The 56,711-nt window shown below is 65.7% G+C and carries 58 protein-coding genes (2 of these 58 running past the window's edge); 9 read left to right on the top strand and 49 right to left on the bottom strand.

Going from position 1 to position 56,711, the window contains the following annotated elements; genetic code table 11:
- From WEG36_16245 to WEG36_16175, 15 genes are all read right to left on the bottom strand, one after another.
- Positions 1–1,798: the 5' portion of a hypothetical protein gene (locus tag WEG36_16245; GenBank protein MEX1259148.1), read on the bottom strand. The gene continues 728 nt to the left of window position 1, outside the view; the window shows 1,798 of its 2,526 coding nt (coding positions 1–1,798); it begins with the start codon at positions 1,796–1,798; its stop codon lies beyond the left edge, outside the window.
- Entirely contained in the window at positions 1,798–2,940 is a 1,143-nt protein-coding gene (locus tag WEG36_16240) for a glycosyltransferase family 4 protein (protein MEX1259147.1), read from the bottom strand. Before WEG36_16240 ends, WEG36_16245 begins: the two co-directional genes overlap by 1 nt.
- Positions 2,937–4,091: a UDP-N-acetylglucosamine 2-epimerase (non-hydrolyzing) gene (wecB, locus tag WEG36_16235; GenBank protein ID MEX1259146.1), complete on the bottom strand. Its 1,155-nt coding sequence runs from the start codon at positions 4,089–4,091 to the stop codon at positions 2,937–2,939. Before wecB ends, WEG36_16240 begins: the two co-directional genes overlap by 4 nt.
- Positions 4,088–5,050: a glycosyltransferase family 2 protein gene (locus tag WEG36_16230; protein MEX1259145.1), complete on the bottom strand. Its 963-nt coding sequence runs from the start codon at positions 5,048–5,050 to the stop codon at positions 4,088–4,090. The genes wecB and WEG36_16230 overlap by 4 nt, the downstream gene beginning before the upstream one ends.
- Positions 5,043–6,557 (bottom strand): RNA polymerase factor sigma-54, encoded by a 1,515-nt coding sequence (rpoN, locus tag WEG36_16225; GenBank protein ID MEX1259144.1) that lies wholly within the window; start codon positions 6,555–6,557, stop codon positions 5,043–5,045. Before rpoN ends, WEG36_16230 begins: the two co-directional genes overlap by 8 nt.
- Before the next feature lie 10 nt (positions 6,558–6,567).
- Entirely contained in the window at positions 6,568–7,413 is an 846-nt protein-coding gene (gene lptB, locus WEG36_16220; GenBank protein ID MEX1259143.1) for an LPS export ABC transporter ATP-binding protein, read from the bottom strand.
- Positions 7,410–8,933: a hypothetical protein gene (locus WEG36_16215; GenBank protein MEX1259142.1), complete on the bottom strand. Its 1,524-nt coding sequence runs from the start codon at positions 8,931–8,933 to the stop codon at positions 7,410–7,412. The genes lptB and WEG36_16215 overlap by 4 nt, the downstream gene beginning before the upstream one ends.
- A gap of 3 nt (positions 8,934–8,936) precedes the next feature.
- Complete coding sequence (gene lptC, locus WEG36_16210) at positions 8,937–9,470, bottom strand: LPS export ABC transporter periplasmic protein LptC (protein ID MEX1259141.1); 534 nt, start codon at positions 9,468–9,470, stop codon at positions 8,937–8,939.
- Positions 9,467–10,474: a KpsF/GutQ family sugar-phosphate isomerase gene (locus WEG36_16205; GenBank protein ID MEX1259140.1), complete on the bottom strand. Its 1,008-nt coding sequence runs from the start codon at positions 10,472–10,474 to the stop codon at positions 9,467–9,469. The genes lptC and WEG36_16205 overlap by 4 nt, the downstream gene beginning before the upstream one ends.
- Entirely contained in the window at positions 10,467–11,075 is a 609-nt protein-coding gene (locus tag WEG36_16200) for an HAD hydrolase family protein (protein ID MEX1259139.1), read from the bottom strand. The genes WEG36_16205 and WEG36_16200 overlap by 8 nt, the downstream gene beginning before the upstream one ends.
- Before the next feature lie 5 nt (positions 11,076–11,080).
- Complete coding sequence (gene kdsA / locus WEG36_16195) at positions 11,081–11,905, bottom strand: 3-deoxy-8-phosphooctulonate synthase (protein ID MEX1259138.1); 825 nt, start codon at positions 11,903–11,905, stop codon at positions 11,081–11,083.
- Positions 11,906–11,908: 3 nt separating this feature from the next.
- The gene (locus tag WEG36_16190; GenBank protein ID MEX1259137.1) at positions 11,909–13,570 is read right to left on the bottom strand and encodes a CTP synthase; all 1,662 of its coding nucleotides are present in this window, start codon (positions 13,568–13,570) and stop codon (positions 11,909–11,911) included.
- Positions 13,567–14,355: a 3-deoxy-manno-octulosonate cytidylyltransferase gene (gene kdsB, locus WEG36_16185; GenBank protein MEX1259136.1), complete on the bottom strand. Its 789-nt coding sequence runs from the start codon at positions 14,353–14,355 to the stop codon at positions 13,567–13,569. The genes WEG36_16190 and kdsB overlap by 4 nt, the downstream gene beginning before the upstream one ends.
- Before the next feature lie 135 nt (positions 14,356–14,490).
- Positions 14,491–15,090 (bottom strand): aminodeoxychorismate/anthranilate synthase component II, encoded by a 600-nt coding sequence (locus tag WEG36_16180; GenBank protein ID MEX1259135.1) that lies wholly within the window; start codon positions 15,088–15,090, stop codon positions 14,491–14,493.
- 12 nt (positions 15,091–15,102) lie between these two features.
- A complete protein-coding gene (locus tag WEG36_16175) occupies positions 15,103–16,935 on the bottom strand; it encodes an NAD+ synthase (protein MEX1259134.1) in 1,833 nt (610 codons plus the stop codon).
- A 219-nt stretch (positions 16,936–17,154) separates the two neighbouring features.
- On the opposite strand from WEG36_16175, the gene WEG36_16170 reads away from it, so the two are divergent.
- A complete protein-coding gene (locus WEG36_16170) occupies positions 17,155–18,777 on the top strand; it encodes a S41 family peptidase (GenBank protein ID MEX1259133.1) in 1,623 nt (540 codons plus the stop codon).
- 33 nt (positions 18,778–18,810) lie between these two features.
- Here WEG36_16170 and xerD read toward each other — a convergent pair whose 3' ends face one another.
- The 28 genes from xerD to ndhC all read right to left on the bottom strand — a co-directional run bounded on the left by xerD (position 18,811) and on the right by ndhC (position 46,582).
- Positions 18,811–19,713, bottom strand: a complete 903-nt coding sequence (gene xerD / locus WEG36_16165) for a site-specific tyrosine recombinase XerD (GenBank protein ID MEX1259132.1) — start codon at positions 19,711–19,713, stop codon at positions 18,811–18,813.
- 12 nt (positions 19,714–19,725) lie between these two features.
- Positions 19,726–20,199, bottom strand: a complete 474-nt coding sequence (gene ispF, locus WEG36_16160; protein ID MEX1259131.1) for a 2-C-methyl-D-erythritol 2,4-cyclodiphosphate synthase — start codon at positions 20,197–20,199, stop codon at positions 19,726–19,728.
- Positions 20,200–20,232: 33 nt separating this feature from the next.
- Complete coding sequence (gene fabF, locus WEG36_16155) at positions 20,233–21,492, bottom strand: beta-ketoacyl-ACP synthase II (protein ID MEX1259130.1); 1,260 nt, start codon at positions 21,490–21,492, stop codon at positions 20,233–20,235.
- Positions 21,493–21,549: 57 nt separating this feature from the next.
- On the bottom strand, positions 21,550–21,792 hold the full coding sequence (locus WEG36_16150; protein MEX1259129.1) for an acyl carrier protein: 243 nt from the start codon (positions 21,790–21,792) through the stop codon (positions 21,550–21,552).
- A gap of 57 nt (positions 21,793–21,849) precedes the next feature.
- Positions 21,850–22,584 carry a 3-oxoacyl-[acyl-carrier-protein] reductase gene (gene fabG, locus WEG36_16145; protein MEX1259128.1) on the bottom strand — a complete coding sequence of 245 codons (735 nt, stop codon included), beginning with the start codon at positions 22,582–22,584 and terminating at the stop codon, positions 21,850–21,852.
- A 36-nt stretch (positions 22,585–22,620) separates the two neighbouring features.
- On the bottom strand, positions 22,621–23,583 hold the full coding sequence (gene fabD, locus WEG36_16140) for an ACP S-malonyltransferase (GenBank protein MEX1259127.1): 963 nt from the start codon (positions 23,581–23,583) through the stop codon (positions 22,621–22,623).
- Positions 23,549–24,550 carry a phosphate acyltransferase PlsX gene (gene plsX, locus WEG36_16135; GenBank protein ID MEX1259126.1) on the bottom strand — a complete coding sequence of 334 codons (1,002 nt, stop codon included), beginning with the start codon at positions 24,548–24,550 and terminating at the stop codon, positions 23,549–23,551. The genes fabD and plsX overlap by 35 nt, the downstream gene beginning before the upstream one ends.
- A gap of 12 nt (positions 24,551–24,562) precedes the next feature.
- Entirely contained in the window at positions 24,563–24,745 is a 183-nt protein-coding gene (gene rpmF / locus WEG36_16130) for a 50S ribosomal protein L32 (protein MEX1259125.1), read from the bottom strand.
- Between the two features lie 10 nt (positions 24,746–24,755).
- Positions 24,756–25,274: a DUF177 domain-containing protein gene (locus WEG36_16125; protein MEX1259124.1), complete on the bottom strand. Its 519-nt coding sequence runs from the start codon at positions 25,272–25,274 to the stop codon at positions 24,756–24,758.
- 78 nt (positions 25,275–25,352) lie between these two features.
- Positions 25,353–25,772, bottom strand: a complete 420-nt coding sequence (ndk, locus tag WEG36_16120; protein ID MEX1259123.1) for a nucleoside-diphosphate kinase — start codon at positions 25,770–25,772, stop codon at positions 25,353–25,355.
- 99 nt (positions 25,773–25,871) lie between these two features.
- A complete protein-coding gene (sucD, locus tag WEG36_16115; protein ID MEX1259122.1) occupies positions 25,872–26,759 on the bottom strand; it encodes a succinate--CoA ligase subunit alpha in 888 nt (295 codons plus the stop codon).
- Position 26,760: 1 nt separating this feature from the next.
- On the bottom strand, positions 26,761–27,897 hold the full coding sequence (sucC, locus tag WEG36_16110; protein ID MEX1259121.1) for an ADP-forming succinate--CoA ligase subunit beta: 1,137 nt from the start codon (positions 27,895–27,897) through the stop codon (positions 26,761–26,763).
- A gap of 161 nt (positions 27,898–28,058) precedes the next feature.
- Positions 28,059–30,824 (bottom strand): UPF0182 family protein, encoded by a 2,766-nt coding sequence (locus WEG36_16105; GenBank protein MEX1259120.1) that lies wholly within the window; start codon positions 30,822–30,824, stop codon positions 28,059–28,061.
- Entirely contained in the window at positions 30,817–32,202 is a 1,386-nt protein-coding gene (locus WEG36_16100) for a phosphomannomutase/phosphoglucomutase (GenBank protein ID MEX1259119.1), read from the bottom strand. Before WEG36_16100 ends, WEG36_16105 begins: the two co-directional genes overlap by 8 nt.
- 71 nt (positions 32,203–32,273) lie before the next feature.
- Positions 32,274–33,788, bottom strand: coding sequence for an NADH-quinone oxidoreductase subunit N (locus tag WEG36_16095; GenBank protein MEX1259118.1), 1,515 nt, complete (start codon positions 33,786–33,788; stop codon positions 32,274–32,276).
- Positions 33,785–35,377 (bottom strand): NADH-quinone oxidoreductase subunit M, encoded by a 1,593-nt coding sequence (locus WEG36_16090; GenBank protein MEX1259117.1) that lies wholly within the window; start codon positions 35,375–35,377, stop codon positions 33,785–33,787. The genes WEG36_16095 and WEG36_16090 overlap by 4 nt, the downstream gene beginning before the upstream one ends.
- Before the next feature lie 10 nt (positions 35,378–35,387).
- Positions 35,388–37,571 (bottom strand): NADH-quinone oxidoreductase subunit L, encoded by a 2,184-nt coding sequence (gene nuoL, locus WEG36_16085; GenBank protein MEX1259116.1) that lies wholly within the window; start codon positions 37,569–37,571, stop codon positions 35,388–35,390.
- Between the two features lie 4 nt (positions 37,572–37,575).
- On the bottom strand, positions 37,576–37,869 hold the full coding sequence (gene nuoK, locus WEG36_16080; protein MEX1259115.1) for an NADH-quinone oxidoreductase subunit NuoK: 294 nt from the start codon (positions 37,867–37,869) through the stop codon (positions 37,576–37,578).
- A 4-nt stretch (positions 37,870–37,873) separates the two neighbouring features.
- On the bottom strand, positions 37,874–38,398 hold the full coding sequence (locus WEG36_16075) for an NADH-quinone oxidoreductase subunit J (protein ID MEX1259114.1): 525 nt from the start codon (positions 38,396–38,398) through the stop codon (positions 37,874–37,876).
- 12 nt (positions 38,399–38,410) lie between these two features.
- Entirely contained in the window at positions 38,411–38,911 is a 501-nt protein-coding gene (locus WEG36_16070; GenBank protein ID MEX1259113.1) for an NADH-quinone oxidoreductase subunit I, read from the bottom strand.
- Entirely contained in the window at positions 38,908–40,143 is a 1,236-nt protein-coding gene (gene nuoH, locus WEG36_16065; protein MEX1259112.1) for an NADH-quinone oxidoreductase subunit NuoH, read from the bottom strand. Before nuoH ends, WEG36_16070 begins: the two co-directional genes overlap by 4 nt.
- A 3-nt stretch (positions 40,144–40,146) precedes the next feature.
- Positions 40,147–41,655: a 2Fe-2S iron-sulfur cluster-binding protein gene (locus WEG36_16060; protein ID MEX1259111.1), complete on the bottom strand. Its 1,509-nt coding sequence runs from the start codon at positions 41,653–41,655 to the stop codon at positions 40,147–40,149.
- Between the two features lie 7 nt (positions 41,656–41,662).
- Complete coding sequence (gene nuoF, locus WEG36_16055) at positions 41,663–42,955, bottom strand: NADH-quinone oxidoreductase subunit NuoF (protein MEX1259110.1); 1,293 nt, start codon at positions 42,953–42,955, stop codon at positions 41,663–41,665.
- The gene (locus WEG36_16050) at positions 42,956–43,627 is read right to left on the bottom strand and encodes an NAD(P)H-dependent oxidoreductase subunit E (GenBank protein MEX1259109.1); all 672 of its coding nucleotides are present in this window, start codon (positions 43,625–43,627) and stop codon (positions 42,956–42,958) included.
- Positions 43,624–44,901, bottom strand: coding sequence for an NADH dehydrogenase (quinone) subunit D (nuoD, locus tag WEG36_16045; GenBank protein ID MEX1259108.1), 1,278 nt, complete (start codon positions 44,899–44,901; stop codon positions 43,624–43,626). Before nuoD ends, WEG36_16050 begins: the two co-directional genes overlap by 4 nt.
- Positions 44,902–44,904: 3 nt before the next feature.
- The gene (locus WEG36_16040; protein ID MEX1259107.1) at positions 44,905–45,579 is read right to left on the bottom strand and encodes an NADH-quinone oxidoreductase subunit C; all 675 of its coding nucleotides are present in this window, start codon (positions 45,577–45,579) and stop codon (positions 44,905–44,907) included.
- Entirely contained in the window at positions 45,576–46,229 is a 654-nt protein-coding gene (locus WEG36_16035) for an NADH-quinone oxidoreductase subunit B (GenBank protein ID MEX1259106.1), read from the bottom strand. Before WEG36_16035 ends, WEG36_16040 begins: the two co-directional genes overlap by 4 nt.
- Positions 46,226–46,582, bottom strand: a complete 357-nt coding sequence (gene ndhC / locus WEG36_16030) for an NADH-quinone oxidoreductase subunit A (GenBank protein ID MEX1259105.1) — start codon at positions 46,580–46,582, stop codon at positions 46,226–46,228. Before ndhC ends, WEG36_16035 begins: the two co-directional genes overlap by 4 nt.
- 238 nt (positions 46,583–46,820) lie before the next feature.
- Between ndhC and dcd the strand changes: the two genes are divergently transcribed.
- The 6 genes from dcd to WEG36_16000 all read left to right on the top strand — a co-directional run bounded on the left by dcd (position 46,821) and on the right by WEG36_16000 (position 50,327).
- Entirely contained in the window at positions 46,821–47,375 is a 555-nt protein-coding gene (gene dcd / locus WEG36_16025; GenBank protein ID MEX1259104.1) for a dCTP deaminase, read from the top strand.
- Positions 47,376–47,391: 16 nt separating this feature from the next.
- Positions 47,392–47,880, top strand: a complete 489-nt coding sequence (locus WEG36_16020; protein MEX1259103.1) for an acyltransferase — start codon at positions 47,392–47,394, stop codon at positions 47,878–47,880.
- A 220-nt stretch (positions 47,881–48,100) separates the two neighbouring features.
- Positions 48,101–48,502: a hypothetical protein gene (locus WEG36_16015; protein ID MEX1259102.1), complete on the top strand. Its 402-nt coding sequence runs from the start codon at positions 48,101–48,103 to the stop codon at positions 48,500–48,502.
- Between the two features lie 108 nt (positions 48,503–48,610).
- The gene (locus WEG36_16010) at positions 48,611–48,907 is read left to right on the top strand and encodes a hypothetical protein (GenBank protein ID MEX1259101.1); all 297 of its coding nucleotides are present in this window, start codon (positions 48,611–48,613) and stop codon (positions 48,905–48,907) included.
- Positions 48,907–49,449, top strand: coding sequence for an alpha/beta hydrolase (locus tag WEG36_16005; protein MEX1259100.1), 543 nt, complete (start codon positions 48,907–48,909; stop codon positions 49,447–49,449). The genes WEG36_16010 and WEG36_16005 overlap by 1 nt, the downstream gene beginning before the upstream one ends.
- Positions 49,450–49,772: 323 nt before the next feature.
- On the top strand, positions 49,773–50,327 hold the full coding sequence (locus WEG36_16000) for a DUF4382 domain-containing protein (protein ID MEX1259099.1): 555 nt from the start codon (positions 49,773–49,775) through the stop codon (positions 50,325–50,327).
- 73 nt (positions 50,328–50,400) lie between these two features.
- Here the strand turns inward: WEG36_16000 and WEG36_15995 are convergent, their stop codons facing one another.
- Positions 50,401–51,039: a hypothetical protein gene (locus WEG36_15995; GenBank protein ID MEX1259098.1), complete on the bottom strand. Its 639-nt coding sequence runs from the start codon at positions 51,037–51,039 to the stop codon at positions 50,401–50,403.
- A gap of 113 nt (positions 51,040–51,152) precedes the next feature.
- Positions 51,153–51,479, bottom strand: a complete 327-nt coding sequence (locus WEG36_15990) for a hypothetical protein (protein ID MEX1259097.1) — start codon at positions 51,477–51,479, stop codon at positions 51,153–51,155.
- A 500-nt stretch (positions 51,480–51,979) separates the two neighbouring features.
- Here WEG36_15990 and WEG36_15985 point away from each other — a divergent pair, with 500 nt between their 5' ends.
- Entirely contained in the window at positions 51,980–53,275 is a 1,296-nt protein-coding gene (locus tag WEG36_15985) for a DEAD/DEAH box helicase (protein ID MEX1259096.1), read from the top strand.
- Between the two features lie 110 nt (positions 53,276–53,385).
- Positions 53,386–53,559, top strand: a complete 174-nt coding sequence (locus WEG36_15980; protein MEX1259095.1) for a hypothetical protein — start codon at positions 53,386–53,388, stop codon at positions 53,557–53,559.
- A gap of 60 nt (positions 53,560–53,619) precedes the next feature.
- Here WEG36_15980 and WEG36_15975 read toward each other — a convergent pair whose 3' ends face one another.
- The 4 genes from WEG36_15975 to WEG36_15960 form a co-directional block, all read right to left on the bottom strand.
- Positions 53,620–53,805: a CPXCG motif-containing cysteine-rich protein gene (locus WEG36_15975; protein ID MEX1259094.1), complete on the bottom strand. Its 186-nt coding sequence runs from the start codon at positions 53,803–53,805 to the stop codon at positions 53,620–53,622.
- 188 nt (positions 53,806–53,993) lie between these two features.
- On the bottom strand, positions 53,994–54,770 hold the full coding sequence (locus tag WEG36_15970) for a succinate dehydrogenase/fumarate reductase iron-sulfur subunit (GenBank protein MEX1259093.1): 777 nt from the start codon (positions 54,768–54,770) through the stop codon (positions 53,994–53,996).
- Complete coding sequence (locus tag WEG36_15965) at positions 54,767–56,680, bottom strand: fumarate reductase/succinate dehydrogenase flavoprotein subunit (protein MEX1259092.1); 1,914 nt, start codon at positions 56,678–56,680, stop codon at positions 54,767–54,769. The genes WEG36_15970 and WEG36_15965 overlap by 4 nt, the downstream gene beginning before the upstream one ends.
- A gap of 4 nt (positions 56,681–56,684) precedes the next feature.
- Positions 56,685–56,711: the final stretch of a succinate dehydrogenase cytochrome b subunit gene (locus WEG36_15960; protein MEX1259091.1), read on the bottom strand. 660 nt of this gene lie beyond the right edge of the window; only the last 27 of its 687 coding nucleotides appear in the window; its start codon lies beyond the right edge, outside the window — the gene reads right to left on this strand; it ends in the stop codon at positions 56,685–56,687.

The following is a 56,711-nucleotide window of genomic DNA, read 5'->3' as shown; positions in this document are numbered from 1 at the left end:
GGTCGAGCCCGTACATCCCCGGCGACACATCCTGCCCCCCCTGAATCATTGAGAATACGCGGAAGGGCGGCTCGAAATCGGCCCGATCCATCAAAAAAGCCAGGTTCGGGTCGGGGCTCGAGAAGGCCGCGAAGTCGAGGGTCTGCACGAAGGCTTCGTCCACGCGGAGCTGATCCACCGTGACGAGGAGCGCCAGGAGCGCGACGGCGAAAGTTCCCTTGAGGAGCCCCCGGGTGACTCCGACCCAGGTGAGGAGGACCAGCGTTGCGAGCAATGTCGCGATGAAAAATCCTCGCACGATGAAGGGCTCCGCGCGGGCGCGAGCTTGAATCTGGACATCGTTGAGCTCGGGGGAAAAGACGAAATCCCAAACGCTCTCCAGCGCGCCCGAAGCGGCGAGTGCGCTGCCGAGCGCGAGTGCCCCGGCTCCCACTCCGAGGACGCGGAGAACGCGCCCTCCCTCCCCCCTCGCGACGAGCCCGATCCCATGGTCAAAGCCGATCGCCGCGAGGGTTGCGGTGGCGAATCCCGTCAGGAAAATCGCAATGGAGGGCGCCCGGAAGAGCGAGACGCCGGGGAGAACTTCATAAAAGAGCCGCCAGATGGGAGTGTGCGTGCCGAGCGCGAAGAGGAGCGCGACGCCGCCCATCCCCGCCATGAACCATCGAGTCCCACCCGCACCTCGGCCGATCATGGCGACCGCCGCGAGAAGGAGGGCGACCAATCCGAGATACTCGTGGTTCAGCTTGAACGCGTTCCTTCCCCAATAGGTATTGAGGGACCAAGCAGCGCCGGCCCGCGTGTTTCCAACAAACTCGGGAACCACGAGCGAAAGCGCCTCTTCGGGATGGAGCGACCAGGAAGAGGAATATTCGATCCCGGTTTCCCCCTCCGCAGCGACCGTCGTGGCGGTGCGCCGGGAGGACTCCACGACGTAATCCACGGCGGGGATGAGCTGGATTCCCGCTGCACCCGCGCCAAGGACGCTGAAGCCGAGGAAGGACCCGAAGTGACGGAGCGCGCGTTTTCCCTCCCCCGCGCCATCCGACCGCCAAAACTGGACTGTCCGGAAGGCCATATACGCGCCCGTCGCCCCGAAGAGGAAATACGCCATCTGGAAGTGAGTCGTGAGGAGCACGAGCGCGACGACCCCCCCGATCGCGGCAAGGGGAACGAGATCGCGGCGAACCCAACTCCACTCACAGGCGCAGAAGAGGAGGGGGGTCAGCGCCGTGACGAAGATCTTCCCGTCATGGCCCGGAAAAATCAGCGTCACGAAGTATGGAGCCAGGAGGTAGGCAACTCCTCCGAGCAGCGCGCCGCTCCGCGAGACCCGGAGTACGCGGAGCCAGAGGTACATGAAGCTTCCGGCGAGAAAAACGTGCAGAACGAGCTTCCATCCGAGCGCGCGGTACGTCTCCATCACGAGGAGGAGGAGGAGGGATGGAGGATAAAGCGAATCTCCGCCCGAGAGGGCGTCGAGGAAGGGAGTCCCGCCGAGGATCACCGGATTCCAGAGGGGGAAGCCCGTCGTCCGCAGGGCGTTCGCGAAGAAGTCGCGGGCCATGTACCCGAGGGTCAACGTGTCCTCACCGTACATCATCCGATCGGAGAAGATGAACTCTCGGAAGAGGAAGACGGTGAGGGCCGCGAAGAGGGCGAAGGGCAACCACCGCGGGATCCGGTCGAGGTTCGCCGAATCCAGGCCGCCGGAGGGTGCCCGGCCCGCGGTCCGGCTCCCTGGCGCCGTTTCGGCCCGGCGTTGCCGCCGGCCCTTTCCTTCCGACTTCTTCGCCATCAGCTCTCTGCCTTCGAGGAGGGCCGGCGGACCGACCGGCCCGCTACGAGGTCTTCGTAAATCTCCAGATGACGTGTTACGAGGCGGGCGTTACTCCATCGGGCGATCACCCGTTCGCGGGCGCGCCGCCCCATCGCGGGAAGGTCGCGCTCCTCGAGGAGCTTCACCACCCCGTTCGCGAGCGCCTCCGGGTCGCCCGGAGTTACGAGCGTGCCCACGTCTTCTCCTACGATCTCCGGGAGCCCCCCCACCCGGGTCGCGACCACCGGCCTTTCGCAGGCGAGCGCCTCCAGGGCGGCGACCGAAGTCGCCTCCATTCGCGAGGGAAAGACGGCGATCTCCGCCGACGCGAGGAGCCCCGGCATCTCGTCGTGCGGCTTGGCGCCCAGGAATGTCACGACTCCTGAGACACCGAGCTCTCCCGCCAGCGCCTCAAGGGAGGTCCGCTCCGGTCCGTCCCCCACGACGAGGAAGCGGGCACCGGGAATCCGCTCCCGCACCCGCGGAACGGCCCGGATCAGGTCCTCCACCCCGTTCTTGGGAACGAGGCGCCGGGGCACGATCACCCAGCGCTCTCCGTCCCTCGTTGGAAGCGCCGCTACGACGGGGCGGAATCGATCGGTCTCGACACCGTTCGCCAGCGGTTCGACCAGGGTCCCCGGGGATAGGGTCCTGGCCACTTCCGCGATCTCGATCGAGGCGGCCAGGGCGTAGTCGGGCCACCGGACGAGCCGTCGGAGCACGGGTTTCCAGAGGGGGCGGCGGGCACGGGCGAGAAAGTGGGAGGTGTGGAATGAAGCGAGCCAGGGGCGCCCCGTTCTCCGTGCCGCGATGCCGGCGGGGAGGACCGAGGCGAACGCCTGGGCGTGCAGGATGTCCGCCCAATCCGCCCAGCGCGTAGCGGGCCCCACGGACCCGAGGGCGTGCAGCGCCCAGCCGAGCGGCGATCGGGATGGGAACCAGGTGCGCCTCACCCGCACCCCGTTTCGCGTTTCCTCGGCCGCCAAGCCGGAAAGGGAACGCGAGGTCACGACACGGACCTCGTGACCTCGGGCCACGAGGCCCTCGGCAAGGGTGGCCACATGGCTTTCGAGCCCCCCGACTTCCGGGGGATAATACACGCAGTGCAGGAGAACTCTCACACCGCCGAGCTCCCCCCACGGGCAAGTAGGAACTCCTCCACGAGCGCCGCGATTCGCTCCGCCGCCTTTCCATCCCCGAAGGGGTTCGCCCGCCGAGCCCGCGCCCGGTGTTCGGGACTCCGCCGCAGAAGCTCTTTGCTCCCCTCGACGATCAGCGCCGGATCGGTTCCCACTAGGCGGGCGAGCCCGGCCGAGATCACTTCGGGTCGCTCACTCACCTCCCGGAGCACGAGGATCGGTGTGCCAAAGGTCGGAGCCTCCTCCTGGATTCCCCCGGAGTCGGTGAGAACTCCGCGAGCGCCGGCGAGGGCGGCCACGAGGTCCGGATAAGAGAGGGGTTCGATGAGGTGGATGCGCGGATGCCCCCGGAGGAGTCGCTCCGCCGGCTCGATCACGGAAGGGTTCGGATGCACGGGTACCACGATCTCCACCGTCCCCTCGTCTTCCACGAGCGATCGCATGGCCGCGAAGATCCGCTCGATTGGGGCACCGAAGGACTCTCGCCGGTGTGCGGTGAGGAGGAAAAAGGGAGGCGCACCCGGCGCGAGGAGGCGCTGCAGGACTTTGGAGGCCGGAGGCAGCCCCCGTTGCGCAACCTCCAGGAGGGCGTCCACGACCGTATTCCCGGTGACGTGGATCTGGCCTGGACGGATTCCCTCGCGAAGGAGATTGTCCCGCGCCCCCTCGGTCGGCGCGAAATGAAGATCGGCGAGGACATCCGCCATCCGGCGGAACGCCTCCTCCGGGAAGGGGCGCCAAAGGTCTCCCGTGCGGAGACCGGCCTCCACGTGCCCCGTTGCGATACCATGGAAATACGAGGAAAGAGATGCCATGAAGGCGGAAGCCGTATCACCTTGCACCAGAACGAACTCCGGGTGCCACTCGAAGACAACGTTTTCCATTCCGGCCAGGCAGTCTCGGGCGACCCGGGTGAGCGACTGTCCCTTCTTCATGATCCCGAGATCCCAGTGGGGCACCAACTCGAAGGTCGAAAGAACATCGTCCACGAGGTCGGTGTGTTGCCCGGTGAGAAGGAGGCGCGGCTCGACGCGAGGGAAGTGTCCCTCCAGGGCGCGCATCACGGGCGCCATTTTGATCGCCTCGGGTCGAGTCCCGACGACGACGAGGACGCGGCGGCGGTCTCCCGTCACGTCCGGGCACTCCGCCGGAGATCCTCCACCTCCTCGCGGAGTTGAGCGACCATCTCGGCGAGAAGACCGAACCCACACAGGGTGAATCCGACCGACTCCAGGAGCACGACGAAGTCGAGGAGGGGCCGGAACCCCATTTGGTGAAAGATGCGAAGGTAGAGCGCGACCATGCCGACGAGGAATCCGACCACGATCAGGAGCGCGCCCACCGTCCCGAAGAGGAGGAGCGGCTTCTTCGAGACGATGAGGAGGAACCAGACCGAAAGGAGGTCCACCATTCCCACGACGACACGCCAGCTTCCCGTGTATTTGGAGATCCCCGCCCGCCGCGGGTGGAGCGTAACGTCGATCTCGGTGACGCCATGGCCACGCGCATGCGCCAGCACGACGAAAAATCGGTGCCAGTCGTGCCGGAGCTGGAGCCCGTCCAGGACCGACTTACGGAAGGCCTTGATCGAGTTCAGGTCCGAAATGGGAACGCGGAAGATCCGGCGGGAGAGGCGGTTGTAAATGGACGAGACCACCTTCTTGTCGTACGCCCCGACCTTCCGGCCGCACACGACATCCGACCCGCGCGCGATCTCCGCGAGGAGTCGGGGAATCTCTTCGGGCGAGTGCTGGAGATCGGCGTCGAACACCACGAGAACCGACCGGTCCGTCGCCCGGGCAGCCGAGAGAATGGCCTCGGTCTTTCCGAGATTGACCCGGTGCCTCAGAACGCGGAGGGCAGCCCACCCCTTCCCTTCTCTCTCTGCGAGCGCCGCCGTCCCGTCGGTGGAGCCGTCGTCCACGAGGATCACCTCCCCTTCCAGACGGTGCCGCGCGAAGGTCTCCCGTAGCTCCCGGATTAGGTCGGGAATCACCGGCGCCTCGTCGAGCGCTGGCACCACGACTGCGAAGTCCTTCCGGTAGAGATCCGGGAGGCTGTCCGCCCCCGGGGTATCCGAGGACTCAGACACGCTTCCGCATCCGGGCGGGAAGAACCCCGAGCTGATCGCGGTATTTGGCCACCGTGCGGCGCGCGATGCGAATTCCGTCGGCCTCGAGGAGCTCCACGATTCGCTGGTCGGTGAGCGGCTTCCGCGTGTTTTCCTGCTGAACGAGCGTCCGGATCTTGTCCTTCACTCCACGAGCCGAGATGTCTTCGCCAGAGGCCGTGGACAGGCCACTGGAGAAGAAGAACTTGAGGGGAAAGACGCCCCGGGGAGTCTGGACGAATTTTTCGTTGGTGACACGCGACACCGTGGACTCGTGCATGTCTATGTGGTCCGCGACTTCGCGAAGCGTCAGGGGCTTCAGGTACTGGATCCCGCGCTCGAAGAAGTCGCGCTGACGGTCCACGATGAAGCCCATGACCTTGAGCATCGTCTGGCGCCGCTGTTCGATCGCCTGGATCATCCAGCTCGCCGAATTCAGCTTCGCGGCGATGAAGTCCCGGTTTTCCCCCTTGAACTGGTTCCGATCCCGGGCGACCTCGCGGTACGCGCGGGAAAGCCGCAGTCGGGGGAGGCTCGTGTCGTTCAGGAAGACCCGGTACTCGCCATCGATCTTCTCCACGATGAGGTCGGGAAGGATGTAGCTCTCTTCGTCTCCCGAATGACGGAGCCCGGGCTTCGGATCGAGGAGGGCCACCTCGTCGGCGGCGTCCTGCACCTCTTTCGCGTTCAATCCGAGGACCCGGGCGATCTCATTCCACCGGTGATTGAGGAGGTCATCGAAGTGGTCTTGCACGATCCGGAAGGCGGTGGAATTCGCCTGATCCAGTCTCCGGAGCTGGAGGAGGATGCACTCCCTCACGTCGCGCGCACCTACGCCGGCCGGATCCATCCCGTGGATCGTCGTGAGGAGCACCTCCGCCTCCTCCATCGTGTAATCCTGGAAGAGGTGGCCGACCTCCCCCTCCTCTTCAGCGCGCATTTCCTCGTCCTCGATCTCTTTCGCTCGGTCTTCCGCCACCTTGCGCACGTCTATGAGCCAGTCGTTCACTCCGGAAAGGACGTCTTCGAGGGGACAGGTCAGAAGCCCCGCGTCGTCCACATTCCCGATGATCTCCTCCCCGAGGCGCATCGCTCGGTCCGGGATCGAGAGGTGGTGCAGCTGGTCGAGGAGGTAGTCCCGTAGGTCTCTCGTCTCGACCTGAATGGGCTCCCTGTACTCGCGTTCTTCCCGCTGGGCACGCCGTCCCCCGGCGTCGAAGCCGTCGAGAAGGATCTCCTCCCAGTCGATCTCGTCCTTCGTCTCCGGCGCCGTTTCGACCTCGCCGACCTCTTCGAGTGAGACTTCCTGCTCGACGTCCCCCTCCACCATTTCGAGGAAGGGATTCTCGGTGATTTCCTGCTTGAGGTGTGCCTGAAGGTCCAGAAGCGGCATGTGAAGGAGCTCCATCGCCTGATACAGGCGAGGATTGATCTTCATCTCCTGGCGGAGATCGGTGCTCTGGTAAAGGCGGTTGGAAAGACTGCTCACGCGCGGCCCCTCACGACTCCAGCAGCTGAGCGGTGGACGCCGGGACCGCCGGTCGCTGGAAGCGCTTCCGCATCCGTTGCGTGAGATTCGGGCCCAGGTAGATATCGGCGACCTCGTCGTTCCACACGAGCTCCGAGACCGTGCCGGAGACTCGGATTTGCCCTTCGTACATGATGTAGGCCCGGTCCACGATCTCGAGGGTCTGTTCCACGTTGTGGTCCGTGATGATGACGCCCAGGTTTTTGAGCTTCAGGTCGCCGACGATCTGTTGGATGTCCTGGACCGCGATTGGGTCGATTCCCGCGAAGGGTTCGTCGAGGAGCATGAACTTCGGCTCCCGCACGAGGGCCCGCGTGATTTCGAGGCGCCTACGTTCTCCTCCCGAAAGGGTGAAGGCCTTGTGCTTGCGCAGGTGGGCGATCGAGAGCTCGTCGAGCAGCTCGTTCAGCCGTTGGCCTCGCTCTTTCCGGGACAGCTTTCGGGTCTCGAGGATCGCAAGGACGTTGTCTTCCACCGTGAGCTTCCGGAAGATGGACGGCTCCTGCGCGAGATAACCGACCCCCAGGCGCGCCCGTTTGTACATCGGCACCCGGGTGACGTCCTTGTCGTCCAGGTAGACGCGCCCCGAGTTCGGCGGGATGAGCCCGACCATCATGTAAAAGGTCGTCGTCTTTCCGGCCCCGTTCGGCCCCAGCAGGCCGACGATCTCTCCTTGGGTCACTTCGACGTTCGCCTGGCTCACGACCTTTCGGCGCTGATAGACCTTTGTCAGTCCTTCGGCGCGAAAGCGGCTCACCTTTCGAGGCTCCCTGGCCGGTGCCGCTTGTTCGGCGACCGCACCCCCTTCTCCGTTCATTCCCTGTCCTCCGTGACTGCGGGATCCGACGGGCTTGAGACCTCCTCCGGCTCGATCCTCATTCCCCGAACCGAGCCGATCGCCTCGATCCAATCCACCGCTCCTCCCGAGAGTTGCACCGTGATTTCGTCGGCGAGGATATAGTCCACGCCCCACCACCGGCGGTTGGAGCTCTCGGGATCCACACCTTCGGGAGGAGAGCGGTACCAGCTTTTCGCGTTTCCGGTCGCGGTGAGGCGGTCGAGGACGTATCCGGGGTCGTCGCCTTCGGGCGCCGCCTCCGGGATTGCGGGCGCCGGGTCGGGCGGAGGCGCGGCTCCGGCGCTCGGGTCGGCCGCGGTTGTGTCGGGCATGGGCACGGGCGCGACCACGGCCGACGCGGCATCGTCCGCGATGAAGGTCGCGACGATGACTTCCGCCTCCATCCAGTCCTCCACCGGCAGGCCCGGGTCTGAAACGTCGGGATCCACGGCGGCCGAGTCGGCCTGGGCCGTGTCGTTTCCGCGGGTTTCGAGCCGAGCGCGGCCGGTCGCGGTGAGCGACTGGAGCACTTCGCCCGGCGAAAGAACGTCCACCGAGTCCGCCGTGACGTAGACCTCTTCGGCGAGAACGTGCGGTCGCGGGCGATCCGCATCGGCCTCGGATCGAACCCGGCGCACCGTCACGAGACGTTGGATCTGTTCGTTGTCCACGTCGAGCCGGATCTCGTCCCCCACGACTTCCATCTCGGGAGTCCGGATGCGGCCACCGCCGAAGAGTTCAACGAACCGAAGCTCGTCATTCGGGAGGACGAGACTGATCTCCGGGGCTTCCATCTCGAGCTCGCCGCGCACGACCCGGGCCGCCCCGTCGAGCCGAAGCTGACCGGATTCCTGGTCGAAGGCGAGGGAGTCGGCGCTCGCGAAGAGCGAGTCTCGCACGACCTCCGCGTTTCCGTCTCCCCAGAAGAAGCGCTCGCCGACGATGCGAATCTGACTCGCGGAGACGCGGTAAGAGCTCGCCTCCGCACTGTCCGCGGGAGCGTCGCTCTCCCGCGGCGGGAGCACCGCGATGGCCGGACGTCCGACCGCGCGGACTTCCTGCTCGACTCGATTCCGTCCGGCCTCCAGGAGGTTCAGCGTGTCGCCGTAGAGCTCGCTCCCCTGCACGAGGTCCCGGAACTCGACCGACCCGCGCGCGTAAAGCCGGCCTTCGCGCTCGAAGTAGTCGGCATAGGCGGCGCGGAGCGTGCGCTCGGGATGCGTGATCTGCACGCGACCGATCATCTGTGTCCGAGCTTGATTGTCGTAGACTACCGCGCTATCGGCTCGGATTCGCGTCCCGTCGGAACAGATCAGGACAGGTCCCCCGATCCAGTGAACTCGCTCCGGACCCACAAGCTGGGAATCCCATACGCGCCACTCGATTGGATCGCAGTTGGTCGCCAGCTCCTGTGCGTCCAAAGGGAGCGCCACCACCGCAGGCCCAAGTGTCGCGAGAAGCGCCCTGAGATGGAGCCGGAAGCACGGAATCTTTCGCATGGATCAGTTCCCCGGTCCTACGGCACGGAAACTCCCGAACTCCAGATCGGACGTGAAGGAACTCCCTCGGATGGGAGTCCTTCCCGGCAACGTCATCACAAACGCGGAGTCGCTCCAGATCCGTCCCAGATTCGGATCGTAGTAAAGCTCCTCCGTCTCGAGCTGCCTCCCCTCGGCGGGAACGAAGAGAACGACATTTCCGCGAGCGACGAAGCGTTCCCCCCGTGGATCCATCCGCCCGTACCGCGACGTCACGCGCACCCGCTCCGTACCGTCCTCGTTGTTCGCGATGAGATTGACGCCCACGAGGTGGTAGTCCACGGAGTCGCGCCAGTGATACATGGTATCGAAGAGGAGGTGCGATTCCCGGATCCCTTCCGCGTTCAGGAAGACGTGCTCCCCCCGGATCGTGATCCCGTCCGCCTCGAGAAACCGCGACCCCTCGACGATCGTGGCAACGGACGCGCCTTCGTCGCAGGCCGCCACGAGCCCTCCCAAGAGAAGGAGGGTCCAGGCCAGTTTGGTCCGTCCGTTCATGCCGCCCCCGCTCGGAGAAGGTCATGGAGATGGACGACCCCCTCCAGTCGCCCCGATCCGTCCACCACCGGGAGGGCCATGATCCCGTGGCTCTCCATGCGATGGACCGCCGCACCCGCGAGCTCGTCCGCGCTCGCCGTCTTGGGGGCGCGCGTCATCACCTCGCGCACCGGTAGGTCGAGGAAGTCCTCGGTCCGCTCCATCAGCCGGGTCAGGTCACCGGTGGTGACCACCCCCACCAGTTGGCCCTCTTCTTCCACGATGGGAACCGTTCCTCGGAGCCGCGCGAGCGGAACGATGCATTCCCGCATGAGGGCGCTCGAGAGAACTCGCGGATAGTCCTTGGAGACCATGACGTCGGCGACACGAATCGTGAGCCCTCGTCCAAGCGCCCCACCCGGGTGGATTCGGGCGAAGTCTTCGACCCGGAATCCCTTCCTCTTGAGGAGCACCATCGCGAGAGCGTCACCCATAGCGAGCGCCGCGGTCGTGGATGAAGTCGGCGCCAGCGCCAGCGGGCACGCTTCCGCCGTGACGCCGCAGTCGAGCGCCACCTCCGCCGCGCGCGCGAGGGGCGAATCGAGTCGTCCCGTCAGCGCAATCGTGGGAATCCCATGCCGAACCATGTATTCCATGAGGCCGTGTAGCTCCGAGGTCGCCCCGCTTTTCGAGATGAAGATCCCCACGTCTTCAGCGGAGACGATTCCAAGATCTCCATGCACGCCGTCCACGGGGTGGAGAAAGGCTGCCGGGGTGCCCGTAGAGGTCAGTGTGGCGGCGACCTTTCGCGCCACGATTCCGCTCTTTCCGACCCCGGTGACGATGACACGGCCACGTGCCGCGGCCAGAATCTCGATCGCGCGGGCGAACCGGGCGTCCAGGCGCTCGGCGAGCTCCGCGACCGCGTGCGCTTCGGCGCGAAGGACGCGCCGGGCCTCATCGAGGAGACCTTCGTCGGTCCTCTCGGCAGATGCCACGGCCCGAGCTTCCGTTACCTCAGCCATCGCTCCTCGCTTCGATGTACGCGTTCACGACCCGCTCCCAGTCGCCGCGGGCGAGGAGAAGCTCGCGCGCGAAATCCCGGACGGCGCCTCGCCCTCCCATTCTGCGGGTTGTCCACAGGGCGGCCTCCCGCACCTCCGGGACCGCGTTTCGCACGGCGACGGGGAGCCCCGCTTTTCGCATGACCGGAATGTCCGGGAGGTCATCCGCCACGATCGCGACCTCGTGCCACTCCGCGCCGAGGCGGGACATGATGCCATGGACGAGGGGAAGTTTCTTCGCACCCGGATCCTGATGCAGCTCCTCGATTCCGAGTTCCTTCGCTCGAAGCGTCGTGGCCGGAGAGACTCGCCCCGAGACAAAGGCGACGGTGAGCCCCGCGTCCCGGAGGAGGCGAAGGCCGAGACCATCCTGAATGTCGAATCGCTTGAACTCGACTGGCGCCCCATCCGCGCCCTCGCCGACGTAGACCCCCGCATCCGTCAGGACCCCGTCCACATCGAGGACGACGAGCCGCACGGCTCGCGCGACTTCTTCAGGGATCCCGCGCTTCCGGCCACGTCCCCTCCGCGCGGAGGCTTCCGGCGGCCCGGCTCCGATCATCTGGCTCACCACGAGATGCCTCCGCTGACCCGGTCACGCCGTTCCGCCAGGGCGGCTCGGACGGCGGCGACTTCTCCGACCAGAAGCTCCAGCCGGTCCAGGGGGATCATATTCGCCCCATCCGAAGGTGCGGAATCGGGATCGGGATGCGTCTCCAGGAAGAGGTGATCACATCCCGCGGCCACCGCGGCCCGCACGAGGGCGGGAATGTGCTCGGGGTCCCCGCCGCTCGAGCCCGCGGCCCTCCCGGGGCGCTGAACCGAGTGGGTCCCGTCGAAGACGACGGGGACCTGGCAGCTCTCTCGAATCCGCCCGAAGGACCGCATATCCACCACCAGGTCTCCGTACCCGAGGAAGGTCCCGCGCTCGGTCACGGTGACGAGCTTCGCCCCTCCCGCACGCGCCTTCTCCACCACCGCCACCATCTCCTCGGGCGCCATCCACTGCCCCTTCTTCACGTTCATCGGAAGACCGGTGCCCGCGGCGGCAAGAACCAGGTCCGTCTGGCGGCAAAGGAAGGCAGGGATCTGGAGAGCGTCCACGACCCCGGCCGCCAGCTCGGCCTGATGGGGTTCGTGGATATCCGTCAGGACCGGGAGCCCGGATTCCGAGCGAACACGTTCCAGAAGGCGGAGGCCCGTCTCCAGCCCGGGGCCCCGCAGGGAATCGAGCCGGGACCGGTTCGCCTTGTCGAATGACGCCTTGAATACCACGGGAACTCCGGCGCTCCGCGAAAGCGCTTCGAGCCGCTCGGCCACACGCAGGTTCAGCGTGTCGTCCTCGAGGACGCAGGGGCCCGCGATCAGCGTGAAGCGTTCGAAAATCGCCACGAATCAGTTCCCCGCCCCGACGACCGCGCTCCGCGCGCCCCGTTCTTCGATTCCCGCCTCGAGCGCAGCCGCGCGCACGAAGGCCGCGAAGAGGGGGTGCGGCCGGGTGGGCCGGCTTTTCAGCTCGGGATGGAACTGGCATCCGACGAACCACGGGTGGTCGGCGAGTTCGATCATCTCCACGAGCTTGCCGTCGGGGGAGATCCCGCTGATCCTCAGCCCCTCCCGCTCGAGGCGGTCGCGGTAAGTGGGATTCACCTCGTAGCGATGGCGATGGCGCTCCGAGATCTCGAGCGTCCCGTACGCCTCGGCTGCCTTGGTCCCCTTCTCGAGCAGAGCGGGATACGCCCCGAGTCGCATGGTCCCTCCCTTGTGCGTGACCTCCCGCTGGGAGTCCATGAGACAGATGACCGGATCCGGAGTTTCGGAGTCGAACTCGAGCGAATTCGCTTGCGGCATCCCGGCCACGTGCCGCGCAAACTCGATCACCGCGCACTGGAGGCCCAAGCAGATCCCGAAGAAGGGCCGGCCATTCTCGCGGACCCACCGTATCGTCCGAAGCATCCCTTCGATCCCGCGGGGCCCGAAGCCGCCCGGGATCAGGACTCCGTGATGGGCCCCGAGACGGGTCTCGGGATCGCGGCTCTCGAACTCCTCGGAGGAAAGCCAGTCGATCTCGACTCCCACCTCGTTCGCGACGCCCCCGTGAATGAGTCCCTGCTGAACCGACTTGTAGGAATCCACGAGGTCGGTGTATTTCCCGACGACCGCGATCCGGACCGTCCCCCCCGGCGGGTTCCTCATGAGCCCCACCATTCTCGTCCACGCTCCGAGGTCCGGCTCCGGCGCCTCCAAATCCAGAAGCTCGAGAACGTAATCGTCGAGCCCCTGGCGACGGAACTCGAGGGGGACCTGATAAATCGAATCCACGTCGAGGGCCTCGATCACCCCCTCCGGCTCCACGTTGGTGAAGAGGGCGATCTTCCGGCGGATTTCGTTGTCGAGCGGATGCTCCGAGCGACAGATGAGGACCTGCGGCTGGATCCCGATCTGCATGAGCTCGCGGACCGAGTGCTGGGTCGGCTTCGTCTTGAGCTCCCCCGCCGCCGCGATGTAGGGGACGAGCGTGAGGTGCAGGAACATGGCGTTTTTCGGGCCCTCTTCCTGCCGGATCTGCCGGATCGCCTCGAGGAAGGGAAGGCTCTCGATGTCGCCGACGGTCCCCCCGATCTCCGTGATCACCACATCGTTGTCGCGGGAGAGACTCCTCACCCGAGCCTTGATCTCGTCGGTGATGTGCGGGATGACCTGAACCGTCGAGCCGAGGTAGTCCCCGCGGCGCTCCTTCTCGATGACGGACTGGTAGACCCGTCCCGTCGTGATGTTATTCGCCTGGGAAAGCGACTCATCGATGAATCGCTCATAGTGGCCGAGGTCCAGGTCGGTCTCGGCGCCGTCATCCGTGACGAAGACTTCCCCGTGCTGGAAGGGAGACATCGTCCCTGGATCCACGTTGATATAGGGGTCGAACTTCTGGATCGTCACACGGAGGCCGCGTTCCTTGAGGAGACGGCCGAGGGCGGCGGATGAAATCCCCTTCCCGAGCGACGATACGACCCCGCCCGTGACGAAGATGTATTTCGTGGGTCGGTGTTCTCCGGTCATGTCCCCTTCGCCGCGATCAAAGGTTCGTCCATTCGAGAAAGAAGCTCTTCCATCTTCAGCACATCCGCCGCCGTATCCACACCCGGCCGCGCCTCGTCCACCACGGCCACCCCCATCGCCATTCCGTCCTCCAAGGCCCTCAACTGTTCCAGCCGCTCGAGCTCCTCCAGCGGCGAGGGGGGAAGCGACACCCACCGCAACAGCGCATCTCGCCGATACGCGTACACACCGATGTGCCGGAGGAAAGGCGCGGCCGCCATCTCCTCCGGGGTCGGCTTGTCGTCCCGCTTGTGGGGAATCGCGGCGCGGGAGAAGTAGAGAGCCCGCCCATTCGTCGCGCGCGCCACCTTCACGACCGACGGGTCCTTGCGCGCCCCGGCGTTCACGAGCGGAGCCGCGCAGGTCCCCACTTCCCACCCCTGGTCGCGTACCAACTCGACCGCCCGGACGAGATGGCTCTCGCGCACGAGCGGTTCGTCGCCCTGCACGTTCACCACGATCGGAAGATGACGGAACTCGGGACGGCGTGCGACCTCGGCGACCCGGTCGGTTCCCGAGGGATGCTCCGCGGCGGTAAGGATCACCGGAGCCCCGATGGACTCGCAGAGCGCAACGACCTCCGCGGAATCCGTGGCCACGACGACGTGGTCGAACAGCGTCATCGGCTGAACCCGCTGCCAGACCCACTCGAGGAGTGGACGGCCGAGGACGGGATGGAGGGGTTTTCGGGGGAGCCGACTCGAGTCCAGGCGTGCGGGAATCACACCAAGGATGGGCTCGTTCACCGTCGCGCTCCCGAGTCAGCGGGGGACGGGCGTGTGCGAGTTATTGCAAGTTTCACGCCATCGAAGATAGAAAAACGCTCCGAGGGGGGCAACCCGGGGCCCGTTGGCAGCGATGTCGGGGTCGGTGGGGGCCGACTAGATCTCGAGGAAATTGCGGAGGAGGTCCATACCGCCCTCTGAGAAGAGGGATTCGGGATGAAATTGCACCCCCCAGACCGGAAAACTGCGGTGCCGGACGGCCTGAATCTCCTCTCCCCGGGAGCCACCGGCCTCGGCGTCGGCCTCTTCGACGGGGGACCAGGCGACGGCCTCGAGCTCGGCGGGGAGGACCCCGGGGTCCGTCACGAGAGAGTGGTACCGGGTGACCTCCATGGGCTGGGGGAGGCCCCGGAAGAGACCTTCTCCGGTGTGCCGGATCCGGGTGGTTTTCCCATGCATGACCCGGCTCGCCCGAATCGTCCTTCCCCCGTAGGCCTCCCCGATCGCCTGGTGACCGAGGCAGACACCCAGCACGGGGATCTCGGGGCCGAGCGCCCGGACCGCTTCGACGCTGACCCCCGCCTCCGCCGGGGTGCAGGGCCCGGGGGAGATCACCAGCCGCGAGGGACCCATGGCGCGGAGCTCCGCGACGGTCACCTCGTCGTTTCGTACGACGTGGGGATCCGCACCGAGCTCGCCGAGGAATTGGACGAGATTGAAGGTGAAGGAATCGTAGTTGTCTATGACGAGCAGCATCCGACGGGATCCTCAGTAGTCCACGGGGCGGAGGTAAAATTCCCCGATCGCGCTTTCCGACAGGGTGGCCACGGTTGGAAGCTCGCGCTTCCAGTGCGTGCCTTCCAGCCGCTTCCGCACCTTTTCTACGGAGTCCGCGGGAAATCCCGCGCGCACCAGATCCTTCGGCCGATAACCCTCGAGCATCCAATAGAGGATCCGGTCGGCCACCGCGTACGACACGCCGATCTCGTGTTCGTCGTCCACGCCCTGGACGAGGTCTGCGCTGGGCGCCTTTTCGACGATCTCTTTCGGGACCCCCAAGTGCCGGGCCAATGCCCAGACCTGGGTCTTGAAGAGGTCTCCCAGCGGATTGATCGGGGGCGAATCGTCCGCGTGCCAGGTGAAGTAGCCGAGCAGGCGTTCGCTCTTGTTTCCGGTTCCGAGAGGGAGGGCGTGCAGGCGCGCCGCCTGATCCCAGAGAATCAACGCGCGAACGCGGGCCGCCACGTTTCCCCTCCGAAGGTCGGAGATCTTCGGCTCCTCCCCCTCGATGTAGGCGTCAACGGCCGGGGTGATCTCGATGATGCGTCCGCGGAGCCCGGCCTCCCGCACGACCCGGGCGCCGTCCTCCAGGCTTCGGGGATTCGACGTCGCGTAAGGGAGGAAGAGTGGATGCACATGATCCGGTCCGAGGGCCCGCACCGCCAGGAGGAGTGAAACCGCCGAGTCCACCCCTCCCGAGACGCCCAAGACGATATCGTGAAAGCCGCGGCGGTCCACGATTTCGTCCCGGAGGAATCGGACGAGCGCGGACTCGACCATCGGAAGATCGAGCTCCAGCGGCGTTCCGTCCTTCGGATCCGGGAGGCCGGCTGCCGGGACTCTTTCCGGCGGGAGGGACTTCTCGCGTTGGCGGTGCTTCCCGTTCGAGGGACCAGCTGCCTTTGTCTCGGGCGGCCCCTCCGGACCATCTTCCTCCTCCCCATCTTCTTCCGCCCGGACCCATCCGGCGAATTCATCCAGGAGATGGGGAAGCCGGGTCCGGAGATCGGAAAGGAGAGGCGAGCGGGCGCGATGGCGGTGGACCCGCGTGCGATCGAGAGTCGCCGACGCGGAGCCTTCGGTGAAGAGCGGCCCACGCGGCCCCATCTCTCCACCCGGAAGATAAAAGGCGCTTCCCCCGGGAAAGATCTTTCCGCCCTCGCTCCCAACGAGGTGGGCGATCCCCAGATGCACCCCGTGCTCGAGCGCGACGGCCCGCGCCGCGATGTCCCACCGGGTGAGATTCCCCGGAACGCCGGCTCCGGGGTGGAAGCCCCGGACGGGCGATGCGGCGACCACCACGAGGAGCTCGGCGCCGTCCAGGACGAGGAGAGTCGGGACGAGGGAATGGAGCATCTCCTCGCACACCATGATTCCGACACGGCCGAACCGGGTGTCGAACGCCTCCAACTCGCGTCCGGGGGACACAAAGCGCGCCTCGTCGAAGACTCCATACGTGGGAAGGAAGGCCTTCCGGTGACGGTGCACGACCTGGTAGCGGCCCGCCTCCGGGGTAAACCATGCCACGCTGTTGTGCGTGGGCCCGGCTCCACGTTCGTAGAAGCCGAGGACGACGTCGGGAAAGCTGGGACCTGAGGGACCGAGGCCCTCCGCGACCTCCGCGACCGAGCGGGAGACCTCTTCCACCGCTCCCTCCACGAAGTAGCCGGAAAGAACGGCTTCCGGAAATACGACGACATCCGCCGCCCCCGCGCTCCGGGACACCCACTCCCGAATCCTCGCGAGGTTCTCATCTACACGCCCCTTTCGGGGGCGCACTTGGGCCAGCTCCACTCGGAGCCCGATTTCTGGCTCGTTCATCGAGAGAAACCTCCGGGCTGACGCGGGTTTCCGGCCGGAGTGGCGCGAGGGCGGAGTGTGGCGAGGGTGCGCACACGGGAAGATAACATCGGGGGAAAACCCCAGGCCACCGGCGAACCCGATGCCAAATCCCTGGAACGACAGGGCATTGGTGGGTTAAGTTACGCCGTGGCAATGCTGCATTTGTTTCCTCGCCCCGCAAGGCTGGGTGGCCCGCACATGATCCGTCGCCTCGTCGCACCCGCACTCCTCCTGGCACTCCTCTTTCCGGCCGGCATCGGCGCTCAAGGACCGCAGGGAGCCCGGGGCGGCCGCCAGGAGGACCTGACCGAGCTCTCCCCCGAGGCGCGCGTTTTCATGGGGACGCTCGCGGCGATTCGCGACTACGGGTTGCAGGCAGAGGGGGATTCGGTCCTCTGGGAGCGGGCGATCGACGGCCTTCTCCAGGAGCTCGGGGACCCCTACGCCGCGGTGCTCTCCCCCGATGAAGTCCGCGCCTTCGAGGAGCAGAGCACCGGAAACTACGCCGGGATCGGGATCGCGATCACTCCCCTGAACGGGGCGGTGACGATCACACACGTTTACCCCGGAACTCCGGCCGAGAACGCCGGGCTTCTCTTCGGCGACAGGATCGTGGGCGTGGACGACGCCCGGGCGTCGAGTTGGTCCGTGGATGACGCGTCTGGGCTGATCCGCGGTCGCCCTGGGACGAACGTGGTCGTGTGGATCGAGCGCGACGGCTGGGCCGACCCGCTCTCCTTCGACATTCGCCGGGAAGAAGTGCATATCGCCGCGGTCGTCTCGGAGCGGCTCGGAGGGAACATCGGCTATATCGGGCTCGACCGGGTCACCCGCAACTCCGCCGCCGAAGTGGATTCGGTCCTCACCCAGCTCGACGGGGTCCGTGGCCTGATCCTCGATCTCCGCCGCAATCCCGGTGGATACCTCGACGAATCGCTGAACGTCGCAGATCTCTTTCTGGAGCGCGGCTCGGTCCTCGTGACCACCCGGTCGCGATCGCGCGCCACCCCCGGGGAGATCCGCGAGGAGTCGGCGCGGGCACGACTTTCACCCCGAGTCCCGGACCTCCCGATGGTTGTGCTCGTGGACCAATTCTCGGCCTCCGCGGCAGAGATCATCGCGGGCGCCCTCCAGGACCACGACCGCGCCCTGATCATCGGGGAGCGGACCTTCGGCAAGGGAACTGTTCAAAGTGTCGTCCCCCTTCCCGAAGGGCGGCTCATCCGGATCACTTCGGGTGAGTGGTACACGCCGCAGGGTCGGTCTCTGAACCGCCCCCGCGACTTGGAGGGGCACCTGATCGAGCCGGAGCGGATCGAGCAATTCACTTCCCGCGGCGGTCGTCCGCTTCTCGGGGGTGGGGGAGTCTTCCCGGACCTCGAGATCCTGGAGGACACGCTGACGGCCGCCGAGATGGTCTTCCTCGTCGGCGCCGGGGAGGTGGAGATCTCGATCCCGCAGCGGATTCGCGAAGCCGCATTCGCGTATGCCCAGCGAATCCGGTCGGCGGACACCGCGCCCCAGAGTTTCCCGGACGAAGAATACCGCGCCTTCACGGAAGCGCTGGTCGCCGAAGGTGTCGCGCCGGAAACGATCACACTGGAAGCGGAGACCTACCTCCGCCAGCGCCTCGGCGAGGAGCTGTTCCAGCGCCTCGATCGGGTGGACCTGTATCTCCAGTTCCGCTCGGCAAGGGATACGGCGCTCGCGACGGCGATGGACTTCCTCCGCGCCACGACCTCACAGGGGGAGCTCTTCACCCTCGCCGCGGAGCGATTGGCGGCCGCCGAAGCCCCGGCGGCCGCGGCGACGCTCCGGTAGACTGGCCAGGAGGGGGCCGTTGCCGAGGGACGATCAAGCCCGCGGGTGAAAGCGGCGGTGAACGTCGTGCAGATATTCGCGGTCCAGATGGGTGTAGATCTGTGTGGTGGAGATATCGGCGTGCCCGAGGAGCTCTTGTACGACGGTGAGATCCGCGCCGCCCTCCAGGAGATGCGTCGCGAAGGAATGCCGCAGGGTGTGGGGTGAAACCTTCCGCCGGATTCCCGCTCGCCGCGCCGCCCCGCGCACGAGACTCCATATCGCCATCCGCGTGAGCGGGCGTCCCCGGCGATTCAGGAAGAGAACTCCCTTCCCTTCCCCCCGGTCGAGCGCGGGCCTGACCTCCCTCAGGTAACGTCCAACCGCTTCAGCGGCCGCCCCACCGAGCGGTACCATTCGCTCTCTCGCGCCTTTCCCGAACACCCGCACCAGTCGTTCATCGAGGTCGAGCTCCGCGATTTTCACGGTCGCGAGCTCGGAGACGCGAACGCCGGTGGCGTAGAGGAGCTCGAGGATGGCCCGATCCCTCCAGTGCATCGGGTGATCCTCGGGAGGCGATTCAACGAGGGCCGCGGCCTCGGTGCGGGAGAGGACGTCCGGAAGTTTTCGCCGGACCCGGGGCGATTCGAGCCGGTCCGTCGGGTCCACGTCGAGCGCACCCTCCTCGATGAGGAAGGCGTAATACGTCCGAATGGACGAGATCGCGCGACGGATCGAGCTGGGAGCGAGCCCCGCCTCCTTCAGGTGGAAGACGTGATCCCGCAGGTCCGGGTGGGAGGACTGGGCTGGACTCGAGATCCCCCGCGCGACGAGGAAGCCGATCAGCCGCGCGAGGTCATGCTCGTACGCGGCCACCGTCCGGGTTGAAAGGCCGCGTTCGAAGACGAGGTAGTCCCGAAAATGCTCCGCGCGGAATTCGGAGGCCGGCCCGGCCATCGCAGTCCTCTATCAGCCGGCACGCAGGAGGGCCACGGCGTGCACGGCGAGACCCTCCTCCTTCCCTTCCCATCCCATCCCCTCGTTCGACTTTCCCTTGACCGAGACGTCCGCTGGAGCGACGTCGAGTGCGGCCGCGAGAGAGCGTCGTATGGCATCCGCATGGAGCCCGATTCGAGGTCTCTCGCAGACCACCGTCAGGTCCACGTTGCCGACCTGGTATCCCGCATCGCGAACCAGCGCGACCGCGCTTCGGAGGAGCTCCATCGAGTCGGCTCCGCGCCACCGCTCGTCCCCGGGCGGAAAGTGGGAGCCGATGTCGCCGAGGGCGGCCGCACCGAGCAGGGCGTCGGTGACCGCGTGCGCCACCGCGTCACCGTCCGAGAATCCCAGGAGGCCGGGTGTGTCGGGAATGTTTATTCCCCCGAGAACGCAGGGGCGCCCGGGTTCGAATCGGTGGGAGTCGTATCCGAAGCCGATGCGCATAGAGGATGCGCTAGGTCCGCGCCGAGCCGGGACTCACGCTTCCCGACGGATGGCGAGGCAGGCGTTGTGGCCGCCGAAGCCGAAGGAGTTCGAGAGCGCCAGATCCACCGTCATCTCACGGACGCCGTCGGCGGCATAGTCCAGATCGCACTCCGGGTCCGGGTGTTCGAGATTGATGGTGGGCGGGACGCGCCCTTCCTGGCATGCTAGGATACACACGACCGCCTCCACCGCGCCCGCGGCCCCGAGGAGGTGGCCCGTCATGGACTTCGTCGAGCCCACGACGATCCGGTCCGCCGCCGGGCCCAGAACGGCACGGATCGCGGCCGTCTCGGACTTGTCGTTCTGCGGGGTCGAGGTCCCGTGCGCGTTGATGTAGCTCACCTCCTCGGCAGTCGCGTACGCGTCCTTCAGCGCGCCTCGCATTGCGGCTTGGGCTCCGACTCCTTCCGGGGACGGCGAAGTGATGTGGTAGGCGTCCGCCGACATCCCGAATCCCGCCACCCGACCGAGAATCCGCGCACCGCGTCGCTCGGCGACTTCACGCGCCTCGAGGATCAGGCATCCCGAGCCCTCCCCCATCACGAAGCCGTCCCGTGTCTTATCGAAAGGGCGGCTCGCCTTCTCCGGCTCGTCGTTCCGAGTGGACATCGCCTTCATCGCCGCGAACCCCGCCATCGTGAGGGGTGTGATGGTCGCCTCGGTGCCTCCCGAGATCATGATGTCCGCATCGCCCCGCTCGATGATGCGGAGGGCATCCCCGATCGCGTGGGCCGATGAGGCGCAGGCCGAAACCGTCGTGTAGTTGGGGCCCCGGGCGCCATACCGAATCGAGACCAGTCCGGGTGCAATGTCCGGAATGAACATCGGGACGAAAAATGGGCTCACCCGAGTAGGGCCCCGGTCGAGGAGGATCTTGCACTGCTCTTCAAAGGTGGCGATCCCCCCGATCCCCGTTCCGAGGAGGACTCCAAAGCGGTCCGGCGAAACCCCCTCGGGACTTCCCGAGAGCCCCGCGTCTTGCATGGCCTCGGCTGCCGCAACGAGCGCGAACTGCGCGAAGCGGTCGTAACGCCGGATCTCCTTCGGGTCGAGGACGTCCGAGGGATCGAAGCCCTTCACCTCGCACGCGATCCGCGTGGGGTAATCCTCCGTGAGCTCGAACCTCGTGACGAGCCCGCCGCCGGGTTTCCCCGCGAGAAGCGCGGACCAGGCCGTCTTCACGCCGACTCCGACCGGCGTGACGAGGCCGAGCCCCGTAACGACGACTTCCCGCCGCCTTCCGTCACCCATTCGAGTCGCTCGCCGGGAGGCCCTGCTGGGAGCGCAGATCCCCGAACGCGTGGGCCCTCAGGACGGAGAGTGTTTCTTGAGGTACTCGATTGCTTCGCCCACCGTCCCCATCTGCTCGGCGTCCTCGTCCGGGATGTCGAGTCCGAATTCCTCTTCGAAGGCCATCACGAGTTCCACGGTGTCGAGGGAGTCGGCTCCAAGATCCTCCACGAACGAAGCACCCGAAGTCACTTTTTCAGCTTCGACCCCCAGCTCGTTCACGATGATCTCCTTCACCCGTGCCTCGATGCTATCCGCCATTCTGCGCCCCTTCGGTTGAGATGGTTCCTTCGATCGTACCCGGGTCCGGAAAGCCGGTCAGATGACCATTCCCCCGTCCACCGTGATGACTTGCCCGGTAATGTAGCGAGCCGAGGGCCCGGCAAGAAAGCGCACTAGACCCGCCACGTCCTCGGGGGTTCCGAGCCTCCCAAGCGGGATCCGTTCCAGGAGAGCCCCGGTCTGCTTTTCATCCAGCGCGGCCGTCATGTCCGTCTCGATGTATCCGGGAGCGATCGCATTGCAGCGCACCCCGCGGGAGGCCAATTCCCGCGCCACGCTTTTCGTGAATCCGATCAGCCCAGCCTTGGAGGCGGCGTAGTTCGCCTGACCCGCGTTCCCGGTCAGTCCCACGACGGACGTCAGGTTCAGGACGACCCCATCCCGGCGCTTCATCATTCCGCGCACGACCGCGCGGGTCATGTTGAAGGCGCCGCGAAGGTTCACGTCCAGGACCTCGGTCCATTCCTCGTCTTTGAGGCGGAGAAGGATGTTATCGCGAGTAATCCCGGCGTTGTTCACGAGGAGAGTGACTCCACCCAGCGACTCCTCGACCTGAGATACGGCGGCGTTCACTTCGTCCGAGCGGGAGACGTCGCAGGAAAGAGGAAGGTGCCCCGAACCCGGAAGGGTCTCGGCGGCTTCCTCGGCCCGCGCGAGGTCGCGTCCCAGGACGGCGACCCTTGCACCCCCCTCGGCGAGGGCACGAGCGATCGCCGCACCGATCCCGCGCGACCCGCCCGTGACGACCGCCACCTGATCCTTGAGCTCCATTCCTTCCTCTCCCAGTGGGCGCCTGCCGATACGCACTCAGCCCAGGGCGGCCAGGTCGTCCGGCTCGCCGAAAGAAACCGTGGGGATTCCCTTCGCAATTCTCTTGTTCAACCTGGCGAGCACCTGGCCCGGGCCGACTTCGATGAACTGGGTTGCTCCCGCTGCGACCATCCTCTCGACCGAGCGCGACCATCGGACCGGTGCGGTGAGCTGGCGAACGAGGAGCTCCCGTGCGGTCTCTCCCTCCGAAACCGGCTCCGCGGCCACGTTGGAGTACACGGGAAAACTCAGGCGCCCGAAGTTGATCGAAGCCAGGTGGGCTCGCAATCCCTCCTCCGCAGGCCCCATGAGGGGAGAATGGAATGCCCCGGAGACGCTCAGAGGAACGACCCTTTTTGCCCCTCTGGAAGGTGCCTCCGCCGCGGCGCGGCCGACCGCCTCGACGTCGCCCGAGATGACGATCTGACCGGGCGCGTTGTAATTCGCGGTAACGACCACGGACATGGGCGGATCGGAGACTTCCCGGCAGAGGAGCTCGGCGGCCTCGTCCTCCATTCCGAGGACGGCCGCCATCGTCCCCGGCCGTCGCTCCCCGGCCTCGAACATGAGGGTGCCCCGCAAACGCACCGCCGACAGAGCGTCGGCGAAGCGGAGTGTGCCCGCAGCCACGTGCGCGGAGAATTCTCCGAGCGAGTGACCCGCGGCCATCCGCGCCCCGACGAGTCGTTCTCCCCCGGCACGTAGGGCCGCCACCGAGTGCACGAGAATGGCCGGTTGGGCATTCCTGGTGAGTGCCAGCTCGGACTCCGGCCCCTCCCACATCAGGCGCGAAAGCGAAAACCCAAGAAGATCGTCGGCCTCGAGAAAGGTTTCCGCGGCGTCCGGAAATTCCCGCGCGAGCGCGGCCCCCATTCCCACCTTCTGGGATCCCTGTCCGGGAAAGAGAAGGGCGACCGTCACCCGCTCAGCCCCTTTGTCCCGGCGCGCTCGCGGCGTCATCCGCCAGTTCCCTGGCGATGTGTTCGACCATGCGAGACTCCACGGCCCTCTGGGCCACCGCGATGGCGTTCCGAATCGCTTTCGGGGGGGATTGCCCATGGCAGATGATCGAGACCCCATTCACCCCGAGGAGCGGGGCGCCGCCGTATTCCGCGTAGTCGAGAACGCGGAAAACCTCGTGGAGATCCATCCGGGAGCCGACCCGCTCCATTTCCCGTGTGAGGAGACCGATCGTGAACTCGGCCACGGACTCGTAGAACTTGAGGAGGACGTTGCCGACGAAGCCGTCGCAAACGAGGACATCGCACGCCCCCCGGATGATATCTCTCCCCTCCACATTTCCGATGAAGTGGAAGCCGCTCGCACCGAGGAGGGCATGCGCTTCCACGGACAGCTCGTCCCCCTTCCCCGGCTCCTCCCCGATGTTCAGGAGCCCGACGCGCGGCCGCTCCACTCCCATGAGGTCCTGCGCGTAGATGACGCCGAGTTGCGCGAATTGGAGGAGGTGCTGCGGCTTGCAGTCCACGTTCGCGCCCGAGTCGAGCATGAGCGTGGGTCGTCCTGACGTGGGAAGAAGGGTCCCGATCGCAGGACGGGCAACGCCGGGGAGGGGACGGAGAAGGATGAGCGAGGCCGCCATGACGGCCCCCGTCGAGCCGGCGCTCACAAACGCGTCCGCAGCGCCCTCCCGCTGGAGGCGGATTCCGGTGACGATCGAAGAATCCGGACGGCGCCGAACGGCCTGAGCGGGCGATTCCCCCGGGAGGATCCGTTCGGGGGCATGGACAACCTCGATCCGGCTCCGCATGTCCGGAGCGGCACCGTCGAGGGTCGCTAGGATCGCATCCCGGTTCCCCACCAGGACGATCGTGAGCTCTCCCCGACCTTCCTCGAGAGCTTGAAGGGCTCCGGCGATTTCACTGGCCGGTGCCTCGTCCGTGCCCATGGCATCCAGGGCGATGCGCACCGACCCCTCCGATCAGTCGACCTCGACCTCCAGGACTGCGGTATCTCGGTAAAAGCCACAGGCGGGACACACCCGGTGTGGCTGTTTCGGATCACCGCAGCGGGGGCATGTGTTCGTCACGACCGGCTCGGCGACGACGTGCGTCCGGCGCTTCCGCTGGCGCTGCTTCGAGGTCCGCTTCTTGGGAACCGCCATGGGTCACTCCCTATTCCTTCTCGAGTGCCCGGAGTGCGGCCCACCGGGGATCCGGGTCCGCCCGAGCGCATTCACATTCACCTTGGTTCCAGTCCGTCCCGCACTTGGGGCAAAGTCCCTTGCACTCCTCGCGGCATGCCACGTACAGAGGAGCGGTGAGTAAGATCTCTTCCCGAATCGCTTCCCCCAGATCCAACTCTTGGGCCGTCTCAGGAAGGACGCGAAGCCCTTCGTCCTCATGTCCTTCGTCCGAAAGCTCGTCCGGCGGAGACCAGGCTAGATGCAGGGGCATCTCGAACCTGCGGTCCACCTCGGCCAAGCAGCGCCGGCATGCGTAACGAAGGACGGTTCGGAGCCGACCGCGGCCTACGATCTGGCCCGTCCCGGTCATCGCCAGGGTGAGGTCCACCTCGACAGGCTCCGCGAAGGTCAACTCCGACCCCTCCCAGAGCCCGTCGTCAACCGGCACCCGATGGTGGATCTGGAGCGTGCCCCGCCTCTCCAGATCCCCCAATAGTACCCTGAACATGGCCGGTGAACTCTAGTCCTGATGCGGGTTTGTGTCAATCGGACCGCGACTCGGGCCGGACCCCCTTCGCCCGGGCCCTCAGGGGGCCAGAAGCTCGCTCCCCGAAAAGAAAAAAGCGATCTCCCGGGCGGCATTTTCATCCGAGTCCGAGGCATGGATCGCGTTCCGTTCCTTCGATTCGGCGTAGAGGGCGCGAACCGTCCCCGGTGCCGCCTCCGCGGGATCGGTCGCCCCGATCGTTTCCCGAAGCTTCGTCACGGCCTCGGCGGCTTCCAAGACGACCGGAATCGCGGGCCCGGAGGTCATGAACGACACGAGGGACGGGAAAAAAGGGCGTTCCCGATGCACCGCGTAAAAGGCCTCCGCCTGAGCCCGACCGAGATGGACCATGCGGAGGGCACGAACGGTGAATCCTCTCTCCTCGAGAAGGGCCAGTACCTTTCCGGCCTTCCCTGAAGCCACCGCATCCGGCTTTACGATCGCGAGCGTCCGGCTCATCTCTCTCCTCTCGGCTCCTGGAGTTGTAAGGTCTCTGTGGTTTCGGGGGCTCGAGCTGCGGAGTCGGGAAGTCCATCCACCCTCAAGGGGCGCGACTGCTCAGACCCGCAGCCGCGCCTTGATCAGGTCACGGATGTCCGCGGGCCTGCGCGCCACGGCGATCCCATTCTCCTCGAAGACTCTGATCTTTTCGGCGGCCGTTCCACCCGACCCGGAGATGATGGCACCCGCGTGCCCCATGCGCCGACCCGGCGGGGCCGTCTGCCCCGCGATGAATCCGACCACCGGGACGGACAGGTTTTCCCGCGCCCAGATCGCCGCCTCCTGCTCGTCGCTTCCCCCGATCTCACCGATCATCACGATCGCTTCGGTGTCCCCGTCCTTCCGGAATGCGGCGAGACAATCAATGAAGTTCGTACCGATGATCGGGTCCCCTCCGATGCCGATGCAGGTCGTCTGGCCGATCCCGGCCTCGGTCAGCTGGTGCACGGCCTCGTAGGTCAGCGTTCCCGACCGTGACACGACACCGACCGGACCCGGGACGGTGATGCGCCCCGGAATGATCCCGGCTTTCGACTTCCCCGGTGAGATGAGGCCGGGGCAGTTCGGACCCAGAAGCCGGCTTCCGCGGTCCCTTGCGAAGACCAGTGCCCGCGCCATGTCCTGGACCGGGACACCCTCCGTGATGGCGACGATGAAGGGGATGCCGGCGTCCGCCGCCTCCATGATCGCGCCCGCAGCCGCCACCGGCGGAACATAGATCACGGATGCATTCGCTCCCGTCTCACGAACGGCGGTCTCGACGGTATTGAAGATCGGGATCGCCTTTCCACCGCCCAGATCGAAGGATTGGCCCCCCTTTCCGGGCGTCACCCCAGCGACCACCTGGGTTCCGTACTCCGACATTTGACGCGTGTGAAAGGACCCGTCCCGCCCGGTGATCCCCTGGACGACGAGCCGCGTGTTTTTGTCGATGAAGACGGACATGTTACGCGGCTCCCGCGAGCTGGACCGCTTTCTCCACCACCTCGTCCATCGAAGTGTAGGCCTCGAAACCCGCCCCCTTCAGGATCTCGAGGGCCTCGGCTTCGTTGGTTCCGGTGAGGCGAATGACGATCGGGGGGCCGATTTCGATCCGACGGGTCGCCTCGACGATCCCCCTGGCCACATCGTCACACCGGGTGATGCCCCCGAAGATGTTGAAGAGGATCGCCCGGACGTTCGGGTCGGCCGCGATGATCTCCAGCGCCGCGACGACCTTTTCCGGATTCGACGAGCCCCCGATGTCCAGAAAGTTGGCCGGCTCCCCTCCGTAATATTTCACGAGGTCCATGGTCGCCATCGCAAGTCCCGCCCCGTTCACGCAGCAACCGACGTTTCCGTCCAACTTCACGAAGGAGAGTCCCGCCTCACGTGCCCGCGTCTCGGATTTCGGCTCGGCGTCGAGGTCCCGGAGCTCCTCGATTTGGGGAAGACGGAAGAGGGCGTTGTCGTCTACGCTGACCTTGGCGTCGATCGCCTTGACTTCGCCGGATGGAGTCGCGATGAGCGGATTGATCTCCGCGAGGGAGCACGAGTTGGACGTGAACGCCGAGTAGAGGCGCGAGACGATCCGCGACGCCTGCTTGGCAAGCTCAGGATCCCGGTAGAGGAACTCCGCGATTCCATAGGCCTGGTGCGGGAGGAGACCGTAGCGGGGATCCACCTTCACTTTTCGGATCGCCTCCGGTTTTTTCACCGCGACCTCCTCGATGTCCATCCCTCCCTCGGCGGAGGCGATGAAAAGTGGAGCCTGGCTCCTGCGGTCCACGAGGACGGCGAGATACGCTTCGGACGCGATGTCCTCCGCCGCGGTCACGAGGACCGTCTTTACGATGAGGCCCTTGATCTCCATCCCGAGAATGGCAGCGGCATGTTTCCGGGCCTCCGCGGGATCCTTCGCGAGCTTGACGCCTCCCGCCTTCCCGCGCCCTCCAGCGTGGACCTGGGCCTTGACTACGACTGCCCCCCCGATTTCGCGAGCGACTCGCTCTGCCTCGTCGGGGGTGGTCGCGATCTGTCCGGAGGGAACGGGAATCCCCGCCTTCCGGAAGAGATCCTTCGCCTGGTATTCGTGAAGATCCATGAAAAACCGCTCGAGGAGTCCGGAGAGGGCGTGGAGCCAGCCGCAAAAAGCCCGCACAACCTACCCACGCCCCGGAGGGCGATCAAGGACGGGGCCGGCCCCGGCACCTCCGCGGCGACGCACCCCCGGAAGAGAGACCCCGTGGAACTGTCCCACCCCTCTCAGGGCTGGGGCGGGGTCCCCAGGCGCGCCAGGATCTGGCGGAGCTCTTCCAGCCCCCTCCCATAACCCTCCCAATCGCCCCGCCGTGCCGCCGCTTCGGCCCGCTCCAGCGCGGCCAGAGCTTCCTCGGACGTCGCCGCCATGGGAAAGGATGGCGGCGCGCCTTCGTCGGACCTAATCCCCTCGGCCGGCGCACCCACAATTCCGGACGCCAGCGCCAGGACCGAGCCGGCCAGTGTGGGTTCCATGGCGACACGGTCGCCGTCGCTCACGAGGAAGCGGCGCACCTCGGGGATCGCGTCGGCGTCCGCAGCCAGGAAAACGGGTTCCATATACAGGAGGGTGCGTCCCACGGGGACGAGATGGAGGTGCCCCGTCCAGACTTGGCTCCCTCCCTGCCGCCAGAGGGAGAACTGCTGGGAAATCACGGGATCCTGTTCCACCATCGCCTCGATCTGTCGTGGGCCCCGGACCTGGTCCTCCGCGGGGAGGTCCCAGAGAAAAAGCTCGCCCCCCGCGGCTTCGCTCCAGCGCGCTGCGAGGAAGGAGGCGAGGTTCTGTCGCCCCTGGGGGACAAAGAGGGTGGAGACGACGTAGGACTCGACCTCTTCCCCGGGAAGGACCATGAGCGTGTACTGCGGGTCGTACGGAACGGGTTCTTCGGTCGAAGAGAGTTCGGTGGCGAGGGACCACCGGTCTTGCTGGCCATGAAATACCGCCGGATCGTCTTGGTGAAAACGTGTCAGAACCGTGCTCTGGACGTCCAGGAGATAACGGGAGTAACGCAGGTGCTCCGCGACATCCTCCGAAAGCTCCGCGAGATCGCGGAAGAGGGTCGGGAAGGCCCTCCGGTAGGCGGCGAGGACCGGGTCGTTCGGATCGGCGACGTAGAGTCGGGTCTCGCCCGTCACCGCGTCCACCGTGGCTTTCACCGAGTTCCTGAGGTACGCAACCGGGCGCTCTCCCGGAATCTCGTGCGCCTGGGCCAGGGGGTACGACCGAGAGAGGGTGAACCCCTCGAGAATCCAGACGATGCGCCCCTCCGCGATCACCGGATATGGCGCCTCCGGAAGGTGGAGGAAGGGGGCCAGGGCCCGCACTCGCTCCTGGACGTCACGCCGAAACACGAGTTGACTCCCGGCCTCGACCTCTGATGCAAGCAGTAAATTCGCGTCCTGGAAGCGCCACGCGAGGGCGAGGGTGCGCAGAATCGAACCCATCGCGATTCCGCGCGGATAGTCCACGCCAGGTACACCGGGAGCTCCGCTCGGATCGAGGAAGGACTCCTCACTGGGGGTGATCACCGCGTAGAGCTGCGGGCGGCTCCCGATGAAGATCCAAGGCCGGGCAAGCGCCATCCCCTCAGGAACCCCTTCGCCCTGCCGGTAGTCCGGGGGGATGGCCGTGAGGAACATCGGGAGGCGCCCCTCCTCCGTGACGCGGTGAGCCAATCCGGCCACCGCACCGAAGCCGGCGATGTACCGCTCCCGAAGGTGGAGATTCTGCCAGCTCACGGGAGCCGGGATGCCGCCCGGATCGATCTCCCGCACGGAAAGAGCGACCGGAACCAGCCGGCCCCCCGACTCGTAGCGATCGAAGGCGATCTCGTGAAACTCGTAGTACTGAAACCTCGCCTCGAGCTGGCGGAAGGTGGGAAGGAGGGTCCCCATGGTCCAAACCGGGAGACGCTCCAGGCGCTCCAGGCTCGCGCTCCAGCTTTCCGAGTCGGGAAAGGAGTAACCCAGTCGAGACCGCGCCATCTCTTCGAGCCCGAACCCCGCCCGAGTGAAGCGAACGGCCTCCCGGATGTACTCTCTCTCCCGATCGAGCTCGTTGGGTTGGACCTCAAACCGCTGCACGAGTGACGGATAGACCTCGACGGCGGCAAGTCCCACGAGGGCGAGCGCCGCCCCACCGATTCCTGCGGGAAGAAGCCGGCCCTTCCTGGCCCCCCAAAAGACGACCGCAGCCGTCACCAGAGAGAGGAAGGCCATCATCCGGTAGGCGGGAATCCGGGCGTTTTCGTCCGTGTATCCAAAAATCCCCTGCACCCCGGAAGTGCCCCCGAGGAGAAGGTCGAAAGGGGCGAAGTAGAACCGGAATCCGACGAGGAGGAGCGCCAGGCTGGCGAGCATCCCTAGGTGAACGCGAGCCGCCCTCGCGACCACGACTCGACCCCCGCTCCAGACGATCGCCCCCGTGGCCGCGTATCCCGCGATCGCCAGCGCAGCGAGAAAGAGGACCAGGACGAGCCCAAAGGTCACGATGGTCTGGAGGACGGGGAGCACAAAGACGTAGAAGCCCAGGTCCTGGCCGAGGATGGGCTCCTCGATGCCGAAAGCCCCCCCGTTCAACAAGAGCATCCCTCGGAGCCCCGATCCCTGCGGAACCGCGGTCGCGAACCAAAAGGCTCCGAACGCGGCGGTGAGCAGCATTCCCCACCGTATGTATGCCTCGGGAAGCTGCTCCTGGATTTCCAGGTCGCCGAACTTTCGCCGCACCTGCAGTCCCTGAAAGGATCTGGCGACGGCCCTGAAGTTGACCCAGGTCAGCGCTCCCGCGATCCCCCCGGCCAGGAGCCGCGCTCCCCACTCCCAGAGGGCTCGGGTCCAGTACACTTCCGTCAGCTCGAGGGACGCGAACCAGAGGAGGTCCACGTAGATCGCCACCCCCCAACGACCGACGAAGAGGAGGAATAGGAGGAGGAGGAAGCCGCCGAGGAGAAAGCGACCCCCTTTCAGAGTGTGGCGGAAGCGCTCAAACATGGACTCCCTGGTCCGCGAGCCATCCCTCCACCTCGCCCCGAATCTGGGCGAGGCGTTCCGGCGTGCGCGCCTCGAAGCGGGCGACGAGGACGGGCTGAGTATTCGATGCGCGCAACAGTCCCCACCCGTCGCCAAAGAGTATGCGGGCCCCGTCCACGTCCACGACTTCGTGCCCCTGCCGGAAGTGCGCCACGGCCTTTTCCACGATCGCCACCTTTTTCTCCTCGGAGACCTCGATCCGGAGCTCCGGCGTGGAGGAGTACTTGGGAAAAGCGTCCGTCATCGCCGCCAAAGTGGTCGTGGCTCGGGAGAGGAGGGCGCTAAGGCGGCATGCGGCGTAAAGCGCGTCGTCACTTCCAATGTAGTCGTCGGCGAAACAAATGTGGCCCGAGAGCTCACCGCCGATCGGGGCTCCGGTCTCCCGCATCTTCTCCTTGATCAGGGAGTGTCCGGTCTTCCACATGATCGCCTTCCCCCCGGCCTTTTCGAAGATCTCGGGGAGAAGTTGCGAGCACTTCACGTCGTACACGAGGAGCTGCCCGGGGCCGCGGCGCTCGAGGAGGTCGAGCCCAAACAGGAGGAGGAGGACGTCGCCCCGGATGATCCGCCCCTCGCCATCCACGACGCCGATACGGTCCGCGTCTCCGTCGAAGGCGATCCCCAGATCGGCCTTCTCGCGCCGCACGGTTTCGATCAGCTCCTCCAGATTCGCGTCCACCGTCGGGTCGGGGTGATGGTTCGGAAAGGTCCCATCCGAGTCGCAATAGAGCGGAAGGACCTCGACCCCGATCTCCTCCAGGAGCCGGACGGCTACGACCGATCCGGTCCCATTCCCACAGTCCACGGCGGCCTTCACCGGCCGCTCCAACGTGAACCGCCCGACGAGGTCCTCGCGATAACGATCCAGGATCGGAACCGACTCCCGGCGCCCCTCCCCTTCTCGAAGCTGGCCGGAGACGATGCGCGCGCGAAGCCCCTGAACCGCTTTCCCGTAGAATGGCTTCCCGAGGAGCGTCATCTTGATCCCGTTCCATTCGGGAGGATTGTGCGAACCGGTGACTTGGAGGACACCGTCCGTTCCGAGCGCTTTTTCGGCCCAATAAGTCGTCGGGGTCGGAACGGTCCCCAACAAGCGCGTGTCCACCCCGCTCGCCTCGAGCCCCCCGGCGAGGGCATTCGTGAGCTCCGGCGACGACGGTCGGTTGTCGCTCCCGACCGCTACAACCGCGTTTCGTCCCCCCTTCCCGGCCCCTTCGAGCGTCTCGCGGAGCACGCTCCCGTACGCCTGTCCGACAGAGCGCACGAGCTCAGGGGTGAAGTCCTTCCCTACGATCCCCCGGATGTCGTACTCGCGGAAAACGTGTGCCGGAATACTCATGCTGGAATTTCGAGCCTCGGGTCGGATGTGGATGTCGCACCGCGCGTGGCGGCGAAGGGAAACAGCCTGAACTAGGGGACCTGGCCGAGGACTCCATCGAATACGCCAAGCCCATCGGCGGCCGTGAGCGCTCCCTCCAGGAGTCCTCCGGGAAGGATCCCCAGGAAGAGGATCACGGCCGCCGAGACGAGAAGGGCGGCCCGAACCGACCCTGGAATGCCGGCCTCAGGACGCGGCACGGTCGACTCGGGTGCCGGTCGCATCCACATCGTCCACGCCACCCTCAGATAGTAGAAGTAGGACACCACGGTGGTGAGCGCCAGGATCACCGCCAGCGTCCAAAGCTGGCTCGCCACCGCGCCCTGCAGGAGATAGATCTTCGCCACGAAGCCTCCCGTCCCGGGAAAACCCGCGAGCGAGAGAAGAAAGATCGTGAGCAGGAGCGCGACCGCCGGCCGTGTGGCCCCATATCCCGCGAAGTCGTCGAGCTGGAGCCGCTCTTCCCCCTGCTCCGAGACGATCATCAGAATCGCGAACGCACCCACCGTCATGATCGTGTAGACGAAGAGATAAAAGAGGACGCCCGCGGTCGCGACCTCGTTCCCCGCCGCGAGTCCTACCAGGAGATAACCCCCGTGTGCGACGGAAGAGTAGGCGAGCATTCGCTTCACGTTGCTCTGCGCGAGGGCGAGCAGGTTTGCCCCGATCATCGTGAGGGCCGCGAGCCACCAGGCGATCGGGAACCAGGACTCGTAGAGCCCCGGGAAGGCGACGAGGAAGACCCGCATAAGGGCCACCACGGACGCCGCCTTCACCGAGGCGGCCATGAGTGCCGTCGCGGGAGTCGGCGCTCCCTCGTAGACGTCCGGAGCCCACATGTGGAAAGGGACCGCCGCGACCTTGAAGGCGAATCCGACACCCAGGAGCGCCATCCCGGCACCGAGAAGCCCGCCGAACCCCGCCCCTCCCTGGACAGCCCCGGCGATCTCGGAGAGCTCGACGCTCCCCGTGGCCCCCCAAACAAGCGCGATCCCGTAGAGAAGAAAGCCCGAGGAAAACGCTCCGAGAACGAAGTACTTGAGGCCCGCCTCGGCGGAACGCCGGTCCCGCCGATTAAAAGCGGTGAGCGCGTACGAGGCGATGGCCATCGTCTCCAGCGCGAGAAAGAGGAGGATGAGGTTCATCGTGGCCGCGAGAACCATCATCCCCACGGTGGCGAGGAGGATGAGAGCGTAGAACTCCCCCGGTTGCAGTCGCCGGCGGCGCACGTAGGGCACAGAGAAGAGGACGACGAGCGCCGCACCGAGGAGGAAGATCCAGTTCGCGAACAAGCGGAAGCCGTCCACCGTGATCATTCCGGCGTCCGCCGTGACCGACACCCCCTGAAGCCATCCGTTCAACAGGGCGGCCATGGCGATTCCCGCGACGGAGAACCAGGCGAAGGCCTGCACGTAGCCGTGGGAGAGCTGGGCCTCCTCCTCGCCCCAGACACCCGCGAGGAGGACGGCCATGGCCCACGCCGCAAGCACGGCCTCCGGGAGGAGGGCCCAGAGGAAGTCCATCGAGGAGTCGAAGGCGAGCGTCATCTCGTTTCCCCTTCCGCCTCCATCACGAAGCTCGGCACGGGCCGAAGGTCCCGCGCCGCCTCGATGAGCCGTCCACTCTCTCCGCCGCCCTCGACGAACTCCACGATCGCCTGGACCCCGGGGCGCATCCGCTCGAGAACGGGGGTCGGATGGACACCGAGCCCGATCATGAGCGCGATCAGGGGAACGAGAATCGCGATCTCCCGCACGGACAGGTCCGGAAGCGCCTTGTTCTCGGGACTGTCGAGCTCGTTGAAGAGAATTCGCTGCACCATGGGGAGCATGTAATACGCCGCAAAGATCACCCCCGTCGTCGCGACGAGCGCGATGACGGGATGCCGCTCGAAGGTCCCGAGGAGGGAGAGGAACTCGCCGACGAATCCGCTCGTTCCCGGGAGCCCGATGGACGCGAGGGCCGTGATGACAAAGGCGGTGGCGAAGAGGGGAGCCACGCGGGCAAGTCCCCCAAAGTCCGCGATCTCTCGCGTGTGCCGCCGCTCGTACAACATGCCGATCAGGAGGAAGAGCGCCCCCGTGGAGATTCCGTGAGAGACCATCACCATGAGACCGCCCTGGATCCCGTTGACCGTGAGGGCGAAGAACCCGATCACCACGAACCCCATGTGCGCGACCGAAGTGTAGGCCACGAGTTTTTTCGCGTCCGGCTGAACGGCCGCGACCCAGGCTGCGTAGACGATCCCGACGACACCCAAGGTGAGCATGACGAGCACGACGGTCGGATCGGTCGCCGCGTCCGGGAAGAAGGGGAGAGCGAATCGCAGGAGCCCGTAGGTGCCCATCTTCAGGAGGACCGCGGCGAGGACGACGGACCCCGGAGTCGGGGCCTCCACGTGTGCGTCGGGGAGCCAGGTGTGAAGCGGGAAGACCGGAACCTTGATGGCGAAGGCGAGGGCGAAGGCCGCGAAGAGCCAGAGCTGCTCGGCCGCCGACAGGGGCGCTCCAAGAAGGTCGAGGTAGTGGAACGACGGGGCAGCAGCCCCTTCGTTTGCTCGGACGTACAGGTAGAGGATCCCCACGAGCATGAGGAGCGAACCGAACGCGGTATAGAGGAAGAACTTGACCGCCGCGTAGATTCGCCTTCCCCCGCCCCAGATTCCGACGATGAAGTACATCGGGACGAGGGTCAGCTCGAAAAAGACGTAGAAGAGGAAGAGATCCATCGCCGCGAAGACCCCCACGATCCCGGTCTCGAGGAGGAGCATCAGGGCGTAAAACCCCTTCTCCTTTTCGCGGATGTACCGAAAGGATCCGAGAACCGCGAGAGCCATCGTGAGCGTCGTGAGGAGGATCATGAAGATCGAGATCCCGTCCACACCCAGCGCATAGTGCACTCCCCATCGGGCAATCCAGGAAGTGCGGCTCACGAGCTGGAATAGCTCACCAGCCGGATCGAAGCTCCACCAGAGGCCGAGGCTCAGAACGAAGATTCCGAGCGTCCACCCGAAGGCCACCTCCTTGGCCCGCGCGGCCGGAGCGGCGAGGACGGTGACCGCGCCCAGCAGGGGAAGCCAGATCAGGGCGTGAAGTCCCCAGCTTTCGAATCCGATCCCGTCGAGGAGCCCCGTCATCGCATGTGCCTCACAGGATCAGGACGCCCAGGATCGCCAGGGCGCCGAGAGTGAGGACAAAGGCATAAGTCGTCACCTGACCCGTCTGGAAGAGGGAGCCGATCCAGCCAAAGGCCCGGGTGACCCGTCCCACCGCGTTCACGACGCCGTCAATCAGGAACGCATCGATCCATCGCCAGGCGAAGCGCGATACGGAGAGAACCGGCCGAACGATCGCGCGATCATAAAACTCGTCCACGTACCACTTGTCGTGGAGGACCTTCGCGAACCCCGTAGGCGGTACGGATGAGACGGCCGGACGGACCTCGGCGCGCGAGACCGATCGCGCCGTAAGCAGGACGACGGCCAACGCGATCCCCGTCGTAATCGCGCCCCAGGTGACATGTCCGCCTCCGAGCGGGGCGGCGCTCGCGTACGTGCCCAGATGCGCCTCGCGGATCCGGGTCGCCGCCTCCGTGACCGGCTCCAGCCAGTGATGGAGCCACTCGGACATCGGGAGAAGCCCGAAGCCGCCGAACACGGACTGATGTACGGATTCGGGGACGTTGATCCATCCGCCAAAAACGGAGAGGACCGCCAGGATGACCAGGGGCACCGTCATCGTGAGCGGGGCCTCGTGGAGGTGTCCGGCCTCCTTCGCCCCCGTCCGATTCGACCCGTGGAAGGTCAACATCATCATGCGCGTCATGTAAACGGCCGTGAGGATTGCGGCGGCGAGCGACATCCCCCACAACACCGTGAAGAGCGCGCCGAACCCCGTTCCGGCCGACGCCCCGGCGTACCAGATGATCTCGTCCTTCGAGAAAAAGCCCGCAAAAGGCCAGACCCCCGCGATCGCCAGTGTCGCGATCCCCATCGTGGCCCACGTCAGCGGCATGAAGCGGCGGAGCCCGCCCATGTTCCGCATGTCCTGCGCGTCCCACTTCGAGTGCGTCGCGTGGAGCGCGTGGTGCATCGAGTGGATGACGGCGCCGGCGCCGAGGAAAAGAAGCGCCTTGAAGAAGGCGTGCGTCATGAGGTGGAAGACCCCCGCCGCGTACGCGCCGACCCCGACGCCGAGAAACATGAAGCCGAGCTGGGAGACGGTGGAGTACGCGAGAACCTTCTTGATGTCGTTCTGTTGGAGGGCGATCGTCGCGGCAAAAAGGGCCGTGACGGCCCCCACCGTCGCGACCGCCGCCGCCCCGATGGGCGCAAGCGCGAAGAGGACGCCCGCTCTGGCCACCAGATAGACGCCCGCCGTCACCATCGTCGCGGCGTGGATGAGCGCGGACACCGGCGTAGGGCCCGCCATCGCGTCCGGAAGCCAGACATAAAGAGGGACCTGCGCGCTCTTCCCCACCGCCCCGAGGAGGAGGAAGAGGGCAATCGCCGTGGCAACCCCGCCACCGTAAACGAGTCCTTCCTCCGCCACCGCGAAGACCCCGAGGTAGTCCACCGCCCCGAGATTCGCGAAAAGAAGGAAGATCGCGAGGAGGAATCCGAAGTCCCCGATCCGGTTCACGATGAAGGCCTTCTTCCCCGCGTCGGCCTTCTCTCGGTCCTGGAACCAGAACCCGATCAGGAGATAGGAGCAGAGCCCCACTCCCTCCCACCCCACGAACATTACCGGGAAACTCGCCCCCATCACGAGGACCAGCATGAAAAAGACGAAGAGGTTCAGATACGCGAAATAACGCGCATAGCCGGGGTCCTCCCTCATGTATCCGACGCTGAAGACGTGGATGAGGAAACCCACGCCCGTGATCACCGACATCATGATCATCGAAAGCGCATCGAGCTGGAGGGCCACCTCGACCGTGAAGGAGCCCGTCGCCATCCAGGTCCAGTAGCTCCGGATCACCGGTTCGTGCGTCTCCGCTCCGGCCATCCGGAGGAAGTTCAGGGCGGTCAGGAGAAAAGCCGCGCCGATCAGCCCCGGACCGATCCAGGTGGGGAGGACATGCGTCAGCGCGCGACCCTCACCCCGGGCCTCATCCCCCGGCTTCGCGTGATCCGAGGCACCCGGATCCTCGCCCCGCGCGTCCCCGCCGGCGTGGACCCCGTCCGAGCCCGCGTGACCGCTTCCCGACTCCGCGCGCAGCGCCTTCGCCCCTCGCATCCCCGATGCGAGCGCGAGCCCCCCGTTCAGCACGAAGCCGAGGAGGGGAAGGAGGAGGATCGCCCCCGGAAGGAGAGGCTCGAACTCGCCCATCAGGTCACCACTTCAGGAGGTTGAAGTTGTCCACGTTCACCGACTTGTAGTGACGGAAGATGGAGATGATGATCGCGAGTCCCACGGCCGCTTCTGCCGCCGCCACCGTCATCACGAAAAAGACGAACAGTTGCCCTTCGATCCCGAGGTACCGCGAGAGGGCCACGAAGGTCAGGTTCACTGCGTTCAGCTGGATCTCGATGCAGAGGAAAATGATGATCGCGTTCCTTCGCACCAGGACGCCGAAGGTTCCGATGACAAAGAGGATCGCACCCAGGATCAGGCTTTCGGGGAGCATCAGGTCATCCCCTCCCGCGGGCGAGCGCCACCGCACCCACGAGCGCCACCAGGAGGAGGATTCCGACGAGCTCGAAGGCGACGACGTACTCGGTGAAAAGTGGCCGCGCGACGGCTCCGATCACCCCTTCCTCCGCGAGGATGCGATCCATCCCATCGGGCCCCGGGAAGTACTGGTAAATCGGATTTTCTCCCGCACCGCCCAACTGCCGAGCGAGGAGTCCCGCCATGAGCCCGGTGGTCCCGAAAGCGAAAAAAGCCCCGAATCCCCGTTTCATGTCGGCCTGGTAATCGTGCCCCAGGTTCAGAAGCATGATCACGAAGAGGAAGAGGACCATGATGGCCCCCGCGTAGACGATGACCTGGACGGCCGCGAGGAAGTGCGCCTCGAGGAGGACGAAGATCCCCGCGACGGAGGCGAGCGTCCCGACCATGAAGAGAAGGCTCCCGACCGGACTGCGCTGGAGCACGACCCCGCTCGCCCCACCGACGACCATTGCCGCCAAGACGTAGAAGAGGACGTCAGCCATGCGGCGGAGCGCTCACTCCGAGGCGCCGTCGGAGGGATCCCAGAGCAGGGTGCTCGGATGCTCCTGCGCCATCAGCCGGTCGAGGTCGTAGACGAAGCGGTCGCGAGTGTACTCCGCGTTTTCGAAGTGGACGCCCACATGGATCGCCTCGACGGGGCAGACCTCCTGGCACATTCCGCAGAAGATGCAGCGGAACTCGTCGATCTCGTAGACGAGGGGGTAACGGTTCCCCATGTCGTCTTCGCCCCCGACAAGCCGGATGCAGTTCGCCGGGCAGACGGTCGGGCAGAGCCCGCACGCAACGCACTTGGGACGCCCGTCCGCATGCGTCTCCATGACATGCGTTCCCCGCCAACGGGGGGAGAGATCCGGGCGTTCCTCCGGGTACTCGACGGTGACCTTCTTCGGGTTCACCAGGTGCTTGAAAGTGAGCGCCATCCCCCTGAGCGTGGCGCGGAGATACGAGGTCTCGCCCGGCTCCGGACGCCGCATGACTTTGACCGAGATCGTCATCCCGACCCCTCCCTCATCGCCGCCCCGCGGATGATCCGTCCGCGATCGAGGACGAAGATGAAGAAGCCCGTGGCCACCGCACTCACGAGGGTGAGGACTCCGCCGAAAGCAAATCCCTCCACACCGAGTTGATCGAGGGCGAGGATCGTCCCCCCGACGAGCATCAGGTAAGCGAGAGCGCTTGGGAGCATCACCTTCCACCCGAGTTGCATCACCTGGTCGTAGCGGAAGCGTGGCAGGGTCCACCGCACCCAGATGAAGAGCAAAATGAAAAACCCTGTCTTCGCCGCGAAGGAGAGGAAGGTGAGCAGCGACTTCCACCACGCGGGGCTGGCGGGAATCGCGTCGCCTGCGGCCGTGAACCCCGAGATAAGGGCTCCTTCGTACCAGAACATCTCGTCGCCGGACCAGAAGGGGATGCTCCATCCGCCCAAGAAGAGCGTCGCCATGAGGGCCGAGGCCGTCAGGACGTGCGAGTACTCCGCGATGAAGAACATCGAAAACTTCATCGCCGAATATTCCGTGTGGTATCCGGTGATCAACTCCGACTCGGCTTCGGGAAGGTCGAAGGGGAGGCGGTTCGTCTCCGCGAACGAAGAAATCACGAAGAGGACAAAGGCGAGCGAGAGGGGAAAGAGAAACCAGATTCCCATCGCCTGCTGCTCGTGCACGATCTCGGTCAACGTGACATTCCCCGCGAGCATGAGGACCGGGACCAGAGAGAGCCCGAGCGCCACCTCGTACGAGATCATCTGCGCCGACGAGCGCACGCCCCCGAGGAAGGCATATTTGTTGTTGGACGACCACCCCGCGAGGAAAAGCCCATAAACCGCGAGGGACGAGAGCGCCAGGATATAAAGGATTCCGATGGGAAGGTCGGCCACGACCATGTCCACGACACCCCACGGCGTCGGGAGCGGAGCCGCGAAAGGGATCACCGCGAAGGTCACGAGCGCGGGGATGATCGCGAGCGAGGGGGCGAGGACGAAGAAGAAGCGGTTCGCCGTCGCCGGCATCGTCTCTTCTTTCAGGATGTTCTTGATCCCGTCCGCGATCGGCTGGAGGAGTCCGAAGGGTCCCACCCGATTCGGACCGAGCCGGTCCTGGATGAAGGCCGATACGCGCCGCTCCGCGAGCGTCGTGTACGCCACGACCACGAGGATCCCCGTGAACACGACGAGAACCTTGATCGCCGAGGCGACCAGGAAGGCGGTGGGCGAAAGCGTCTCCACCGTTCAGCTTCCTCGGCGTCCTGCGAGCGCCCCGGCCGGCGTCCCGAGCGCCGCACGAAGCGCCTCCAGGACCGTGGCAGCCGGGCGCGCCATCCCGGGGGCCTGGAGCGCCGGCTCGTACCGCTGGACGATTCTGGCGTGGTTCGTGAAGCTCCCCTCTTCTTCGGCGAAGGTCGTGATGGGCAGGACGACCTTCGCGCGCCCGGCTCCCTCCGTCGGATAACTGCCGAGGTAGAGGTAGGCCGCGGCTTCCGCGCCGAACTCCGGGCCCGCATCCTCGAGCTCGTCGCCCAAGACGACGAGCTTCCCGGCGTGCGCGGCGAGCGACTCGAGTCCTCCCGTCGCGTCGTTCGTTCCCACTCGCTTCATTCCGAGAGCTTCCGCCCCCTCCCGGTTCGGGGCCAGGTCCTCCCGGCGCGCGAGTTTCTCGAAGCCCGGGAGAGGGATCTCTCCCACGGTGCGCGGTGAGCGGAAGACGATCTCGCCCCCTCCCAGCGCCTCGACGAGGGTGGCGAGCGCCACGAGCGCCTCGTTCGACACGAAGGCGGATGCGACGGCGCGAACGGGGCCTTCCGCGCCCCCGAGCTCGGCCGCGGCCGCGCGGATCGCCTCCTCCCAAGAGGCAGCGGCCCGGGCGTCACGCTCTCCGGTGCGGATGAGTGGCGCCTCGATGCGGTCCCCCCGGTTGAGCCATTCGTACCGGGCGCGTCCGTAGTCGCACATCCAGTACTGGTTCACCTCGGGGTTATCCCTGGGCTTCAGCCTCTGGACGAGGTTGTCTCGCGTGTGGATCTCGATATTGCACCCCTGCGAGCAATTCGGGCAGACCGACGGCGTGTGTTCGAGATCCCAGGCGCGCGCCTTGTGCAGGAAGTCCTTCGAGACGAGCGCCCCGACCGGACAGATGTCCACGATGTTTCCGGAGTAGGGCGACCCTTCGACCCCCTCGTCGAAGAAGGTGTCAATGATCGAACGGTTCCCCCGCTCGACGACGGCCAGCCGCGGATCCTGGGCCATCTCGTTCATGAAGCGTACGCAGCGCGTGCACATGACGCACCGGTCCCCGTAAAAGAGGACGTCTCCTCCGAAGTCGTCCCTACCAAAGACGCGCTTCGGCTCGCGGCTCCGGCCGTGCTCACGCCCCTCCGCGTGTACGTAGTCCTGGAGCTTGCACTCACCCGACTGGTCGCAGATGGGGCAGTCGAGGGGATGGTTGGCGAGGTAGAACTCGAGGACACCGCGGCGCATCTCGAGGGCAGGCTCGCTCTGCGTCCGAACCTGCTGGCCCTCCATCGCCTCCGTCACGCAGGAGGCGGCGAGCTTCGGCGCCCCCACGACCTCTACGAGGCAAATCCGGCACTGGGCCGGAGAGGAGAGCCCCGGATGGTAACAATACCGGGGAATCTCGATCCCGATTGACTCCGCGGCGCGGAGGATCGTCGTCCCCTTCGGAACGGTGACCTCCCGCTCGTCGATGGTCAGCGTGACCGCTTGCGGCTTCGGCGCGTCCATCGGCTCCTCAGGCGGCCCCGACCGCCTCGCCCTGGCGGATCAGGGCGAGGTAGTCGTCGCGGAACTTCTGGATGGAAGAGGCGACGGGCGCCGCCGCGGAATCCGATAGCACGCAGATCGTCGTCCCGGTCATCTGCTTTCCCAGGTCGAGCAGGGTCTGGAGGTCCTCCTCGGTTCCGCGCCCGGTCTCGATTCGGACGAGGATTCGCGAGAGCCAGGTGGTCCCTTCGCGGCAGGGAGTGCATTGTCCACACGATTCGTGGGCGTAAAAGTCCACCATTCTGCGGACCTGCTTCACGATGTTCGTGCTGTCGTCCATCACGATCACCGAGGCGCACCCGAGCATGGACCCCTTCGCGGCGACCCCCTCGTAGTCGAGCGAGCAGTCGAGGCACTCCGCTTCTGACATGATGGGGACGGAGCTCCCCCCGGGAATCACCGCCTTGAGCCGCCTTCCCTCGCGAAAGCCGCCGCAGACGTCGTAGATCAGCTCCTGGAGCGGGAAGCCGAGGGGAAGCTCGTAGTTCCCCGGGCGCACCACGTGCCCACTCACGCAAAAGAGCTTCGTGCCCGGGCTCTTTTCGCTTCCCCACTGCCGATACCAGGCGCCTCCGTTTTTTATGATGTGCGGGACGGCGCAAAGGGTCTCGACATTATTGATCGTCGTCGGGCGGTTAAAGAGTCCGGCTGCGGCCGGGAACGGAGGCTTGACCCGAGGGAGGCCGCGGCGCCCCTCGAGCGAGTTCATGAGGGCAGTCTCTTCCCCACAGATATAGGCCCCCGCTCCCTGGTGCACGGTCAGATCGATCGTGATGCCCGAGCCCAGGATCTTCTCCCCGGCGAGCCCGGCCTCGTATGCCTCTGCGACCGCCCGCGCGAGCACCTGGTTCGCTTCGAAGAACTCACCCCGGCAGTAGAGGTAGGCGTGTTCGGCCTGGATCGCGTACGCCGCGATCAGGCACCCTTCGATCAACTGGTGCGGCGTCCAGCGCAGGAGCTCACGGTCCTTGAAAGTTCCCGGCTCGGACTCGTCGGCGTTGCAGCAGAGGTAGTGGGGGCCCCTTTTCTCCTTCGGCATGAAGGACCACTTCATCCCGGTGGGGAAGCCGGCCCCTCCCCTCCCCCGGAGCCCCGACGCCTTCACCTCCTCGATCACCTTTTCGCGTCCGAGCTCCAGCGCCTTCGCCAGCCCCTCGTACCCGCCCATCGCCCTTGCACCGGCAAGCGTCCGCGCCGCCGGATCACCCCAGCCGCGGCTCAGAAGGCGGACTTCCTTCTCGTGGGTGTAGGGATACGCCATCTACTGCACCCCTCTCCGGAGCCGGTCGAGGAGGTCGGGGACGCCAACGGGTATCACATTTTCGTAGTACCGCGAGTTGATCTGGACCGCGGTCGGAAATCCGCAGGCGGCAAGGCATTCCACCTCGGTCACGGTGAAAAGGCCGTCGTCGGAAGTTCCGCCCAACTCCACCCCCGCGTGCTCGAGGAAGGCAGCGAGCACCTCGTCCCCCCCGCAGAGATTGCAGGAGATGTTTGTGCAGACCTGGATCAGATAGCGGCCCACCGGCCGCTTGTTGTACATCGTGTAGAAAGTTGCCACCCCACGGACGTAGGCATCCGCGAGGCCAAGCATTCCGGCCACCTCGTCCATCGTCTCGGGCGAGATGTGGCCCCGGAGCTCCTGTGCGAGGTTGAGGACGGGAAGGAGGGCGCCCTGACGGTCGGGATAACGCGTGAGAATTTTATCGAAACGCACCCGATAGGGGCCCTCGAAGAGAGGCGCGGAGGGATCCTTCTCGGCAAGCAAGTATGGATAGGTCGGGGCGCCGGAGGCGTGCCCACCGTCCAGGGGACGGGTCGCGACGTAGTCATCGCCCCGGACCTGGGCCTCGGTGAGATCGAACTCCCCCGTGTTTCCGGCCCAGCCGGGATTTCTAAACGGGGTATCCCGGTGCGTCCTTCCGTCGCTCACCGGTCGATCTCTCCGAGCACGATGTCGAGGCTCGCGTTCACGACGATGACATCGGCGAGGAGGCCGCCTTCGACGAGCCGCGGAATCACAGAGAGATTCACGAAGGAGGGGGGCCGAATCCTCCAGCGGACCGGCTTGGGCCCCCCGTCGCTGACGACGTACATTCCGAGCTCCCCCTTCGACCCTTCCACCGCGAAATACGACTCCCCGGGCGGCGCCTGAACTCCATCCATGATCAGCTTGAAGTGGTGGATCATGGACTCCATGTCGTTCATGCAGTCCGTCTTGGAAGGGAGGGAGATTCGCGGGTCGTCCACGTTGATCGGACCGCCGGGGAGGCGGTCGAGCGCCTGGTTCAGAATCTTGCAGCTCTGCCGCATCTCCTCCATGCGGACGAGGTAACGATCGTAACAGTCGCCATGCTCCCCGATCGGGACTTCGAAGTCGTACGTCTCGTAGTCGTAGTACGGTCGGTCCTTCCGGAGATCGTAAGGGACCCCCGAGGCGCGCAGGTTGGGGCCGGAGAACCCGCAGTTGATCGCGTCTTCCCCCGAGATGACGCCGACGTCGCGCGTCCGGCCCAGATGGATCCCATTGTGCGCCAGAAGCGTGTCCACCTCGTCGAGCGTTTTCGGAACGGTGTTCGCGAAGTCGCGGACCCCTTCCGCCCAGCCGGCGGGAAGGTCCGCCATCATTCCCCCGATCCGCGTGGCCGAGGTGGTGATCCGCGCTCCGGTGAGCTCGTCGTGCAGCTTGTAGACCCGTTCCCGTTCCTGGAATGCGTAAAGGAAGGGGGTGAACGCTCCGACATCGATCGCCCAGGTGCCGAGCCAGAGGAGGTGCGAGAAGATCCGATCCAGCTCCATGCAAATCACCCGCACCACCTTGCACCGCTCCGTCACCTCCACGCCCATCATCTTCTCCACCGCCATCGCGTAGGCGCAGTTGTAGATGAGAGGAGCGAGGTAGTCCATCCGGTCCGTCAGTGTGACGATCTGATTCCAGGTCCGGAATTCGCCGAGTTTTTCGAAGGAGGAGTGGAGGTATCCGATATGGGGGATACACCGGATCACCGTCTCCCCGTCGAGCTCGAGGACCAGGCGAAGCACGCCGTGTGTCGCCGGGTGTTGCGGTCCGACATTGATCAACATGTGCTGCGAGCCGAGGTCCGGCACGTCCACGTCAATGGGGCTGGCCGCCCCGGGGCGGGGACGGAAGTCCATCCCGGTTTCAGGGCCCCGCGAGACGTCCAGCTCGAGCGTCCGCTTCGACATGGGCTAACGCTCCTCCGCGTCTTCTGAGGCCGTCTCCGAGCCCTTCGGCGGCGCCTTCCGAACCGCGCCCCCTCCTACCTCCTGCCAGGGGACGACCTGCGGCTCGCCTCCCTCCGAGAACTCCGCGGGGGTGTAATGATCTTCGACTTCGAGGGCGAGGGCGCGGCGCGTCTGCTCCGCCCGGGAGAAACGTCCCCGGAGCGGGAAGTCCTTCCGAAGGGGGTGACCCTCGGCGTAGTTCTCCGGCATCAGGATTCGACGGAGGTCGGGATGCCCTCTGAAGTGGACCCCGAACATGTCCCAGGCCTCCCGTTCGAGCCAATCCGCCCCGGCCCAAAGCGGAACGACGGAGTCCACCGTGAGATCCGGGGGCGGGAGCTCGACCTTGACGCGCAGAGCCCGCCGGTGGGGAATGGAGTACAATTGATAGACCACCTGGATCGGCCGCCCGCCGCCAAAGTCTACCGCGGTGACATCAGAGAGAAAGTTATAGAGGTGATCTGGCTCATCTTTCATCCACTGAAGGACTTCGAACATCCGCTCCGGAGCCAAAAAGACGACGTGCTCGTCGCCTGCGACGACCTCGTGGCGGAGGATGGCGTCGGAGAAGCGCACCGTCGCCGCCTCGACGGTCGGGTGGCCGGCGCCGGACCGCTCGAGGGCGGTCTCCGGTATCACTCCTCCCCTCCGGGCGTCCAACCCTGGCTCGTCGAGTTCCCGAAGGGCCCCGAAAGGGCACGAACCTCGTCGTCGTTTGCTCGTGGTCGCCCGGCGCGCGCCGGATCCTCCTCGCGGAGCTCCCGGTGCCGTGCCAGCGATTCTCCCCGGATCTTCTCCTGGATCATGATGAGACCGTAGATCAATCCCTCCGGGCGAGGCGGACAACCTGGGACGTACACGTCCACCGGGATGATCGTATCGATCCCCTGCACCATCGAATACACGTCGAAAACACCCCCCGAGGAGGCGCAGGCGCCCATGGATACGCACCACTTGGGCTGCGTCATCTGGTCCCAGATCCGGCGCAGGACCGGCGCCAGCTTGTAGGGGACGCGCCCCGCGCAGATGAGGACGTCGGCCTGGCGCGGAGAGAAGGCCATTCGCTCCATGCCGAAACGCGCGAGGTCCTGATTGGAGGCGGCAGACGCCATCATCTCGATCGCGCAGCACGCCGTCCCGAAGGGCATCGGCCAGAGGGAGCTCCGCCGGGCCCAATTCACCACGTAGTCCACCTTCGTGGTCAGGAAGGCCGGCGTTCCCTCGCCGAAGATCCCGCCGGGGAGACCGCTGCCGCTCGAGGTCACCGGAAGTCGGGTGCGCTCGCTCATGCCCAGTCGAGCACCCCCTTCCGCCACTCGTAGACGAGTCCGACGACGAGGACGGCGTTGAAGATCGCGACCGCCACGAAGGCGCCCCAGCCGAGTTCGCGCATCGCTACGGCCCAGGGGATCAGGAAGATCGCCTCGAGGTCGAAGATGATGAACGAAAGCGCCACCATGTAGAACTTCACCGAAAAGCGCGCCCTCGTGTCGCCGAGAGGAACCATCCCCGACTCGTAGGGCATCTCTTTCTCCGCGGTGGGGCGCCGCGGATTGAGGAGGTGCGAGGCGGCGAGCATCCCAACCGCATTGAGGACGGATACCCCCAGCAGGATCAGGACTGGGAGGTAGCTCGATGACATTGTCGGGAGAGGGTAACGCTTGTGAAATTGTTCACTTGGCGGTCCCTCGAATCTATCCCGAAGCGGGATGGGGTGTCAACCCAGCGAAATCCTTGTGTTTTCAGGATTTTCAGGGGATTCCAGTCACCTTCCTGAGGCCGCCTTTGCCCTTCCCCGCCGACCCCCCTATACTCCCCGGCGGTCGCGCCGACGACGACCGGGTCCAGGCACATCAACCCCTCCTGCAAGCGACCTGAAGATGACCATCCGGAACGACCGTTGGATTCGAAGGATGGCCCAAGATCAAGGGATGATCGAGCCCTTCGAGCCCGGCCAGGTACGCGAGGGAACGATCTCCTACGGGGTTTCCTCCTATGGCTACGACATCCGCGTCGCGCCGGAGTTCAAGGTGTTCACAAACGTCCACAGCGTCGTCGTGGACCCGAAGCACTTCGACGACCGCTCCTTCGTGGACGTGAACGCCGACTCGTGCATCATCCCGCCGAACTCTTTCGCCCTCGCGCGGACCGTCGAATTCTTCAAGATTCCGCGAGACACCCTGGTCTTGTGCGTCGGCAAAAGCACCTATGCGCGTTGCGGAATCATCGTGAACGTCACGCCCCTCGAACCAACCTGGCGCGGCTACCTCACACTCGAGATTTCGAACACGACCCCTCTCCCCGCGAAGATCTACGCGAACGAAGGGATCGCTCAACTCCTCTTTTTCCAGAGCGATGAAGAGCCGGATACGGCCTATGAGGACCGAAAGGGGAAATATCAGGACCAGCACGGCGTGACCCTGCCGAAGCTTTAGAGAGGGACACGAGTCGGTGACGTCTCCGTCGGCACCTCCGACCATCTCCCAGGCACCCCCGATCCGCGACCACCTCCCGGCGCTGGACAGCCTCCGCGGGCTCGCGGTCCTCCTCGTCCTCTGGCATCACCTTCCCGACGACCTCTTCGGGCCGCTCGCCGCCGCCGTCGGGTTCGCGATTCGTCCCGGCTATCTCGGCGTGGACATCTTCTTCGTCCTGAGTGGCTTTCTAATCACACGGATCCTTCTCTTCGATCGCGCTAGGGGAGCCTCGCTCGGCACTTTCTTCAAGCGCCGCTTCGCGCGGATTTTCCCCGTCTACTACCTGACCCTGTTGGTGGTGGGTCTCTGGCAGCCGGGGAGCTACATCCTCTGGGCCGCCCTTGACCTCTGCAACTTCTATTACGCGGTGGAGAAGACCCCCTTTCCCCGCTGGAGCACACTTGGTCGCTCGCCGTGGAGGAGCATTTCTACCTGGGCTGGCCCTTCCTCGTGTACGCGGTGAGGCCGGCCGCCTGGCCCGCCTGATCCCCTGGGGGATCTTTCCTGTCGCCCTCCTCCTCGCCGTCGTCACCGCCGCGTTGGAGCCCTCCCTCCCCGCCGAGGCCGACCGACTCATTTACCGAATCACTTCGTACCGAATGATCTCCCTCGCCCTCGGCGGCTTGATCGCTATTCACGAAACCTACCTGCGATAAACGCCGCGCCGGATCCTGCGCTGGGCCTTGGCTCTCGGGATTCCATCCCTCGTCATCCTTCCCACCGCTCTCCTCGTCACGCACCAGTGGGTCGGACCGGTCATGCTTCTGGGGTTCACCCTCTTTTCCGGCGCCGCGCTCCTGACCGTCTTGCACGGCGAGGTGGCGAACGGGCCGATCGGGCGGATTTTCCGATTCGGATTTCTTCGGGACACCGGCCGGATCAGCTATGGCCTCTACCTGGTGCATGTGCCGCTGTACTTCGTCTTCGGCCTGATGGGCCGTCCGCCCGAAGCGAGCGCGGGGCTCGGGACCGCCGCGATCGCCGTCATTGCGTCCTTCTTGCTCGCGGCCCTGTCCTTCCGCGTCTTCGAGCGCCCGATTCTCGTGCGAGTGGGCTCTTCGGCCATGAAGTATTCGCCAGCTTGAACAACGGGCGGCTTCCGGGATACCCGCGTCGAGTGGTGAATCTCGAACGCCACCCCCCGCGACGCTAAGATGCATTTCAGAGAGGGACCCATAACGAGGAGGAGGACCATGTCCGGTCGAACGAGGGATAACGTTGCCCTATCGCTGGCGCTCGGAACTCTGATGGTCGTTTTTTTCGCCGACCTCGGCGCCCAGAGCGCATCGCCGCCCCCTTCCCCTCCCGCCGAATGGGGCCCCATCTCGATCAATCTCGAAGAAATCGAGTATCCCCATCCGGTGCACTTCCTGAACCTGAATCTCTACGGGCAGGACGTGCGGATCGCGTACATGGATGTCGCCCCCGTCGGACCGGCGAACGGACAAACGGTCGTGCTCCTACACGGCGGGAGTTATTACGGGTGGTAATGGCCACACGCTTCGCCTTCCTGTATCCCGACAGGACGACGCACATGGTAATGGCGAACCCCGTTGGGCTCACGGACTATCGGGCGGGGCGCGGCTTCCGTCCCTTCGACGGCGCCGTGGTGGTCGGGCCCGATTTGCAGGCCGCCTACGAGACGGACGTGCGGACAGGCATGAACCGCTATGTGTCCTGGCGCCCCGAGTACCTCGAGCACCTGAGGATTCGTCATGGTGTTCGCCTCTCCGCCGAATGGCCTCGGCTGGCTTACGTGCGCGCGCTCGGAAACAACCTCCACTCGATGGATTCGGTGGTGAACGACTGGCCGCACATCGAGACCAAGTCCATGGTGCTCGGGGGGATAGAGGATGGCCCGAATTTCCCCGCCGACGCGCGTCGGGCCGCGGAGGCGCTTCCGAATGCGGAGGTCGTGCTCATTCCAGGCGTTGGGCACAATCCGCACGAAAAAGTGCCCGAGATCGTGAACACGGAGTTGGTGCGGTTCCTCTCCTCGGATCCCGGCGACCCGGCCGCGGAAGGCTGGTAGTCACGCTCCCCGGGGGGGAAGAAAGCCCCCCCGGAACGGCACTTTCTTCTTTTTTTTGGGGGAGGCGTGCCGCCCAGTCCCGACCCGCGCTCGAGCCGCGGACCCTTGGCACCACTCGGACTCGGTTCGGTCTCCCTGCCAAACCGCGTCCGAGGCACGGCACCTGCAGGAATTTCCGGGGCACGCCGGCGACCGGAAGGAGTCACTTCCGACTCTCAACCTCTTAGCCAACCGTGTCCTGAGAAGGAGATTCCTGATGCACTCCATCCAGTGCAGTCGAATTGTCGGGACTCTTCGTCGCTTCATGCCCCTTGCGATGTCCCTTGGATGCCTTCGCGGTCGGGTGCGCCTCGGACCCGAATGGCCCACGGGGAGACGGAACGATCCAAGTTCTTCTCACGGACTTCCCCCTCGAAGCGATCGAATCGGCCGAAGTCACCATCTCTCGGATTTATCTGACGGGAGGAGGAGAAGGCCATGTGGACCTGTTCAATGGTCCGGAGGAACCGCATCAGATGGAACTCCTCGACCTCCAGAATGGAGTGACCCTCGATCTCACGGGCGAGGTCCCCATCCCCGAGGGAAGCTACGGGCAACTTCGCTTCGTCGTGGATGAGGCGCGGCTCGCCTTGGCCGATGGTTACACCTTCGCAGGTGGAGCATCCGACATCGAGCTCACAGTTCCGTCGGGATTCTATCGCGTGATCCTTCACGGAGAGGAAGACGAAGAAGATGACAGTGGGAGTGTCGTGATCGAGGGGGGAGAAACCACCGTCGTGCTCGTGGACTTCGATGTGGCCGCCAGCTTCGTGTTCCAGGGCCCGCTGGAGAGTCCGATCGGCGTGCTCTTCAAGCCCGTGCTCATGCAGCTTCCCTGACGCGCCGAGGCCCGGGCGAATTCTCGCCCGGGCCTCGGTTTCCCACCGCGCGCGCGATACACCCCGCGCCCGTTCAGTTCCCGGTCGTCACCCCAAGGTTCTCGACGAGCACGCCGGGGAGGACGTGATTGATCCGGACGCCCCAGATCCCGTCCGTGTTCCCCGTCATCCCCGACTTCGGCGTCGTGTGGACGACAGTGCCGTTCACGACGTACGCGATCTCACTCGCGCCGACCCTCACCTCGAGTTCATTCACGGACTTCCCGCTCGCGTCGGGAACGACGATCGAGGGGTGTGCGGTGGCGGCCTGAACCGTGTGGGTGGTTTCGCTGTTCGCCCGATGGATCAAGATGAACTCACCGGTCTGGGCGACCATGAAGTAGAGATAATTCTGGCCGGCGCCCCCAAGATCCCGGCCGCCGAACACCAGCCCATAGAAGTTTCGGTGGCTACTCGGAGCCTGGAGGGTGAAGCGGCCGCGGAGCGTGTAGGCCCCGGTCGCGGTCTGGTCGGCCTTCCAGAGGACTGCTGCCGGACCCGTATTTACCTGGAATCCGCTCCCCACGGTCGTGATCGTCACCTCGGGAACGTCGTCCGGATCGGCGGCGTTCGTGCTGCGGTCCACCCTCATCATCAATCCTTCGGGCACCTGCGCCGCCACCGGGACGGCGAGGAACAATGCGAAAAGTGCGGCGGAGGCGAAGCGGAGCATCGTGAATCTCCTCGGAAGAATGGTTTTTGTGTTGCGGGGTTCTACGAGCGCGGCTCGACTTTGGTTCCGCCGGGGCCGGGTGAGCCCCGGCGCATACGCGCATCCTGAGCCGCTCAATTCTCGAAGAATCTCCCGCACCCCCGGTACTGACGACCGTTCACGACGAGGTCGGCGCTCAACGGAAAGTCCCATCCGCTCATCGAATCGCTGCATGGCTCCCCGGTAACGCGGAGTGTGACGGAATCCCCGGAGGCCACGGCCCGATAACCCAACGCATCGGACAGCGGAAGGCTTCGCGGGAGAAGGAGATCCCGTTCGCCATAGTGGAGCACCAGGCGCATCTCGGGCGAGTTTCCGTCCTGGACCTCCGCGTACCACCCCGGCTCGTTCCCGCTGACACGGAGCCGCACCCCCCGGTCCCGTGCCTCGGCCCAGATCAAGCGACTTTCGAAGGCCGTGCACTCCCACGGGACGCCGTCCGAAAAGCGTGCGAAGGGCTTCGCGCGAACCCCGCGACCAGAATTCGTCCCCTGCACCGGCGTCCCGCGTTCCGGACGCGGATTCCACGCGTGGGAGCCGGAGGTCTCGGCCCGGCAGGGTCACGCGAACCGCCCCGTTCGCCAGCGTCCCGACTTCGATGTTGAGGTCCTCGCACTGGTACGCTGTGCGGTCCAGGGCCACCTCGTCTTCCAGGCCCGGCGCGGGACTTCTGTCCGCGCGACAACTGGGGAGAGGAACCCGCCCAGGGAAGCCAGAAAGAGGAGGCGCCAGAGTCTCGTCCCCCTTGACCCCTCCTCCCCCCTTCCACTAGCCTCCCCTTTGCGGGATCCCTTCCTAGAGCCCTCGGTTCCAGGGCGACCCCTCAGCCAGACCATCGCGCCAGCACCTCGAGCCGGATTCCCCGGCCGGCCTGCCGGGCGCCCGTTCACCGGACTATTCATTGTCGTTTTCCACACTCGGGTTACACCCCACGCTCGTTCGGGCCACTGAGGCCCTTGGTTTTACCCAGCCCACTCCGATTCAGTCCCAAGCGATTCCAGCCGCCCTCGACGGGAAAGACATCCTCGCGAGCGCCGTGACCGGAAGCGGGAAAACCGCCGCCTTCCTTCTTCCCGTGCTACAGCAGCTCATGGAGCGCCCCCGCGGCACGACGAAAGCCCTGATCCTCGCGCCGACGCGAGAGCTCGCGCTCCAGATCCTGGACGACTTCGGCGGTCTCGCGCGCGGCACCGGAGTCCGCGCCGCGGCGGTCCATGGGGGTGTCGGAATGGGCCCCCAGGAAAAGGCGTTCCGCACGGGAGTCGATGTCATCGTCGCCACTCCGGGACGGCTGCTCGATCACTTCCAGCAACACTACGCGGCGCTCACGTCCATCGAGATCCTCGTCCTTGACGAGGCCGATCGAATGCTCGACATGGGTTTTCTTCCCGATATTCGGCGCGTCCTTCGTCACATCCCGACACCCAAGCAGACTCTCTTCTTCAGCGCGACGATGCCTGCCCCGATCGAAGCGCTGACGCGCGAGATGCTCACGAGTCCCGTGCGCATCGCCCTTCAGCGGAAGGCTGCGCCCGCCCAAGGTGTGACCCAGGCAGTGTATCCGGTTCCTGCATCGCTGAAGGCGAATCTGCTCGTCGAGCTCCTCTGTCGAAACAAGATGAAGGAGGCGCTCGTCTTCACGCGCACGAAACATCGCGCAGATCGCTTGATGAAGGTCCTCAACCGCGCCGGCATCTCCGCGGAGCGAATCCACGGGAATCGCTCACAGGCGCAGCGGACGAAGGCACTCGCCGGCTTCAAAGCCGGTGATATCCGTGTCCTGGTGGCAACCGATCTGATGGCCCGCGGCATCGATGTCGAGGCGCTCGGCCACGTCGTGAACTTCGACGTCCCCGCGGTCCCCGACGACTACATCCACCGCGTGGGACGCACGGCGCGTGCGGAAGCCGTGGGTGATGCCTTCACGCTCGTAGCGCCGGAGGAGGAGGAAGATCTCGGCCGGATCGAGCGAGCAGTCGGAAGAAAGCTTCCCCGCATGCACCTCGAGAACTTTTCCTACGCGGCGGCGGCCGAACCGCCTCTCGAGGTTCCCCGCGGCGAACGCATCGCGGCGATTCGGGCGAGAAAGTCGCAGGATCGCGCCCGCGCGGCGGCGAAAACCGCCCGGGAGACCGCAGCATCGGCCGCCGCGCCGTCTCGCACGCCCCGGCGTCGCCCCTTCCGAGGGGGTCGCTGATCGTGCAGGACGGAGCCAACGGCCGCTTGGGGGGTATTATGTGGGTTGTGTCACGAAGCCTTCGGGCGCCCCCCGTGGTCCGAAAGCCTCCCCAGAGCCGGAGGAAGTCCATGGCCAAGGTCAAGATCAAGAGACGGGACGGTACGCCGACGCGCTACTTCTGGCGCGACGAAGAGGAGGACGCTCCCACCGACAAGACGGTCTACAAGACCTCTCCGGACGGAGTGAAGCGGATGAAAACGATGCGCTTCAATCCCGTCACCAACCAGATGCGCCGAGTCTGACCCGTCTGAGTGTCGAGAGGACGTCGCGCGAAATCGTGGGGTTCGGGGAGTGGCTCCCGGTTATTCGTCGAGCGTCCTGAGTTCGACGTACCATTGGCCGGTGGAATCGCGTTCCGCGTGGACCTGCCACGGCCGGCAGCAGATCGGGCAATCTTCGACAAAAGTTTGGCGGGTGCCCCCGGAGCGATCCACGAGCACCTCGACCGATTCGCCGCAGTAGGGACAGTTGGCCCCTTCGGTGTCCATCATCGGATCAGGCCTCCCGGCCCCCGCCGGGAGGCCTGAGCATTCGTGGGTGCTCGCGCTCGAACCGTGAAACCCGAACGCGGGGAGAACCTTTCCCCAACGATACCGACCCGCGATGCGGCTCGCCGGTAAGGCGGCCGCGACGCGAATCCGGGCAAGGGAGCGGACCCGCGCCACGCGATCGGTGGTTACTCTCCCGCGGACGATTCCTGGTCCATCCCGACGCCGGACAATACCGCCCTCACCAGGTCCCGATTCAGGCGTGCGATATAACGCACGCTGATCCCCTTCGGGCACGCCTCCTGGCAGGCCCCGTGATTCGTACAGTTCCCGAACCCTTCCTCGTCGTGCGCAGTCACCATCGAGAGAGCCCGCGAGCCCCGCTCGGCCTGGCCCTGCGGGAGATACGACAGGTGGGCCGCCTTCGCCGCGGTGAAGAGCATCGCGGAAGCGTTCGGGCAGGCCGCCACGCAGGCCCCGCACCCGATGCAGGCCGCCGCGTCGAATGCCTTGTCGGCATCCGGCTTGCGAACGAGGGTGGCGTTCGCCTCCGGCGCGCTCCCCGTCCGGACCGAGATGTATCCTCCCGCTTCGATGATTCGGTCGAAGGGGGTGCGGTCCACGACCAGATCTCGCAGGACCGGAAAAGCATCCGCCCGCCACGGCTCCACCCAGAGCTCGTCACCGTCGGCGAAAGACCGCATGTGAAGCTGGCAGGCGGTGGTCAGCTTGTTTGGCCCATGTGGGATTCCGTTGATCATCATCCCGCACGATCCGCAGATCCCTTCGCGGCAGTCGTGTTCGAAGGCGATCGGCTCACCACCGCCGCAAGTGATTTTCTCGTTCACGAGGTCGAGCATGTCGAGAAAGGACATGTCGGGCGAGATGTTGCCCGCCTCGTGCCGCTCGAAGTCCCCCGCGGCCCCCCGTGCCGCCTGCCTCCAGACGTTCAGAGTCAGCTTCACTTGTAGCTCCTCCGAGCGAGGGGGACTTCGGCGAAATCGAGAGGCTCCGTATGGCGAAGCGGCTCCGTGCCGGAACCCCGCCACTCCCAGACGGCCGCGTGCGCGAAGTTGTCGTCGTCCCTTCTCGCTTCGCCGTCTTCGGTAGTGTGCTCCTCTCGGTAGTGCGCGCCGCACGATTCGTTGCGGGCGAGAGCGTCTCGGCAAATCACTTCGGCGAACTCGAGAAAGTCCGCGACCCGCCCCGCCTTCTCGAGAGACTGGTTTAGCGTGCCGGCGGACCCCGGGACCCGCACGTTTTTCCAGAACTCCTCCCGAAGTTCCGGAATCCGGCCTACGGCTTCGCGGAGCCCCGCTTCATTCCGGGACATTCCGCACTGGTCCCACATGAGACGGCCGAGCTCCTGGTGGTACGAGTCCACCGTGCGCGAGCCATTCACGGAGAGGAGGCGATCCTGGAGCGCCTCGACTTCGCCCACCGCGGCGCGGAAGGACCCATCGTCCGGGCCCGTCCCCGAACGCGGCGCATCGGCGAGGTAGTTTCCCACCGTCAGCGGAGCGACGAAGTACCCGTCCGCGAGCCCCTGCATGAGGGCACTCGCACCGAGTCGGTTCGCCCCGTGATCGGAGAAGTTGGCTTCTCCGATGGCGAACAGCCCGGGGATCGTAGTCATCAGGTCGTAGTCCACCCAGAGCCCACCCATCGTATAGTGCGGCGCCGGATAGATCCGCATCGGGACCTCGAACGGGTCCTCGCCCGTGATCTTCTCATACATGGCGAAGAGGTTTTCGTATCGATCGGAGACCGTCCGGCGTCCCGCCCTTTCGATGACGTCGCGGAAGTCGAGATAGACCCCATTTCTGAGCGGGCCTACGCCGTGCCCGGCGTCCACCATCTCCTTGGCGCGACGCGACGCGATATCCCGCGGAGAGAGGTTGCCGAAGGAGGGATACATCCGCTCGAGGTAATAGTCGCGCTCCTCTTCCGGGATCTCGCTGGGGCGACGGTCATCTCCCTTCTTCTTGGGGACCCAAATCCGCCCGTCATTCCGGAGCGACTCGCTCATGAGGGTGAGCTTGGACTGATACTCGCCCGACAACGGAATACAAGTGGGATGGATCTGCGTGAAGCAGGGATTTGCAAATCCCGCGCCGCGACGGTGCGCTCGCCAGATCGCGGTGACGTTGCACGCCTTTGCGTTGGTCGAAAGGAAAAAGGCGTTCGCATATCCACCCGTGGCGAGGACTACCGCGTCGGCTGCGACCCCTTCGATTTTCCCGGACACGAGATCCCGGATGACGATGCCCCGTGCCCGTCCGCCGGCCACGACCACATCGAGCATCTCAGCGCGAGTGTGGAGCTTCACGGTGCCGGCCGCCACCTGCCGCTCCAATGCCTGGTAGGCCCCGAGGAGGAGCTGCTGCCCCGTCTGGCCCCGCGCGTAAAACGTTCTGGAAACCTGCGCCCCTCCAAATGAGCGGTTTGCGAGATGGCCCCCGTACTCCCGCGCGAAGGGCACGCCCTGGGCGACGGCCTGGTCTATGATGTTCAGCGACAGCTCAGCGAGACGATACACGTTTGCCTCCCGTGAGCGGAAATCGCCGCCCTTCACCGTGTCCTTGAAGAGCCGCTGGATGGAGTCGCCGTCCGCCTGGTAGTTCTTCGCGGCGTTGATCCCCCCCTGCGCCGCGATCGAATGCGCCCGGCGCGCGGAATCGTGGAAGGTGAAGGCCCGGACCCGATATCCGAGCTCACCCATCGTGGCCGCGGCCGACGCGCCCGCGAGCCCAGTGCCCACGACGATGACCTCGTATTTCCGCTTGTTCGCGGGGTTCACGAGCTTCATCTCGAATCGGCGGCGAGACCACTTCTCCGCGATCGGCCCCTCGGGCACCCGTGGGTTCAGCTCCAACTGGTCACCCCTCGAGGTTCACGACGCCAGC

The sequence above is a fragment of the Gemmatimonadota bacterium genome (assembly GCA_040882465.1).
Taxonomy (GTDB): Bacteria; Gemmatimonadota; Gemmatimonadetes; order Longimicrobiales; family Gaopeijiaceae; genus JBBEBG01.
This window is presented reverse-complemented; position numbering and strand designations above follow the sequence as displayed.

What these genes read in the sequence shown, in the direction of transcription:
- lptB (MEX1259143.1), bottom strand. Translation starts at nt 7,413, where the DNA reads ATGAACGGAGAAGGGGGTGCGGTCGCCGAACAAGCGGCACCGGCCAGG.
- WEG36_16215 (MEX1259142.1), bottom strand. Translation starts at nt 8,933, where the DNA reads ATGCGAAAGATTCCGTGCTTCCGGCTCCATCTCAGGGCGCTTCTCGCG.
- lptC (MEX1259141.1), bottom strand. Translation starts at nt 9,470, where the DNA reads ATGAACGGACGGACCAAACTGGCCTGGACCCTCCTTCTCTTGGGAGGG.
- WEG36_16205 (MEX1259140.1), bottom strand. Translation starts at nt 10,474, where the DNA reads ATGGCTGAGGTAACGGAAGCTCGGGCCGTGGCATCTGCCGAGAGGACC.
- WEG36_16200 (MEX1259139.1), bottom strand. Translation starts at nt 11,075, where the DNA reads ATGATCGGAGCCGGGCCGCCGGAAGCCTCCGCGCGGAGGGGACGTGGC.
- WEG36_16190 (MEX1259137.1), bottom strand. Translation starts at nt 13,570, where the DNA reads ATGACCGGAGAACACCGACCCACGAAATACATCTTCGTCACGGGCGGG.
- WEG36_16180 (MEX1259135.1), bottom strand. Translation starts at nt 15,090, where the DNA reads ATGCTGCTCGTCATAGACAACTACGATTCCTTCACCTTCAATCTCGTC.
- WEG36_16175 (MEX1259134.1), bottom strand. Translation starts at nt 16,935, where the DNA reads ATGAACGAGCCAGAAATCGGGCTCCGAGTGGAGCTGGCCCAAGTGCGC.
- WEG36_16170 (MEX1259133.1), top strand. Translation starts at nt 17,155, where the DNA reads ATGATCCGTCGCCTCGTCGCACCCGCACTCCTCCTGGCACTCCTCTTT.
- xerD (MEX1259132.1), bottom strand. Translation starts at nt 19,713, where the DNA reads ATGGCCGGGCCGGCCTCCGAATTCCGCGCGGAGCATTTTCGGGACTAC.
- ispF (MEX1259131.1), bottom strand. Translation starts at nt 20,199, where the DNA reads ATGCGCATCGGCTTCGGATACGACTCCCACCGATTCGAACCCGGGCGC.
- fabF (MEX1259130.1), bottom strand. Translation starts at nt 21,492, where the DNA reads ATGGGTGACGGAAGGCGGCGGGAAGTCGTCGTTACGGGGCTCGGCCTC.
- WEG36_16150 (MEX1259129.1), bottom strand. Translation starts at nt 21,792, where the DNA reads ATGGCGGATAGCATCGAGGCACGGGTGAAGGAGATCATCGTGAACGAG.
- fabG (MEX1259128.1), bottom strand. Translation starts at nt 22,584, where the DNA reads ATGGAGCTCAAGGATCAGGTGGCGGTCGTCACGGGCGGGTCGCGCGGG.
- fabD (MEX1259127.1), bottom strand. Translation starts at nt 23,583, where the DNA reads ATGACGCCGCGAGCGCGCCGGGACAAAGGGGCTGAGCGGGTGACGGTC.
- rpmF (MEX1259125.1), bottom strand. Translation starts at nt 24,745, where the DNA reads ATGGCGGTTCCCAAGAAGCGGACCTCGAAGCAGCGCCAGCGGAAGCGC.
- WEG36_16125 (MEX1259124.1), bottom strand. Translation starts at nt 25,274, where the DNA reads ATGTTCAGGGTACTATTGGGGGATCTGGAGAGGCGGGGCACGCTCCAG.
- ndk (MEX1259123.1), bottom strand. Translation starts at nt 25,772, where the DNA reads ATGAGCCGGACGCTCGCGATCGTAAAGCCGGATGCGGTGGCTTCAGGG.
- sucD (MEX1259122.1), bottom strand. Translation starts at nt 26,759, where the DNA reads ATGTCCGTCTTCATCGACAAAAACACGCGGCTCGTCGTCCAGGGGATC.
- sucC (MEX1259121.1), bottom strand. Translation starts at nt 27,897, where the DNA reads ATGGATCTTCACGAATACCAGGCGAAGGATCTCTTCCGGAAGGCGGGG.
- WEG36_16105 (MEX1259120.1), bottom strand. Translation starts at nt 30,824, where the DNA reads ATGTTTGAGCGCTTCCGCCACACTCTGAAAGGGGGTCGCTTTCTCCTC.
- WEG36_16100 (MEX1259119.1), bottom strand. Translation starts at nt 32,202, where the DNA reads ATGAGTATTCCGGCACACGTTTTCCGCGAGTACGACATCCGGGGGATC.
- WEG36_16095 (MEX1259118.1), bottom strand. Translation starts at nt 33,788, where the DNA reads ATGACGCTCGCCTTCGACTCCTCGATGGACTTCCTCTGGGCCCTCCTC.
- WEG36_16090 (MEX1259117.1), bottom strand. Translation starts at nt 35,377, where the DNA reads ATGACGGGGCTCCTCGACGGGATCGGATTCGAAAGCTGGGGACTTCAC.
- nuoL (MEX1259116.1), bottom strand. Translation starts at nt 37,571, where the DNA reads ATGGGCGAGTTCGAGCCTCTCCTTCCGGGGGCGATCCTCCTCCTTCCC.
- nuoK (MEX1259115.1), bottom strand. Translation starts at nt 37,869, where the DNA reads ATGCTCCCCGAAAGCCTGATCCTGGGTGCGATCCTCTTTGTCATCGGA.
- WEG36_16075 (MEX1259114.1), bottom strand. Translation starts at nt 38,398, where the DNA reads ATGGCTGACGTCCTCTTCTACGTCTTGGCGGCAATGGTCGTCGGTGGG.
- WEG36_16070 (MEX1259113.1), bottom strand. Translation starts at nt 38,911, where the DNA reads ATGACGATCTCGGTCAAAGTCATGCGGCGTCCGGAGCCGGGCGAGACC.
- WEG36_16060 (MEX1259111.1), bottom strand. Translation starts at nt 41,655, where the DNA reads ATGGACGCGCCGAAGCCGCAAGCGGTCACGCTGACCATCGACGAGCGG.
- nuoF (MEX1259110.1), bottom strand. Translation starts at nt 42,955, where the DNA reads ATGGCGTATCCCTACACCCACGAGAAGGAAGTCCGCCTTCTGAGCCGC.
- nuoD (MEX1259108.1), bottom strand. Translation starts at nt 44,901, where the DNA reads ATGTCGAAGCGGACGCTCGAGCTGGACGTCTCGCGGGGCCCTGAAACC.
- WEG36_16035 (MEX1259106.1), bottom strand. Translation starts at nt 46,229, where the DNA reads ATGAGCGAGCGCACCCGACTTCCGGTGACCTCGAGCGGCAGCGGTCTC.
- ndhC (MEX1259105.1), bottom strand. Translation starts at nt 46,582, where the DNA reads ATGTCATCGAGCTACCTCCCAGTCCTGATCCTGCTGGGGGTATCCGTC.
- dcd (MEX1259104.1), top strand. Translation starts at nt 46,821, where the DNA reads ATGACCATCCGGAACGACCGTTGGATTCGAAGGATGGCCCAAGATCAA.
- WEG36_16010 (MEX1259101.1), top strand. Translation starts at nt 48,611, where the DNA reads ATGTCCGGTCGAACGAGGGATAACGTTGCCCTATCGCTGGCGCTCGGA.
- WEG36_16005 (MEX1259100.1), top strand. Translation starts at nt 48,907, where the DNA reads ATGGCCACACGCTTCGCCTTCCTGTATCCCGACAGGACGACGCACATG.
- WEG36_15995 (MEX1259098.1), bottom strand. Translation starts at nt 51,039, where the DNA reads ATGCTCCGCTTCGCCTCCGCCGCACTTTTCGCATTGTTCCTCGCCGTC.
- WEG36_15980 (MEX1259095.1), top strand. Translation starts at nt 53,386, where the DNA reads ATGGCCAAGGTCAAGATCAAGAGACGGGACGGTACGCCGACGCGCTAC.
- WEG36_15975 (MEX1259094.1), bottom strand. Translation starts at nt 53,805, where the DNA reads ATGGACACCGAAGGGGCCAACTGTCCCTACTGCGGCGAATCGGTCGAG.